Genomic DNA, 55,440 nt, shown 5'->3' with positions numbered 1-55,440 from the left:
TCAAAAACAGCCCACTGGTTACCCGTTGCTCCCGTTCCCAAAGTCCAAGGCGACGGATTTGTAGCTACGTCCGGTCCGGTCGTATTCTCAAATCCCTCAACTCCTGGAGTTGGAAATTGCGAAAATCCAGTGAAATGCACTAACGCGATCAGGATTAGTAATGTAATTTTTTTCATAAAAATTAATAATTGATGGGTTTGTTTGTATTTAAGTTGTTAGCTATCAAAAGTAAAAAAAAAAACCTAAAGTACACTGTTTTAAACTAAAAAACAATACTGTAGCGTGGCTTTGTAAGAAGAATATCGGACATTTTCTTGATTTTTGTAAGATTTAAATAGTGTAAAAAACATAGTCAGATTAATAACTTTTAAAGCAGTATGTATAAATGTAAAAATACCCTAATTAGAGGATATAAAATTTCACAAATTAGTTGTAAATAAGTACGTTCTCTTTTTTAATAAGGATTTAATTTCAAAAAATTAAAATCTACTAAAAATTGTTGATGACTTGTCGAATACTTGTTAACTTACGCATTAAATCTTCAAAATAATCCAAATGCAACATATTAGCGCCATCACTTTTGGCATTCGCAGGGTCAAAATGGGTTTCAATAAATATCCCATCTACACCCACTGCAATTCCCGCCTTGGCGATGGTTTCTATACGGTCAGGTCTACCACCAGTTACGCCCGACATCTGATTGGGTTGTTGCAACGAATGGGTGACATCTAAAACCGTAGTTGCAAACGCCTTCATTGTTGGAATTCCGCGAAAGTCTACAATCAAGTCCTGATAGCCAAACATACTTCCGCGGTCAGTAACCATTACGTTTTCATTGTGGCAATCCAATACTTTTTGTACGGCGTGTTTCATGCTTTCGGGACTCATAAATTGGCCTTTTTTTAAATTCACCGTCTTCCCCGTTTTTGCAGCAGCCACTACCAAATCGGTTTGTCGAACCAAAAAAGCAGGGATTTGTAAAACATCAACATATTGCGCAGCTTTGTCTGCATCCTCTTCCGTGTGAATGTCTGTTACTGTGGGTACATGAAACGTTTCAGAAACTTTTCGAAGAATTTTTAAAGCTTTTTCATCGCCAATCCCCGTAAAACTATCAATGCGTGAGCGATTAGCTTTTTTAAATGACCCTTTAAATACAAAGGGAATTTTATATGTATCAGAAATTGTAGCGAGTTTTTCAGCAATACGTAAGGCCATTTCTTCTCCTTCAATAGCACAAGGTCCAGCTAAAATAAAAAAGTTACCACTATCCGTATGTTTGAGCTGTGGCAGTTGATTTAAATCCATGAAAAATTAGTTTTTTAGAAACACAAAGATAGGAAATAAAACCCTAATCTCTTTTCGGATTCCTTTACGAGGGTAGGAAATCTAGGTTTATTTTTTGATGGTTAGCCCTTTGGGGCAAAGTAGCTTTCCTTTTTCAAACAAGTTGACATATAGCCGAAGGCTAGAGGTGCCAAAACTAACTTCATAAATCTCCAAAGTACCCGCGCCAGTAGTACTTTTTTTACTTTCATAGGGGCAACACACCTCCACTTTTTTCCATGTAATGGATTCGCCATTCAGTCCCGCCAGTGCTTTGAAAAAATAGTCTACATTTCTAGGGTTAATTCGTTCATTATCGTACCCCAAATTAATAGGATATTCCATGTTATATCCATACAAATCATCGGTGGCATATTCTTTTAAATCAAAATGGCCATCAATGGTTTGAAGTTTTTGCACCGAATTATCGATATTTTTTATCACAAATTTTCCGCTACCACAGCTCGTAATAAGGGCGAACAAAAAAAGGGAGGCAATATTTTTTTTCATGTTGTTAAATTGAGTTTCAAATTTGTTAATTTCTGTGCAATAATCAAACCACGATTTCTATTTTTGTAAAAAATATAACCTATGGAGATTTTTTCGGCAACTTGGCATTGGGCCATTTCTGGTTTTTTAATTGGAATGGTAATGTTAATTTTGATTTATTTTGGAAAAGGATTTGGCATGTCTTCCAATTTGAGAACATTGTGTTCGATGACTGGAGTAGGAAAAAAAGTCGCTTTTTTTCAATGGGATTGGAAAAGTCAACAATGGAACTTAGTCGTTGTTTTGGGAGCCATGGTCGGTGGATATCTCGCGGTACACTTTTTAAGTGCTCCCGATAATGTAGCTATAAATCCCAATACAATTTTAAAATTACAAAAATTAGGAATCGACGCTCCAAACGGAAAGCTACTCCCGCATACACTATTTGATATTTCTGCTTTACAGCAGCCCAAAATCATTGCCTTTCTTTTAATAGGTGGCTTCCTCATTGGATTTGGATCCCGCTATGCAGGTGGCTGTACTTCAGGTCATGCAATTACAGGGTTAAGTACCTTTCAGGGGCAATCCTTGAAAGCGGTTGTTGGTTTTTTTATTGGTGGTTTGTTGATGACGCATTTTATTCTCCCTTTACTTTTTAGGTCATGAAGTATATCAAATTTTTTATACTTGGTCTTTTTTTTGGTGTCGTACTTACCAAAGCGGAAGCGGTTTCTTGGTACCGTATCTTCGAAATGTTTCAATTTGATTCTTTCCATATGTATGGAATTATCATGGTAGCCATTGCAACAGGCATGATAGGTGTTCAATGGATTAAACGAAAAAAAATTACCGATTACCAAGGGCAACCTATTTCCATACCAGATAAAGAAAAAGGAACTTTCCGGTACTGGATTGGTGGATTGCTTTTTGGATTAGGTTGGGCCATGGTTGGGGCTTGTCCGGGACCCATTTTTATCCTTATGGGGGCAGGTTTTATGGCCGTAGGTGTACTCCTTGTTGGAGCACTTTTGGGAACCTTTGTTTACGGTTGGATCAAAGATTACTTGCCGCACTAAGTAACAATAGTTAAAAAGCAATTCGCCGAGGTGGACTATTTTTGAAAAAAAATGACCACTACTTTATACGTACAAAACCTCAAATGCGAAGGGTGTGCGCATACCATTACCAAACAATTACGTACAACGGATGCGTTACAAAATGTCATCGTTGATCTTCAACAAGGCACTTTTTCATTCACTTAACAAGTTGAATCGGATTTATAAACCGTCATAATAAGCTGAAATAAATAGGGTGTCCTGAACTTGGGGAGGCCAATATTGAAGGAGATAAAGCATTTTCCTATGTCAGTTGTGCGTTAGGAAAATTGTCGTGCTAATTACTGAATTTCAGCGCTTAAACCAGCATCCAATAACGCAGAACAGAGGGGTTTTAATTCGTCATAAGCCCCAGTTTTCACCCCGCATTTACCCGTATAATGTACTAAAATCGCACATTGTTCGGCTTGAATAGGGGTGTGGTCGCAAACGCGAATTAACGTGTCAATAACGTGATCAAAGGTGTTGACGTCGTCATTGAACAATATAATTTCGTGATGAAAATCTAAATCTTCAGCCAAAACGACTGACTCTTTTACTTTTTCAATCGTGCTCATTCTCATTTATTGTTTTTTATAACGAAGGGACGCCCAGTTGTTGCGCTCCCATTTTTTTTCAAAAACCAAACCAAAAGGTTGGCAAGCGGCATCCAAATAAGGGATATCATCCACATAAAACCCACTGAGTAGCAGGTGTCCCTCAGGGGCCAAACAACCCGCATAAGTGGCCATGTCGTTGATTAGAATATTTCGATTAATGTTGGCAATGATCACGTCATAAGACCTTCCCAGCAACAAACTTGCATCTCCTTCCTCTACCGTGATATGTTGGCAATGATTGCGCTCGGCATTTTCAATGGAGTTTACATAACACCATACGTCAATGTCAATGGCATCAATCGGTTGCGCTCCTTTCATTTCAGCTAAAATGGCTAAAATGGCCGTGCCACATCCCATATCCAACGTTTTTTTTCCTACCAAATCCATTTCCAACAATTGTTGAATCATCATGTGAGTCGTTTCATGATGCCCCGTACCAAAACTCATTTTGGGTTCGATCACAATGTCATAAAGCGCGTTTGTTTTTTCATGAAAAGGAGCGCGAACGTAGCACATTCCATCGACATCAATGGGATCAAAATTTTTCTCCCATTCTTCATTCCAATTGACCTGTTCTATCGTCTCAACCGTGTGTGTGATGCTAAATTCGGGCGAGTTGACAATATACAAGTTTTCAACCATTCCCGTTTCGTAGGCCGATTGCTGTATGTAAGCCGTTACGCCGTGTTCCTGTTCGACAAAACTTTCAAAGGGCAATTCACCCAACTCGGCAATTAAGATTTCTGTACCCGGATCTTTGGGTTCCACCGTAAAATGAAATCCTAAATAGACTACTGACATGTGTTTTTATTTTTGACAAAAGTACGTCAGGAAATGCAATAAAAAAAAGAACCCGACGAAGTGTCGGGTTAAATTTTATCGGTTCGGATGATTACAAGCTTCTTCAATGCGGTGAAATACATCATGTACATTTTGAAACGTACGCATGATTTCAACATCGGGCGCTCTATTGGTAATCAATTCGCTTAATTTTTTTGTTAGTTTCTGTAAAACCGCAATATTTTCCACCGCTTTTGGGGTTTTCAAATCGGCAGGCATAGTTGCTACATCCAAGGCTTCAGATTTTTGAACCAAGGCATCATGGCTGTTTTTGATCGGAGTCAAATTCCCTCCCTCTGCAGGATGGAACGTTTTCGATAGAAGTTCATGGTACTCATTAAGAGGTGCCCATTTGGCAGTAGCCGATTGTGCTTGAAGGTTTTGAAAGGCTAAAAAAGCAACGATAGCCAAAGCGAATTTTACAAATTTCATGAGTATATATTTTGAAGAGTAACAATTTTGTTGAGTCAAATATAAAAAAGTATTTCGATTTGCTTCTACAATTCATCCCGAATTTTCAACAGTTCGGTAGAAAGGATTTGAGCCTCTTAAAACAAGTGCCCAATTTTGCTTCAGAAAACCAGACCTATGAGAACCATCAGTACCTCTTTTTTTAGTCTATTATCGTATGTAATGTTTAGCCAACACACCGTAACGGGAATCGTTTTGAATGCCAAAAAAGCACCGGTCACAAGCGCTAGTTTTGGTCATGGTAAAAATCAAATCGATCTCGAACAAGACGAGGTGTACAATCAAGAAAATGCAGCTCATTTTAAACTCAAATTGCGAAAATCGTATTCCGATCGTTTCAAATGGACCATGGGGTTGGGTCAATTTATCACCTATTTCAAGGAACTGTTTTCCAATACCGCCCTACGTTTTTCCAGCGGTTATGATTTTCCTTTAAGTGCAGCATTTACCGAAGTCGATTGGATTTTTTCCAAAAAGGGCGCTGCCAAAATCGGGGCACGGCTCGCGCACAATGGGATGCTAAAGGAAACGCAACTCATGCCACGACTTTCCTTAGCGTATAAATTTGCCAAAAACCATCAGTTTTCATGGGCTTTTGGAACCTTTGCCCAAGCCCCAAGAGCCGATTATTTGAAGTATACTGCTACGATTCAAAGTAAACGCGCCGTCCATTATATCATGAATTATTTGTATACCCACGATCGACAAACTTTTCGGGTGGAAGTCTATGAAAAAGCCTACCAAGATTTGATTCAATTCAATACCCAAACACCACAATTCAATAGCGATTTTACCAACGGAGGGTCGGGCTATGCGCGTGGATTAGATGTGTTTTGGCGGGATGGGAAGTCGATTAAAAACTTGGAATATTGGGTGTCGTATTCGTTTATTGATAGCCAACGCAATTACCGTAATTTTCCAACCACGGTAACCCCCAATTTTATTGCCAAACACAGTATATCGCTGGTTGGCAAGTATTGGATTAACGACTGGAAATCGCAATTGAGTGTCACCCAAGTCCTCAGCTCGGGGCGCCCCTACAACAATCCCAACGAGTCCCTTTTTATGAATGGACGAACCAAGCCGTTTTCCAATTTAAGTTTGAGTTGGGCCTATCTTATTTCTTCCCAAAAGATTCTATTATTTTCGGTCAACAATATACTCGGTACCCAAAATGTCTTGGGGTATGAATACGCCAATACGCCCGATGCCAATGGGGTGTACAACCGACGGATTATCGAACCCACTGCCGATCGTTTCTTTTTTGTGGGCTTTTTTTGGACCCTAAGCGATAACAAAAAAGACAATCAGCTCAATAATTTATAGGCAGCAGACGTGGGGTGCTCCTACGAACATTCGTCCCGCTCTCCACTGTATCCCCGATCAAATCGGGGGATGCCGTTGCGATCGGGGCTGTATACACGAATAGATTCCAAAAGAAAAAGGGATTGTCTTACCAACAATCCCTTTTATCGCTTTGATTTTTTGCGTTCTTATTTTTTCATTTTGAGGTCAAAACGATCCAATTGCATCACCTTATTCCAAGCTGCGACAAAGTCCGTTACCATTTTTTCTTTGGCATCACTGCTGGCATACACTTCGGCCAAAGCACGCAATTCTGAATGTGAACCGAAAATTAGATCGGCACGCGTGGCCGTCCACTTCACCGCATCTGTTTTACGATCACGACCTTCGAATTTTTCTTTATCGGCATCGGTCGCTTTCCATACGGTATTCATATCCAACAAATTCACAAAAAAGTCATTGGTTAATGCACCCACTCGTGACGTTAAAATTCCCGTATTTTCATCCGAATGATGCACACCCATTGCCCGCATACCGCCCAATAAAACGGTCATTTCAGGTGCCGTTAGCGTTAACAATTGCGCCTTGTCTACCAACAATTCTTCTGTGGTAAACGTGTATCGCGTTTTTTTGTAGTTACGGAAACCGTCAGCCATGGGTTCCAAAACACCAAAAGAGGCCACATCGGTTTGCGCTTGTGTGGCATCCATGCGTCCGGGGGTGAAAGGAACCGTAACAGGAACACCTGCCGCTTTAGCCGCTTTTTCAACCCCTACATTGCCCGCCAAAACAATCAAATCGGCTAGGGATACTTTTTTGGTCCCCGAAGTGGTGTGGAATTTCTTTTGAATCCCTTCCAAGACGCCCAATACTTTATTTAACTGCGTTGGATTGTTGCATTCCCAATTGCGTTGGGGTAACAAACGTATGCGGGCTCCATTGGCGCCTCCTCTTTTATCGGATCCACGGAAAGTAGAAGCCGAAGCCCATGCGGTTTCCACCAATTCTTGCGTGCTTAAACCTGAATTGGCAATGGCTGTTTTTAAACTCGTAATGTCTTTGGCATCCACTAGCGGATGGTTTACCAGTGGAATGGGGTCTTGCCAAATTAATTCTTCTTTAGGTACTTCTGGACCTACGTGACGCGTTTTGGGTCCCATATCGCGGTGCGTAAGCTTGTACCATGCACGTGCAAAGGCATCTTCAAATGCCGCAGGATTGTCCAAGAAATTGCGTGAAATTTTTTCATATACCGGATCAAAACGCAACGACAAATCGGTGGTCAACATGGTTGCTTTGTGTTTTTTATTGGCATCAAAAGCATCAGGAATGATGTTAGCTCCGTTTTTGGCCACCCATTGATGGGCTCCTGCTGGACTCTTGGTCAATTCCCATTCGTTACCAAACAAAAGATTAAAGTAATCATGTCCCCATTTGGCAGGCGTTGTGGTCCAAGTTACTTCCAAACCAGAAGTAATGGCATCTGCACCTTTCCCACTGCGATACGTACTGGTCCAACCCATGCCTTGATCTTCAATAGAAGCCGCTTCGGGTTCGGGTCCTACATGAGAAGCTGCCCCTGCACCGTGCGTTTTTCCGAAGGTGTGCCCTCCAGCAATCAAGGCCACGGTTTCTTCGTCGTTCATACCCATGCGTCCAAACGTTTCGCGAATGTCTTTGGCAGCCGCCACTGGGTCGGGATTGCCATTGGGGCCTTCAGGATTTACATAGATCAATCCCATTTGAACCGCAGCCAACGGATTTTCTAATTTCCCGTCTTGGTAACGTTTGCTGTTGTCCAACCATTTCGATTCAGAACCCCAATACACATTGGACTCCGGTTCCCAAACGTCGGCGCGTCCTCCTGAGAAACCAAATGTTTTGAATCCCATCGATTCCAAAGCTACATTACCGGTCAAGATCATCAAATCTGCCCAAGAAATTTTGTTTCCATACTTCTGTTTGATAGGCCAAAGCAAACGTCGCGCTTTGTCCAAATTGGCATTGTCGGGCCAACTGTTTTGTGGGGCAAAACGTTGCTGTCCTGAACACGATCCGCCACGGCCGTCTCCCGTACGATAGGTACCCGCACTGTGCCATGCCATTCGGATAAACAAGGGGCCATAGTTACCAAAATCGGCAGGCCACCAATCTTGTGACTGGGTCAGTACCGCTTGAATGTCTTTTTTCAACGCCATATAATCCAACGACTTGAAGGCTTTGATATAATCAAAATTAGCATCCATCGGATTGATCAATTCAGAATTTTGACGCAATACCGATAAGTTCAACTGACTGGGCCACCAATCGCTGTTTTTGGTAGTTTTGGCATGAGTGGTGGTTTTGGCCGCGTCCAATGTACCATTATGGAAGGGACATTGGGACAAATCTTTGGCAGTATCTTGTGCATACGTTCCTAACGTTAGTGCACCAATCGCCATGAGACACATCGATTTTTTCATCATAGTATTCGGTTTTATGTTTGTTTGTATTTCCTTATGGAATGTAAAAATAAGTGGTATATTTGATTGATAAAAACGATATTTTCAAACCTAATATTGATAGCATCAATGAATATACGTCAGTTTGAGTATGTATTGGCTGTGGCAGAAGTGCGTCACTTTGAATCGGCCGCTGAAAAATGTTTCGCCACCCAATCGACCTTGAGTACCATGGTATCCAAGTTTGAAGAAGAATTGGGTATTACGATTTTTAACCGAAAGAAAAAACCGGTAGAAATTACAGCCGAGGGCGAAGTCATTATCGAACAAATCAAAGCGATACAGTCCCAAATCGGGGTGTTAAATGAATTGGCCAAAGAGTTCAAAGGCGAAGTTGACGGTACCTTAACCTTGTCGGTCATTCCTACGATTGCACCTTTTTTATTGCCCTTGTTTTTACAGTCGTTTGCCGAGAAATTTCCGCAATTACAGATTGAAGTTCGCGAGCAAACCACGGGAGAAATCACGCGTTTATTGAAGGCGCGGGAGTTGGATATTGGCATTTTATCCTTGCCCATCAACGATCCCGACCTAATTGAAATTCCGCTCTACGACGAACCCTTTTTGCTGTTGGATTGTGGCAACCGTTATGCCAATCCCGTACGGCCAGAGGCTTTGAATCCGAGTGATATTTGGTTGATGGAGGAAGGGCATTGTATGCGAACGCAAATTGTAACCTTTTGTGATTTGGAAACCCGATTGGCCACTCCGCCGTTTAATTTCAATTTCAAAGCAGGTTCCATCGACAGTTTGCTGCGGTTTGTCAAAGCCAATAATGCAACGACCTTGTTGCCCTATCTCGCCACGACCGCCTACAGCACTGAAGAAAGGGAAAGATTGCGGGAATTTCAAGCGCCTGTCCCCATTCGATCCGTAGGTTTGGTGGTGCATCGGCATTTTGTAAAACGGCGGGTGCTGTATTTTTTAGAGCAAGAAATTCTAAAACAAGTGCATCCCATTTTACCCAAAACCACGGAGGCTCTGTTGTTGAATCCGGTGTAGAGGGGAACCATTTTTAGGGTGAAAAATCGATACTTTTTTTATAATTGACAGTTCATCTTCTCTTTTTGACGGTTCGGTCGTTTTAAATTGTATGCCCTGGATGAAGTTGCGAATTTTGACTCAGAAAATAGCAACCGTCTATTTCAAAAAACGAAAGAATCACTTAAATTACACTCGTATGAAAAATGGTATTACAATTTTAGCTTTTTTGTTAGTGCAATGGTTGACTGCACAAGCTACCTTTGAACAAGGGATGGGTAAAGCTTTGCAATTATGGGGCGAAGGAAAACCCGCCGAGGCCACAGCGTTGTTGGAGCGTATTGCCGCTGCCGAGAAAACAAGCTGGTTACCCAATTATTATGTCGCTTTAATCCAAACGACCGAAACCTTTGACCCTAAAAATCGGGATAAAGTGAATGCGCTTTTGACACAAGCTCAGCGTGTTTTGGATGTTGAAATGGCCAAGACTCCTGACAATGTGGAGTTGATTATTTTGCAAGCCTTGGTTTATACTGCTTGGATTGCACACGACCCGATGACCAATGGTATGCGACTTTCTTCTACTGTTGTTGGATTATATAACAAAGCCCTAGCAATGGCACCCAACAACCCGAGAGCTATATTTGGTAAGGCCGAATTCGAAATTGGAGGCGCCCAATGGACGGGTGCCGATGTCAAGGCCTTATGCAAAGATGTGGAACGTGCTCTGGTCCTTTTTACTGCAGAAACTCCATCCATGCCCTTTGCGCCACGATGGGGTGCTAATCGGGCCAAAAAACAACTCGCGGCTTGCAAGCCCTAAGAAAACTCAATCATAGGGGAGCGTAATGACTGACGTTCCCCAAACTTAAACATTGAAATCATGAAGTTGATAAAAGAATTTTCCCGCGCTTTTTGGATCACACTGATCATCTTTTTCTCTTTATTAGGAGTTAATATCCTCATGGGCGCGCAACCCGATTTTTACAAGGATATCGTACCCTTGTTTAGCTACACCATGGTGTATGGTTTGGTGTTGTATTATGTAAATGCTTTGGTGTTCATAGGATTGGATCGTGTGTTTACGATCGATCGTTTTACGCCAAAACGCTTGATAATTGGTTTTTTTAGTTCATTTTTCTTGACGTTGTTCACCATCTTTTTGTTGCATTTTTTGGAAGATGTGGTTCTCAACGGGCGTACCATAGCTCAGTTTTTAGCCGATGAAAAGCCTTCCAATTATTTGGTTTCTATCATTATTACCCTCATCGTTTCCTTAGCGATCCATGCCTTTTACTTTTATAAAGCGTTAAATGAACGTCGTATTAAAGAACAACAAGTGATTGCTGGAAGTGCTAATGCGCGGTTTGAGAGTTTAAAAAATCAAATTGACCCTCATTTTCTGTTCAACAGCCTCAATGTGTTGAGTTCGCTTATCGAGGAAAATCCCGACGCTGCGCAGCGATTTACTACGTCATTGTCAAAAATCTATCGCTATGTGTTGGAGCAAAAAGACAAGGAATTAGTTCCTGTTCAAGAAGAATTAGCCTTTGCAAAAACTTATATGAATTTGTTGAAAATGCGGTTTGAAAACAGCATTACCTTTTCCTTACCCGATACGGCAACCCTCCCAGAGCAAGCTTTTGTGGTGCCACTTTCGCTACAATTATTGTTGGAAAACACAATTAAGCACAACGTGGTCAGCGAGCAGAAGCCTTTGCATATCGCGATAACCTTGGAAGGGGGCTACCTCGCCATTCAAAATAATTTACAAAAGAAGGAGGTGTTGCAGGATCGTCGCGGCGTTGGACTCCAAAATATTGTCAGTCGGTATGCGATTGTAACCCAACGCAGTGTTCGTATAGAGCCTTCAACCTCTTTTTTTACCGTTAAAATTCCATTATTAACTGAAAGAACAACCCTTATGAATACAACTATTACCACCGAAAATACCGCTTATTTCAGAGCCAAAGAGCGGGTAGAAAAGTTACGTGAGTTTTATGCCAATCTCATTTCCTACTGCTTTGTAATCCCTTTACTGGTAGGAATTAATTTATTCCAAGGCGGATTCCAATGGTTTTGGTTTCCCATGTTGGGATGGGGAATAGGACTCTTATTTCATGCCTTCGGTACGTTTGGGTACGGACGGCAATGGGAAGAGCGAAAAATTCAAGAAATCATGCAAAAAAATTCAAAATCAAACCAATGGAACTAAAACACAACCCTCAAGAACCCTTTGATCACGACGCCTATCAAAAAGCAAAACAACAAGTTGCTGATATCCGCGGATTTTACATTCATTTCTTTGTTTACCTTCTTGTTAACCTCTTTTTCTTGGTCGTGAATTTAAAATATTCTCCACACCATATATGGTTTTTCTGGCCTGCATTCGGGTGGGGAATAGGGGTATTATTTCATGGATTGCGCGTGTTTTCCTTCTCCTCTTCATGGGGAAAATCATGGGAGGAACGCAAAATTCGAGAGTTTATGGAAAAAGAAAAACAACAACAACAAAAACAGCATTAAAATGACACCAGATGAACAATACGCTTATGATGCAGCCGTCAAACGCGTAAAAAAAATTAAAGGATTTTACAGCCACTTGTTGGTCTATGTAATTGTAAATTTATTCCTCATTGTAACCCAAGTCCAAGGTTTGGATGAAGGCGAATCTTTATGGCAATTTCGCGTATTTAGCACTGCCTTTTTTTGGGGTATTGGACTCGTAGCGCATGGATTATCGGTTTTTATTCCAGAATACTTTTTGGGCAAAGAGTGGGAGAACCGAAAGATTAAAGCCTTTATGGAAGAGGAACAACGCCAGCAAGGGAAGTCCCAATCCTAATCGGTCGCTTTTTTCACATTAATAACCCACACTCATGAAGGTATTGATTATAGAAGACGAAAAGCCGGCCGCACGTTTGTTGCAACGAAAAGTCGAAAAATTAGGCTTGCAAGTCCTTGAGTTATTACACTCGGTAGAAGCGTCGATTGCTTGGTTTGAAACCCAACCGCATCCGGATTTAATTTTTCTCGACATCCAACTCTCCGACGGGCTATCATTTGAAATATTTGAAGCTGTTGCTATCAAGAGTCCTATCATTTTTACGACGGCCTACGACGAATATGCTTTGCGCGCATTTAAAATGAACAGTATCGATTATTTGTTGAAACCGATTGATGAAGAAGAATTGGAAGCCGCGGTATTGAAGTTCAAAAGCCGCTCAGAAACGGTGGTACAACCTTCCATGGCTTTGGATTTTGAAACCATTCGCAAACTCTTAATCAATCCCGTCGATCGCACCTACAAACAGCGTTTTACCTTAAAAGTAGGGCAGCAGTTGAAAATGATTCCTGTCGATACCATTGAATGCATTTACAGCGAAAATAAAGGGACTTTTCTGCACACTTTGGACAACCGAACCTTTTTATTGGATCAGTCGCTGGAGCAGGTAGAACAAGAATTGGATCCCAGTGCCTTTTTTAGGGTATCGCGAAAATTCATCATTCCGTTGAAAGCAATAAAGGAGATTCAAGTCCACAGTAACTCGCGGTTAAAAGTGCTTTTGCCGTCGTATCATGCAGAAGAAATCATTGTGGCTCGGGAACGGGTAGGGGAGTTTAAAGAGTGGCTGGGATAGTTTTACTATTTTAAATTAGGTTATTTTAAATTTTAAATTTCCACCAAAATGTAGTTCGTATATTTTAACATGGGGATTTTAAAAATAGTACTACATTTGAACCTTTACATAACACAATCGAAAGATTAGCCTATGGCTGATAAAAGTGGAACTAAGTGAAATTCTTAGACTGTCGTGCAACTGTGTTTCCTGAAAGGAAGAGTCAGATACACCCTTTTGATTGCTCCAAGTATCACGAGAAGTAGTTGGGCTTTTTTTCAATAGTATGAAATCTATGGAATGCAGGTGGTTTATTCTCGATTAAAACATGGATTATGACCCCTTCGTACGAAAAAGCCCTAGCGAAGTATTACAAATCACTTCGAATTTGTCCCATTCCCCTTGTATCGTGGGCCCAATTCCGTTCCAATACACAAACCAAATTTTCAGAAATTCAAGCGCAATGGAGTGAAAAAGAGCACTTGTATACCCATTTGGTCGAACATCAAAAGGTGGTTTTGGTAACCAATCCCGACTTGACTATCGTGTATGTTTCCGCCAACATTCAAGAGTTGACGGGGTATAAACCTTCTGAAGTGATTGGGAAAACACCCAAAATGTTTCAAGGGCCGATGACTTTACCGCATTCACGCGAACGTATTCGAAAAGCATTGGCAGCGCAACGCGCCATTTGTGAAACGGTTTTGAACTATAAAAAAGATGGCAGTGTTTATGCTTGTGCGATCGAATTATACCCTAAGTTTACGGCAAAAGGGGAGCTCTCTCATTATTTGGCTTTAGAGAAAATCGCTTCATAGAAAACTACTTTACCCCTTATTTTGCCAAACATCATCAAGTTTTCGAATTAAGTAAGTTGTAAAATCATTTAACTCATTTGGTTGAGAGGTGACAACGCAGAAGCGCGTAATACAAAACTGCAATTAGCACTGGTGCTAAAAAAAATAACGATGTGCGAATTTGTTTTTTATTCATGCTTTTTATTTAAAAATAGTTTAGAAAAAAATAAAAAGCCCCACAGTACTAACTGTAGGGACTTTTTTGACCTGAGCGAGTCACACACTTTTTAACTATTACTCAGATTTTGATAAACTTCAGGTCTCAGCCCAAATACAGGAAATGCAACAATCGTAAATGGGTGAGCGCCTGAAGTATTGTATGTTCTTAAAAGAGTCCTTTAATGAATTGGTATTTTTTTTCGAACTCATTTTTTTTATTGTTAAGTTCTTTACTCTTTGTTAGTTTCAAACTTGTATTTTTTATCTTAATCAAAAAATATATTGAGAAAAAGATAAAACTTAGAATCATGATTATTAGTACTTGTATCATATTGATTTGATTTTAGAGGGTTACATTTAAATACTTTACGAAAAATATGTGTTTGGATTATTGTGTGATTTTCTACTTATTGAATCGTTAAAATATATTCTGAAAGTTGATCTAGTTCAGATTGCGATAATTGAAGGAAACCGGGCATTTGCGGGGAGTCCGCTCTTTTTTTACCAGGAGCTTTTATCCATTTTTGCAAATTAGCTTTGTCGCCTTTATAAATACTTGCCATTTCGATTACTGGCGGGCCCACTAGTTTTACATCGGGTTTGTGACAGGCTGCACAATATTGATTGAACACTCCTTTCCCAAGATCGGCATCTGTTTTTGGGGCAGCCGCTTCCTGTTGTTGTAACACTATGGCCTCTTCGCGTGCTTGCTTACTTAATTTTTGGAATTCAGCCGTGTGAACGGCCACTAATTCTTGATGTTTTTCTAGGGCGTTATGTCTATACATTTGACGACTTCCTCCGTAAAAACATAAGAAGCAAAGAATTGATAAAGCGATTTTCTTGAAATGCTTATCTATTATTATTTCGTTTTGAGTAATCGTTTTATAACACAACCATAAAGCGTTTGCTAATAATAATCCGGCACCTGCCATGACAGCGATTACCGAGTAACTGATCCCTTTTGAAGGCAAAGTAAATAGGACAATGATTCCAAATAAAATTTGTAAACTCAAGCCAACAGTTGTAATTGAATATCCTATTCTTTTGATAGTATTTCTTGTGAAATTGGTATAAATTTCTTCCACAGGATAGGATTTTCTACCATTGTACCATACCAAGAAAATTCCTGTGATGGCTATACATGCCCCCAAAAATTCAAAGTAGCGCGGAAATACATTGGGTAACAGTAAGGCGTTCAGAAATCCTTTGACGGTTCCCCATTTTTCGGGAAACATCATTAGATTGACGTTGGTAAGGAAAATGAGTGGGATGAATAGAAATATGGCCACGGCTAACCCCATAATTGCAATGTGAAGCGATTTGTTTTTTTCTAAACTATGCCACGTGTATTTATGAAGATAGGTGAGTAAAAAAGCAATCGTAACCAATGGAATGATCATGATCCAAGCAAAACCAGTTAGTGCATTGGCCGAGTAAAAGTAAAGGGTATAAAGAGTGTTGATGCTCAACAAAGGTGCTACACCCATAACAACGGCAATACTTTTATTCACCGTTATTGTTTTGGCAATTTCGTGTGCTAAAATATCATATTCTTTATGCTTCAAACCTTTAATTTGCGCCCAAAGTGTAATGATACTTCCGCCAACCATTAAGTTAATGAAGACGATGTGTAATAAAAACGAAATTATAAGCAGACTTACTAATAACCATTCTGGTAATGGTAAATCGAGAGGTAAATCTTTTGGAATTGGAGTATTTATTTGGAGTACCATATAATATTACTTGTTTGCTAACTTAACTTCATTTTCTTTTTTCATTGTTTCATTTCTTTTCGAAACTTCAATTGCACTGTTTTTTGGGTTTATTTCAACACCCACGGATTGTACACCTTCTAAGCTTTCGCCCGTTTGTTGTACTTGTTTGATATAGGCTACCAAGGCATCAAGTTCTTTTTCATTTCCAGCAAATGGAGGCATATACGTTCTACCATTGTGCATACTTGGAATATAGGCTTTCATGGAACCTTCATCCAAAGGTTTATCAAAACCATACATACGTTCAAAAACATATACAATTGAGTTCACTCCCTCTGGATTGACCGTATGACATCGGCTACACAAATTCATAAAAACATCTTTACCGGCTTGTACTTTATTTTCTTCTGTTATTTCGGTTACCGAAGTATAGGTGGCATATTTTAAAATACCATCTCTTTTGTATAATGGATAATCTTCCGCTCGTAGTAAATTGGAATACATATAGTTTCCAATCACATACGGTTTTCGAATAAATTCACGAACACGCTCGAAAATTCCTAAAAAGCCAAAAACAAACAAACATGGCACAATTACATAAGCAAATTTTATTTTTTTAGGTTTCAGTAAAGCAAATCCGGCCAATACTACAGAAAGTAAAGCGGCTCCAATGATGAAATATTTGAGTAAATTGTAGTATTCGGCAAAATCTTGGGAACCTATAGCCGTTGCCATATTTTCTTTCATGGCCGAGGGCATTACATTCCAATAGTAAACTGCTCCGATGATTACCAGAGGAATCCACGCCAAAATCCATTGCCCTGCAAATTTGATCGCTTTTGAACGCATTTCGGTTCCTTTTTTTGCAAAAATTGTGGTAAGTAGCATACCAAAAACACCTGCCACCAACATTGCCGTAGGAGTTCTGAATAGTAATTGGGGTAGATAAATGGGATTGGTAAACCCGTTTAGTAAGGTTTGTTCATTATTCCAATTTCCTGGATCCATCATAAACCCGAGAATGGCAACAATAATAGCCATGGTGATCCAAGAAAACACACTTAAGTACCAACCAAAGTTTATGTGTCTAATTTTTGCTTTTAATGAGGAATTCGAATTTTTCCATGTTAGAAAGTAAATGAGTATGAGCACTACTTCAGTCACAAAAACTAACCATTCTATAAACCATGCCCAGTAGAACACGCGAATCAAACTTCCGATAGATGCAGGACTGACCAAAGCGACAGAGAACCAAATTCCAACACCCGTCATTGCTCCAATAGTGGTCGTAATGATAAAGGCAACCTTCATTTTTTTGTAAACCAATTTATCCCACTCTAAGTTTGTGATTTGGTCAGAAGATGCCATAGCCACACCTTTCTGTTCCAACCATGTGATGTAAGGGATAAATCCAACAGCAAGACCATGATTGATAAAAACATGTAATATGGCTATAGCCGCAATTAAGAAACGGTCGTTGAGCCAGTCCAGATGAAACATTGGGAAGTCCATAACAAAATTTTTTTTTACAAATTTCAGCACCTTACTCCCGAATAGCTAAAAAAAATTAAGCAAGAAGTTTTGAAAAATGGAACTCCCTTGTTTTAAAAAAATGATTTGTTTTTTGACGATTATTCTTGATGATTTTGATTTTCAATTCTATGATTTTGATTTTAAAAAAAAAACCAACAGTGTTTAGCTGTTGGCCTTTTTTTAAACAAAATAAATATAAAAATGAGAAGTTTATTTGTTCTTTCTTTTTTTGGTTTCTAAGCTATCAATCAATGGATTTACTCCACCATCATACATAGCCTCCATCATCCAATTAACAGCCCAGTTCGTTTTCTCTGGTGTTCCGCCTTCAATGGGGGGATGCGGATCATACTCCATGTCAAGCATAATCGCTTGGGCATATTTTTCACCAAAGATATCTTTCATCATGGCCAATGACATATCCATACCGGCTGTAACACCCGCGCTGGTCCAATACTTTCCATCTTTAGTATAGCGCTCATTGGCAGGAATGGCTTTGTATTTTTTCAAAAATTCTTCTTCTCTATACCAATTGGTGGACGCTTTTTTATTTTCGAGTAAACCTGTTGCGCCAAGCACCCACACGCCAGTACAAACAGCACCAGTATATTTTGTAGTCTTGTCAATTTTTCGAATCCACTGATGTAATTTGTCGTCGTATGCAGCTTCTATAGTGCCCGTAAAACCACCAGGAATGATAAGAATGTCTAATTGATTGACATCATTAATGGTGGTATTAGGAACGATTTCAACTCCCATAACGGTTTTTATATTCCCTTTTTTGATACTAATTAATTGCGTTTTTACCCCCATGGCTTGACCCAAAACATATCTTGGGCCCATCACATCCAAATCATTAACACCATCATAGACTAATATACCGATGGTTTTAATGTCAAATTTTGGTTTTCCAAAAATCATTTCCATAGAATTCACATGGTTTTCTGGACTGAAGTTTTCGATTTCTTTGGCAATTTTTAGCGAATCGCTTTTGGACATCGTAACCTTTTCTGGACTTTTTGGGGTCTCCTCATTTTTACAAGCAATGCTCAGTAACGTGAGACTCAGTATGGGTAGAATTATTTTTTTCATAGAAAACTATTTAAAAAAGGGCGCTACTACGTAACGCCCATTTGTTTAATTAAAATCGTGCAGATAATGTTACACCCAGTTGTGCGGGCATGGCTGCTCTTGAGGTTCTTCCGAAACTGGTGTCGGCGCTACCATAGGCTAAGAATTTTTCGTTGGTAAGATTTCTAGTCCATAAGAATAATCCATAGTTATGGTATGTTAAGCCAAAGCGCGTGTTGACTGTATGATAGGTGGGTTGGTACAAATCATTTTGGATATCTGTGTAATATCCTCCTATGTTTCTGAACTCGGCACGGAATAGTAAATTTACATTTTCAGAGGTTTTGAGGGTATATTCAGCTGCTGTGAAAAAAGTTGTCTTGGGTGCGTTAGCCAGTTTATTTCCACCGATAGGAACAGCTTGACCAAATCGTAATAATGAAAAGTCTTCATATTCAGCATCGTTAATAGCGTAAGCAAAGTCGACTTGTAACCCTTTTAAGGGGATTATATTCGCTTCAATCTCAATACCTTTAGAATAGGCATTTCCAACATTTTCACGAACAAAAGTAAAAGGAGCAACGTTGTTGAAGAATTGTAAATCTTGCCAATTAATTAAGTAGGCGGCAAGGTTAAAATTGACACGGTTGTTCCAAAATGCCGTTTTATATCCTACTTCAAAATTATCGGAATACTCGGGGTCAAAGTCTTGGCGAATTCCGGCAGGTAAACCGCCTTGTGCATTAATGCCCCCAGCTCTAAAACCGCGGGTATAAGTAGCATAGGCATTAGAATTTTTTGTAAAACTGTACATGATTGAAGCTTTCGGAGAAAAAGCATTGAAGGTCGCCGACTTCGTTTGGTCGGGATTGGTTTGGATAAATACACCTCCAATAAAGGAAGCATCTCCAAATCCATTAAAGGTGGCTTCTCTTTCTTCTATGTCATATCGTGCGCCAGCAGTGATTTTCAATTTTTCTAAAATCTTATAACTTACTTCCCCAAATGCAGCATAGCCACTATTGTTGCTTCTGTTTCTAAAAATGGAATAGGTATCAGGTCCAACTTCAAAAGCCAAATTGGTTGAGGGTTCGTAACCTACTTGCTTAAATCCAAACAAACCTGCGATATATTGAAACTTACTTTTGGTGTTGGTAGAATTGATGCGGAACTCCTGACTCAACACTTCTTGTGGGGGGAGTTTTTCTCCAATGGCGCTATTGTAAAAGGAATGGTAAATACCCGGAAAATCAATATCTTGAAACGATAAACTTATTTGTTGAAATGAACTAATTGATGTGATATCAAAGTTTTTTGTTCTGTATTTTCCAGTTAAGGAATAATTTGTAATGTTTCTTGCATGTCTTCCTATACGCGTTAGATTTATTACCGTAGGTGTTTCTAAAGCAATGGTTTCATTGGCTTGGGATACAAAAAATCCAGATTCATTGGAGAAGTCTCTTTGTGTTTTTACATTGGCCGTAAGCGTAAATTTATCCGTCACTAACCATTTTAAAAATGCATTTCCATACGTGTTTTCTTCACCTCCCACCGTTCTACCATTCAAGCTTGCGTCTGTAGAAGAAGTGCCAGTGATGTCATTTTTCATAAATCCATCTCTTTTTTGAAATAGACCATTAACTCCCAAAAAGAGTTTATTTTTAATCAATGGCGTCTTAAAACCTGCAGCATAACGCTGTAATGCAAAGTTTCCATTTTCCAATTCTATAAAACCAGTTGTTTTGTTAGAAGGTTGTTTGGTGAAAATATTCACTACACCTCCCATGGCGTTTCTTCCAAAAAGGGTACTTTGTGGACCACGCAACACCTCAATTCGTTCAATATCTGTCAAGGCAAAACCACCCGCGAGAATGTCTAGTGAATTTACATCGTCAACATAAGTTGAAACCGCTGGATTTTCACTAAATACTTGAATCCCTCTGATGGATTGCAACGCTTGAAAACCTACACCTAATTCTTGGTAAAGGTAATTTGGAACCCGTCCTGATAAATCAGAAATTGCTACCAAACGTGAATTGATAACCGATTTAGCATTAATTGATGTAACTGCAACAGGAACCTCGATATTTTTTTGTTCCGATTTGTTGGCAGTGACGATTACTTCTTCTAATTTTTCGACTTTTAAGGAGTCGCTAACTTGTGCCGATGCGATTGAAGCTGAGGCAAGTAGGGAGAATAAAGTAGTTAAAAGTTTTAATTTCATCTTTTCTTTTTTATAGATTGTTTAATTTTTTGCAAAATTAGCTAAACGTATAAGCCTCTTGTTTTTATAAAAACGACATCTATTTCGTTTTTCAATCCTTGGATTTTACTTTTTAGCTAAATAGAGTTCTGGATTTTTAATAAATTCCTCTTTACAAAGTGGCGCACAAAATCCATACAGTTTTCCTTTGTAAGTTGCCGTATCAGCAACTCCAAATTTGGTAATATCCATTTTGCAATAGAAATCAATTTTGTTGGTGTAGGTTAGTTTATTCAATGGATTTTTTGGATCAATCAAACTCGGATTATCTTTTATGGTAAAGCCATGGCTCTTGGGTTCCGATTTTTGGCACCCAAAATAAAGGAGACCAATTACAAAGAAGGTTATTTTTTTCATGCTAAGGTTTTTAATTAGTGATGTTCGTCATTGGTACATAATCCGATAATTTCATGGAATACGTCATGTAATTTTGATAAGGCTTCCATAAGTTCTTGATCCGATTTTTTTGTTTTCACTAATTGGTCTAGTTTTTTGCTATCGGTTTCCAGTTTATTTACCGCGGCTATCACTTCTTTAGAATTAAACTCGGCAGGAATGGTAGATTTTGCCAATAATTCAGCCTTTTGAACCATTTCACCAGAACGTTCCTTTATCGGAGTTAAATTCCCTTCCTCAGCGGGATGAAAGGTTTGTGACATCACTTTATGATAATCTTTTAAGGCAGGCCAATCATCAAATTTGCCTTTCTTTTTAGTAGTTGCTGTTTTGTAATAGTTACTCACTTCGTTCCAATTGATCACATTCCAAATAGCACTCACATAATCCGCTCGTTTGTTTTGATATTTCAAATAGTAAGCATGTTCCCAAACGTCGATACCTAAAATAGGCATCCCTTTATTTTCGGCAACATCCATCAACGGATTGTCTTGATTTGCCGTGGTACAAATGGCCAATTTTCCATCTTGACCCACGTATAGCCAAACCCAACCCGAACCAAACCGCGCAACAGCAGCGGTGTTCATCTTTTCTTTAAGGGCTTCCATGCTTCCGAAAGTTTCAATAATTGCTTTTTCTAAATCAGCAGCCGGTTTGGTATTTTTCTCGGGAGTGAGAATGGACCAAAAGAATTCATGATTAAAATGACCACCCGCATTGTTTCGAATGGCTGGGCTTAATTTGGAAACATGGGCAAAAATTTCAGTAATTGTCATTTTTTCTGCGGTTGTTCCGGGGATGGCTGTATTTAAATTTTTTACATATCCTGCATGATGTTTGCTGTAATGTATTTCCATGGTTTGCGCATCAATATAAGGCTCCAACGCATTATAATTATACGGCAAAGGTTTTTGTGTAAACTGCGCTGTTACAGTGGTACAAAGCAGTAAAAGGACGAATAAAATTTGATTTTTCTTCATTGTTTAAAGGATAAAAAGTTGTTTAATGACGTGTATTTTTTCGGAATTGTTCGGGTGTTGTTAAAGTTTGTTTTTTGAAAAAAGTTATAAAATAGGATACATTTTCAAAACCTAAATCGTGTGCTATTTCGTTGATTGATAGCGAAGTGTAATGCAAAAGTCGTTGGGCTTCTATGGTTATTCGTTTTCGAACTAAATCTCCCGCAGTTTTCCCTGTTTCACTTTTGCAAATTTTATTGAGGTAATTGGGCGTAACATGCAACTTTTCGGCATAGAACGAGGGCATTTTTTGTTCTTTAAAATGTTGTTCTACCAATTTTTCAAATTCTTTTATTTTTTCGTTTTTGCTATTGTTAGTTTTGGGTTGGATTTGCGGATTGTAAATGCGTTCCATCTGGACCAATAAGATGTTCAGTATCGAACGAAGTACTTTCGTTTTGTCCTTCAGGATCGCCGTGTATTCAAACTCGAATAACTCAAAAAATGTTTCTAAAGTTTCTTTTTGAAATGCATTCAATGCGACATAAGGTTTGCTGCCATTCTCAAAAAATGAAAAATCACTTAGCGAGTTATTATTATAACGCAACGAAAAAAATGTTTCGGTAAAAGCAATAATTTTGCCTCTTGTTTCAGGATGTAAATTTATTTTTGAGATGCAATTTGGTTGAATGATAACCACTTTAGGGCAATTGAAAAAAATTTTATGATTGTCAATTTCAATTTCCCCATGGCAAGAATCTAAAAACAAAATAGAATAAAAATTTTGTTTGTGCGATTCTTCCACAAATGGAAATTTAGAATTGAAACCCGTTAAGGTGTCATAAAAAATAGTACAATTACTTTTGCTAAAATCCTCCAAATCGCATATCAAGACATGACTTGACTGCATTATGGTTAGTTTTTAAGTTAATAATTAAGTCTAATTATTAAACTAACTCTGGGGGATTGTCAATGCTGAAAAGGAAGGAAAAAGAGTGGAAAACTGTCATGTGACCCACTATTTTTTGGGTATTCGTTGGAATAAAACGTGTTATTTCTTTGGGGGTACTCACGGTAAGGACAAAAAAGCTTTCTTTTTCAATTTTGAGTACGCTTTTTTGCGTTTCTTTTTGTTCTTTGCTCAACTGACTGTCTAAGTAACATAAACCTTTACAGGTGGGAATTTTATCAAATCGGTTGATACATATATTCTCAGCGATAAAATCTCGATTAAGGTAAAAAGATGAAATGATCCAAAAACTTTTTGTTACTTGGATGGTAAAAATAAAAAGTAAAAAAAAGACCATTACTTTTTTCATCGCATCAATTCTTTCAGTAAAATCCGAATATCATTAATCAATCGTTTTGTTTCCTCAGGATTAGTTCCATCATAAACTCCGCGTATGTGACGGTTGTGATCGACTAATAAAAATCCGCCTCCATGCACCAATCCACCCGGTTCTTTCTCGTCGGGATAAGCCGTCGTGAAATAACTTTCTTTAGCGACTTCAAATATACGCTCTTTTTTTCCAGTAACAAAGTACCAATGATCGTTAAGCCGTTGGCTGGTTTTAAAATTCCTTAATTGTTCAACCGTGTCGTGCTCTGGGTCAATGGTGTGGGAGAGAAAATTAACTTTTGCATTGTTTTGATAGACTGCATATACTTTTTTCAATTCTTGATTCATTATCGGACAGATTGTAGGACATGACAAGAAAATAAAGTCGGCCACATAAATTTTACCTTCAAAAGTTTGATTGGTAATTATCTTTCCATCTTGATCCGTAAAGGAAAAATCTCCAATTTTAGGATATACTTTTTTCCCTTTAATAATCGTAGGTTCTCCCAAAATCGGCAGTCGCTCCGTTTCGGGTTTACAGCTAATAAGCATTAGGGCAAAAAAAAGGATAGAGTATTTCATGCTTTATTTTCGCACCCGATGCATTACAAACGTTATCGTAGCCAATAAAAAGAAGGCAACTGCTTGATGGGTTACGCCCAACCATAAAGGAACGCTGTACAATAAAGTTAAGATTCCTAAAGTCACTTGAACGAACACCACAACCAACAGGGCTATTATTCCATTTTTCTGGGTGGTAGACAGGGTGTATTTGCGACTTTTCACGGCCAAGTACACGATAAAACCAACCACCACATAGGCAAGGGTGCGGTGTATAAATTGTACGCCACTTTTTCCTTCGGTGAAACGCAACAACCAATTGGGTTTTTCCAAACGAATGCTTTCGTGAAAAAATTGTCCGTCGCTCATCAAGGGCCAGTGGTTGTGAATATATCCTGCATCTAATCCAGCCACAAATCCACCCCAAATAATTTGCACCACAACCAAAATCCATGTCCAAAGGGCAATTTTACCCAAAGGCGCAATGCGTTCCGTTAGGCCATGGTACTTCAAGTCCAAAGCAATCCAAAGCGTATACGCAAAAGTGAGGAATGCAAACGTAAGGTGCATCGACAAACGGAAATGACTCACATCGGGCTGGTTAAAATCGACCAATCCACTTTTTACCATGAACCAACCCAAAAATCCTTGAAATGCTCCCATACCCAATAAAATCAAGCATTGGATAACCGTCTGTTGCGTCAGTCTTTTTTTAATTAAAAAATAAAAGAAAGGAATCAAGAAAACAAACCCTAATATCCGCGCAATAAAGCGGTGGAACCATTCCCAGAAGTAGATGAATTTGTAGTCTTCCAACGTAAAGTGGCTGTTGATGCGCTGGTATTCGGGAAATTTCTTGTATTCTTCAAAAGCAGTTTGCCACGCGGCATCACTCATTGGGGGAAAAGTATCGGTGACCAAATGCCAATCCGTCATCGATAATCCTGAACCGGTCAATCGGGTAATTCCACCCACAACGACCATTACAAAAACCAAAATACAACCGGTAAACAACCAATTGATAACGCCTTTATCCGCTTTCATAAGAAAATTTTTAAGCCCCACAAAGGTACAGTACAGACTTGAATTGCATCGATTAAACGGTGGTTAATTTTTTGTTTTTTTCAAACCAATGGAAGCGAATTAAAACGGTAATAAAAAACAAGAATTGACCTTTAAAAAACACAGCGCTCAGTAAGTAGCTCAGCCGCTCAGCCGCTCAGCTCAGAATCTCAGAAACTCAGCCGCTCAGCAGCTACATTATCCCCATTGCTTTCGCCTTCGCCATGACAAAAGCACAAGCTGCTTCGTATTCGTTGGGAATTTCTCCTTCCAAAATGGCCTCTTTTACGGCCTCTTTCAATTGGCCCACTTCGCGAGAGGGTTTTAGATTGAAACGGGCCATAATTTCCTCTCCCGTGATGGGCGGCTGGAAATTACGCACTTGGTCTCGGGCTTCAACTTCAACTATTTTTTGGCGAACGAGTTCAAAGTTTTTATGGTATTTTTCAAACTTCTTCGGATTTTTCGTCGTAATATCGGCTTCACACAACGTCATCAGCGACTCTACATCTTCACCGGCATCAAAAATCAAGCGTCGCACCGCACTATCCGTGACAATCTCTTGCGAAAGTACAATCGGGCGGGAACTCATCATGACCATTTTTTGCACAAACTTCATCTTTTGATTCAAGGGCATGTGCAAACGGGCAAAGAGTTTCTTAACCATTTTACCGCCCAAAAATTCGTGCCCGTGAAAGGTCCATCCTTGTTTTTTGTGAAATCGTTTGGTGGGCGCTTTCCCGATATCATGCAACAGTGCTGCCCATCGCAACCACAAATCATCGGTCGTTTTACAAATGTTATCGACGACTTCAAGCGTGTGGTAAAAATTGTTTTTATGGGAATGTCCTTCGACTTCTTCGACCAAATTTAAGGCGGTCAATTCCGGTAAAATTCGTTCCAAAAGTTGGGTTTGGTGCAACAATAAAAAGCCCTTCGACGGCTGCGGGGTTTGCAGTATTTTATGCAACTCATCCACAATGCGTTCCCCCGAAATGATATCGATACGGTACGCATTTCGCGCTATGGTTTCCAACGATTCGGGTACAATGGTAAAGTCTAATTGCGTCGCAAACCGAATGGCGCGCAACATTCGTAAAGGATCGTCGGAGTAGGTAATATCAGGGTCCAAGGGCGTGCGTATCACTTTGGCCTCCAGGTCTGAAACGCCTCCAAACGGATCAATCAACGCCCCAAAATTGTCCGAATTCAGTGAAAAAGCCAAGGCATTGATGGTAAAATCCCGTCGGTTTTGATCGTCTTCCAAAGTGCCGGTATCGACCAAGGGGTTTCGACTTTCTTCCGTATAACTCTCCTTACGGGCGCCCACAAATTCAATGTCCATGTCTTTGTACCGCAACATGGCCGTGCCGTAGTTTTTAAAAACTTGTACTTTGGGTTGATGGGGAAGCAGGCTACTTACTTTCAGCGCCAAATCAATTCCCGAACCCACGGCTACAATGTCAATGTCTTTTTTGTGGTTCCGTTGCAACAAAACATCCCGCACAAAACCGCCAATCACATAGCTTTCCAACTGCAATTCGGAAGCAGCTTGGGCAATGATTCTAAAAATTTTACGGTCTAAAACGTCGGCGTAATCGGTTTTCAACAGAATATTTTTTTGCAAAAGTACAAATTCACTTTGGTTATTTGGGCACCTAGGCGCGTCATCCGCTGTATCTTTTATGCCGCTAACGCTTCATAAAAGGATGCCTCCCGTTACTTCGGGGCTACCGCTGGTGCAATCGGTGCATGAATCAACATTTTCGAATTTTCAAATCTTCAAATTTTCAAATCTTCAAATCTTCAAATTTTCAAATTTTCAAATTTTCAAATTTTCAAATTTTCAAATTTTCAAATCTTCAAATCAAATCATTTCCGAATCACCGTTACTTGCGCATCAAGGGTAAGTTTGATAATCGTCGACGGTTTGCTCGCCGCGCGATCGTGGTGTAATTGCACGACATAATCAACCCCTTGCACAATGTCGGGGTGAATTTGGTGATAGGTATTCGGAGTAGACGCTCCCGAGATATTGGCCGAAGTGGATACCAAAGGCCGCTTCATACGCTCCATTAGTTTATAACAAAAGGGTTCTTTCACCAAGCGCATGCCCAATGTATCGTCAGCTGCAATAAGATTTTGGGCAACATTTTTCGGGTGATCCAAGATCAATGTTGTCGGTTTGTCTGATAGATCTAAAATTTGCCATGCAACTTCGGGAATGGAGTGAAAAACCGAATGCAACATGCGGTCGCCATTCATCAACACGATCATGCTTTTGGTTTCGACGCGCTGCTTTAAATCATAAATTTTTTGCACAGCCGCTTCATTGGTCGCATCACACCCAATGCCCCAAACCGTGTCGGTGGGATATAAAATGATGCCGCCTTTCGCAATGACTTCGTAGGCGTTGTGTACTTCTGCTGCAATTAACTTTGGATCCATAACTTAAGCACGCTTCATGCGCTGTAAACGTTTCTTTCTTCGTCTAAAATTTTTTAAAACATACCGGAACGAATTCCATTTCACCTGCAGTGCCATCCAAAAGTCATTGCTGTTCTTTTGCACACAATACGCATCATACAAGGCTTCCCATTGGGTAAAACTGTATAAGGTGGGATTATCCAACTCAATGTCCATTTTCTCGGGTAAGCGCAATCCCAATTGGTCCAATTCCAAGAAAACAAAGTTGTCAATCAACGTTTTTTCGGAAAGCGCAATTTTTGAGAAAGGCAATTCGGTATAATAGTTCAACTGCAAGTCAATCCCTTTTTTGGCCGTACATGCATACCAAATGTACTGCTCACAGGCGTAGCGCATTTTATATGCTTCGTAAGGATAGGCTTCGTTGTAAATAATATGATTTTCGGGAAAACGACGCGTTGTCTCGGGTTCGGGTTGTAGCGGAATATCCCAAAGCAACTGCATGTCAGTGGTCAATCCCACTTGAAAAATATCACTCACATGATAGAGAATCGGCACTCTTCGCGGATCTTTGGTAAACGCCACAGAGGTCAGCACACGTTCTTCAAAAACGGCGTAATCGTTGTGTGCGATGTATTTGCTTAAATAATCCAGAAACCCGTTATGGATCAAACAGCAATCGCTGCGCAGTTTCATCGTGTATTTTCGCGTAGCTTTCAATACGCCATTTCGCGTCGATACAATCTGACGGTTGTTGTTATTGTATTTGGAGGTATTGCTATCGTAATACGATGTACCACCTGGATCCTCATTTTCCAATAAGACATCAAAATCCAAATGCGAAACGTCACTGCCTTTCCAAGTGGATAATATAATTTCTGCTCCTGGTAAAAAGTCACGGGCACTTTCGATACAACGTTTTGTCAGTTGAAAGCTCGCTTCATCGGTGGGTTTCCCGTGAACCGGACCCTGAACGACAACCGAAAAATCCGAAGGATTAGGCATGTTTTTCCAAATAGAGGGTCAAATCTTCGGGCGTACCTAAACCGTGCATCGCTTCAAAATCAATGTTGTAGATTTTGATTTTTTGTCCTTCGACGATACAATAATTGTATACAGGACAAGTGTAAAATTCATTATTCACACGGTCATTGTTGGCAATCATATCAATCGCACCATCCACAAAATAATGCCCTTTGGTAAAGAAATAAATCCCAACGGTAGCAAATTCTGAAATGGCTTTTTTCTCTTTTACTTCGGTCACATTGCCTTTATCATCGATTTTGGCAAACGACCACTTCGGATTGCGTTCGGCATCGACAAACGTCAAAATACTGCCGTCTGCCTTTTGATCCAAACAATCGTCAATATAAGCTTCAATCGACATGTCAACCAATTGATCCGAGTTGGCAATCAATAACGGATAGTCGTTATTAATGTATTTTCGAGCAAACAAAACGGTACACGCCGTTCCTTCAGTCAATTGATCCAACTCTATAAATTTTGCCTTGTAATTTTTTTCCAATTCGGCCACCAATTCCCGTTCTTGTTCTAAATGCTCTTTACGGGCAATCAAAATATAATTGGCGTTAGGGTAATATAAATTCTCCATCACACGCGCAATCATAGGTTTGCCATTTACATCGATAAAAGGTTTTGGTTTTTCGTAACCAGCTTGGGCAAAACGACTGCCTTGGCCAGCCATAGGAATAACAATATTGATCATAAGGTATCTACGTATTTATCATTGGAAGCGCCGGGTACTTTCACCACTACGGTGGTCGTGTCGGTTAACGCTCTAAAGTCGGTGGAAGTATTCGGTTCAATTTTAATAATATCACCCGAACCGTATTGTACACCGCTCATTTCCACTTCACCAGAGATGATAACGGTAAATTCTGTGGCAATTTTATGGTGATGGGCCGCTTCGTATTCGCCAGCGGTATAGGATTTCACGCCCACTTCGACATCATTGGTTTTGTATAATGAAGGTTCGAAATTCCCGATGAACCACCCTTTGAACATGTCCGTTAAATCGTGTTTTTCGATCGCCATTATTTTTGTGTTTTTAGATATTCTTGTAAATTTTGTGGGGCGTAAAACGAATGGTAATCGGTTTTGTTGATTCCAAAGTCAACCACTTTTTGGTTTTTCAAAATATATTCGTTGATAACTGAAGAGGTAAAAAAGTTGCCGTTGATTTGCACATCATCCAAGACGCATTGAAACGCATTGGTAAAAAAATCTTGGGCTTTTGCAAAAAAGTAAAATCCGGCAATAGCGGCATTACTAATCGGGTTTTTCTCCGCCGTTTGCACAACTTCACCGTTTTCAATGCGGGCATACGACCAGCGTGGGTGTACTGACGGGAAAGTTACAATCCCCACATCGGCTTTGCGTTCATCGAAAGAAGAAAGAATCGCTTGAAAATTATGGTTGATGATTTGGTCGCCGTTCAGCACCAAAATTCGATCATCATTCGATAGTGAATCAATTGTCATCAAAATACTGCACAAGGCACCTTTGGTATCGCTTTTCAATTTGACTATTTCACTGTTGGGAGCCAATAATCGAATAGTGTTGTCCAAGTGAAATTTACGCACATCCTCATCTTTTAAAATAAATACCGCTTGAAAGGGTTCGGTTATCGATTGAAATTGTTCAATCACTACTTGAATCATGGGCTTTCCATCAATTTCTACCAAAGGTTTCGGGTAGGAGAATCCGGCATTGGTATATAATTCTGAACTACCCGCTAAAGGAATTATTATTTTAAGCATGCTCAATTTCGTGTATACGGTTCATAATAGCGGTAAACTGAACATCATCTACCGTTTCCACCTTAAATAAATGGGCTCCAGAAGCAATTGCAGCTTTAATTCCGTTTTCATTATCCTCTACAACCAAACATTCTTCGGGTTGTAAGCCCAATCGTTGTATCGCTTTTTGGTAAATCTCGGGATTAGGTTTGCCATGAATAACATCTTGGTTGGAAATGAAAAAATCTAGATATTGGGTCAAGTTGGCTTTTTGCATCATAATTTCAATGGTATTGCGTACCGAGTTCGAACAAACCGCAATATGAAAACCTTCTTCTTTTAGTTTTGATAAGGTATATTGATGGTTGAAAGAAGGTTTGCATTTAGCATAGACCATTTCCATTGTGTAGACTTGTTTTAAATCATTGATAAAATGATGGAGCTTACGTGGGAATCCGCCCTCTAAACTCAACATTTCTAATTTTTTTTTTGTGGGAAGTCCATCAAACGTGACCAAATGATCGTAACGGCTAATTTCGGTTCCAAATAACCGTAATGCTTTGTTTAAGGCTTCATAATGCCAATCTTTTGCATCGATGAGTACGCCGTCCATATCAAATAATACGGCTTTGATTTTGGCCATGGGTTTCGGTTTTAATCTTGCACAAAAATAGTATAAATGCGCTAAAAATAAGTTGAATAATGGGTTTATATTTCAAAATATGCCGATGCGTCTTCGGGAATATCTGTACATAAAATTATGTTCGGATTGTAGTGTAATCCCCCTGCTTTCAACATCGTCCATAACGGTAGGTGATCCCTACGGTGCAAATCACACGAGACAATTGCGACTTTTTTACCGTCCTGAATGAATTGCTCGATATCGGCAGCCGTATACCAAACCGAAAAAAAGGCATCCAACCAAATGCCGTGGCAGTCGGCGTATTTGCTTACTGTTTCTTCGTATTCACTGCGGCGTGAAAAATAAACAAATCCCTTTCGATCATAGTGCAATAAATCGGGAACCGACATATCAAAAACAAAATAATTTGTAATAGTATGTTTTTTGAGTAAGTTTAATAAGGGTTCTTGTAATCCATCGGCTTTAATATTTATTGCTAATGTTCCGGTACAATTGTGTTGTTTGTAAATTTCAAAAAAAGTACTTGCTAACATGCAATTTTCATTGGCCATATCATGTGAAATTACCAATTCTCCTTTAAAATCTCGAAAATCGGTTTCGGTACCATAATTTTTTGAAAACGATCGAATAAAGGCAGTTGCTGTATTTTTTTCTGTTGGCTCTATCCAATATCCACGATGACTGATGATTTCCATGACTTTCAATTTTTAACAAAGATAAAAATGTAAAATTAGCTCACAAGGTTAGGTGTAGTCTTGTCGAAAAAAAGTACTTTTGGCCCATAATTCGAATACAACGATGTTTCAATCACTCAAAATTTATTTCAAAAACCAACAATTAAAAGGAAAACTCAAGCAGTCGAAAACAGCATTCTCAGTGGTATTGCCCGATGTACAAAAAGAGGCTTCCGTCTTGATTGTAGATGATAAATTGCCAGAATACGACAAAGATTCAGGTTCGAGACGATTGAATTTAATCATTGATATTCTCTTAGAACAAGGCATTCAAGTCTATTTGATGGCCGACAAAAAAGAATACAAATACGATACAAGTTATTGCGCATACTACCAAAATAAAGGTGTTCAAGTCTATTTTCCTAGTATTGAAGCCGAAGGCAATTTGGTGACTCGGGAAGGATTCATGGAACGCATTGTGCCACAGGTTTCCGCAGTTTGGTTGCATCGCCCGTTGGTGTTTGCGAAGTACATTGCTCTGGTTCGTTCGTTGAATCCCAATGCAAAAGCCTTGTACGACATGGTAGATTTTCACTATTTGCGCATGAAACGGGAAGCCGAATTGAAGTCCAATGATTCCAAATTATTGGCAGAAGCCGAACGTTTTTTGAAAATTGAACAAGCCAATTGCGAAGCTGCAGATACGATTTTAGTGATTTCTTCTTTAGATAAACAAAATCTGATGCCGTATTACGCCCAAACCCAAAAAATGACAGTAGTGGGCAATATCCATGATTTCATTACGGACACTACCGGACAATTGTCGTTTACCGACCGTCGGGATTTGTTGTTTGTGGGGAGTTTTGAGCATGTGCCCAATATTGATGCCGTACAGTATTTGCGCAAACACATTATGCCGTTGGTGTGGGAACGTTTGCCCGAAGTAAAAGTGACCGTAATAGGGAGCAATCCCAAACCAGAAGTGTTGGCCCTACACGATAAGCGTTTCGAAATTCTCGGCTATGTCAACGATTTGTCGGAAGCGTTTTGTACCCACCGTTTATTCATTGCGCCGTTGCGTTATGGCGCGGGAATCAAAGGAAAAATAGGACAGAGTCTTGAATTCGGACTCCCGCTTGTTACGACACCTATAGGTGCGGAGGGTTTTGATTTTGGAAAAGTAGCTGATGCGATGATTGCTGACAGCCCGTCGGAATTTGCAGAAAAAATCATTGCAGCCTATACCGACGTTACATTATGGGAAGCTATCCGCGAGCAATCTGAGCCTACTTTACAACCGTTCTCGCGTAAAGTCTTAACGGATAATATCGTCAAGACGGTACGTTAAAGTTCAAACACCATATCCACCCAATTGGAAACCGTGTAGTGGTGGTACATTTCTTCCGTTAATGGTTCGAACGGCCGTTCCATAAAGACCTTAATCTCCGTTATCGTTGATTCGTTTAACACCAATATATTGTTGGGATTGTAAAACGGATAACGCCTCACCGAAGCATTCGAAGTTATGATCTTCCGTTGGTACGCCATGGCTTCAAAAATTCGGAAACTCAATCCGTTTTGATCGGTACGAATCAAATCCAAAAATGCTTTCGATTGGAACATTCGGTTTTCTATGGCTTCTAAAAATAAATTTTTTTTTGAATAGACTATACCTACATCCAACTCGACAGGTTTTTTTTTGCCCACACAAATAAAATCCGATTGAATTCCCTTTTCACGGCAATAAGCCGATACTTGATTCCACAGGGGTAAGCGCTCATCAATGGAGGCAATCATAAAGATATCCGTAGGAAGTTCGCTAGCAGGAACCAACGGTTTTTTATCGAGGTAAATGTAATTGCTTATAAATTGAAACCCGTATTTGTCGGCATCGTCTATGTCAAACGTGTAAATCGTGTCGTACAAGCCTTTCAACAGATGGTCGACCGGAAAACGGTTGGTGCTATCGTACAAATATGCAATGTATTTTTGGGTAAAACCTTTTATTTTTTCATGGGTTTTCCTACTAATACGGTCGGGACGAATGACCAAAATTTGATCTTGCCTGCCCCATTGTTCCAGTTCCCGTAGCACGAAGGCTTCCATGTGTACCCGTTTGACATTGGTGCCCAAAAGCAACTTTGAGAAAAAATTCTTGACTTTTTCCCCAAACGATTTGTAACGGTATTTAAACTTTGAAATATCGATGTGATGCGCTTCGATGCCTTTTTTTTGCAGCGCTTCCATGATGTTTTTATCGAAGTCAAAATAGTCAAAACTGATGATCGTGATTTTCATAGTGAGGCGCGATAAACAAGTTCCAATTCCTTATACATCGCCTCTGCAATGACTTCTTTGGTAAAATGGGTCAGTAAATGCTGATACCCGTTGGCCACCAATCGTTGTTGCAACGCTTTATCTTGGAGCAGTTGTACCGTTTTTTCTGCAAAGTCAATCGGATTTTCTTTCTCACAAAGCAAGCCCGTTTCTCCCTCGACCACCACTTCAGGAATTCCTCCTGCTCGGGTCGCTACTATCGGCACATGACTAGCATAGGCTTCCAGTAAGACACCGCCTGTGGGTTCGAGTTTGGACGTAAAAAGAAAAAGGTCAAACTCAGGAAAGAGTTCGGGTATATCTTTTCGAAACCCGAGAAATACAAAATGTGAGGTTAATTCTTTCTCGGCTACCAGTGCTTTAATATTTTCTTCAAGTTCGCCTTTTCCCGCCAAAACAAAGACGACTTCAGGGATTTTTTTGACGATCTCGGCAGCGGCGTGCACCAAAGTGATGTGGTCTTTAAACCCTACAAAAGCGGCAATGTTTCCAATGATGACAGTATCGTCGGTCAATCCCAATTCCTTTCGTAACCATCCTGTGGGTTGGGTGCGGTGAAATTCTTCCAAATCGGTGGCACTTCCCACAATGGAAAGGCGGCTTTTATCTTTGATAGCAGGCGCTAAAACATCGATGACGGCTTGCGAGACACAAACGATTTTCTTCAATCCGCTGTAGTTGTATTTCCATTTGCGAAAAAAGTTGGTATCGACTCTTTTAATTAAAGTACGGAAAAATACCATTGGCGTTTTCCACCCGTATAGTAATGACGAAAGCACACAAAGCGTGTGGGCAGTACTGTTGTGAATGAGAATCAGGTCGATTTTTTCTTCACGAACGATTTGATTGATTTTTTTCATCCATTTTCGGTCGTATTCCGAATGGAAGGGTAGGGTATGGACGCGATAGTTTTTTTCCTGCGCAATTTCGTGCAATCGGGTATCGGGTGTGCATAGTAAGACTTGGTGCATCCCTTTGGCGGCAAAGGCATCGTAATAGTACACAATCTGCTGTTCATGACCGCGCCATACGTTGGACGCTGTGATTTGAAGTAACCGCATGTTAGTCAATTTTTCGGTACATCATCCACAACTGTAAATACCGTTTGAAAACGGAAAAGGAGTGGACGTAAGCCAGAATAAAGCCTTCTTTCCCATCGAGTACCCCTAAGCGGAAAAAATATTGCCACATAAAGCGGTACAGGGGACGAATAAAAAAGTGGTATACGTTGGGACGCACTTTCTTTTGGTACAGGTTTAAGGCTTGCAACTTGCTGTACAAGTTTAGTTTATCGTTGTAGTTGTCAAAACTTTTGTAGCTGTAATGGTTTAAACGGTTTTTAAGTATGCCCACTTTGCCATCGGCTTTGACTTCTTCGTGCACCAAATTGCCGTTGTACGTTCCGTGATTTTTGTTGAAAAGACGTATTGCTTTGTCATTTTGCCATCCTCCAAAACGGATGCGTTTCCCCATAAAATGAAAGGTTCGCTTGACAAAGAAAGCATTTTTGTCGCCTGGATTTTTGACGGTCGCTTTGATTTCTTCCTCCAGTTCAGGGGTGATAATTTCATCCAAGTCAAAGAAAAGAATCCAGTCGTGGGTGGCTTGCGCAATGGCAAAATTCCGTTGTTCGGAGAAATTGGTAAATGGACGTGTGATCACTTTGGCTCCCATCTGGGCCGCGAGGGTTTGCGTATTGTCGGTACTTTCTGAATCGACAAAAATGATTTCATCGGCAAACTTCAATCGTTCGATATACCGCTCCACATTGAGCGCTTCGTTGTAGGAGATCGCCAATGCGGTGATTTTTGGTACAGCGGTATTTTCGGCCATAGATTTGCAATCAAAGCAACAAATATAGTATTTTTACTCCATTCCAATTTTTAAAATTTACGGCAGTGACACGACTTCCCGTATTGATGTACCATAATTTTTGTGCCCAAGAGGAAGCGAGTAAAGGACTTACTTTGGCGGCTTCTCGTTTTGAGGAACAGCTAATGTATTTGCGGTCAAAGGGTTATCAGTCGTTTTTTCTTTCCGAATTATCGGTTCAAACGGTCTTGCCCAAGCGCAGTGTTGTGCTCACTTTTGACGATGTTACGGTAAGTCAGTGGGAATTTGCGGTGCCACTGTTGATTAAATACGGATTCAAAGCAGTTTTTTTTGTGCCTTTTGCCTATTTGGGTAAAACCGATGCGTGGAATGCCACTTCGGGCGCTGCTGCCCATCCGATTATGACTGCCGAGCAACTGCGTGCTTTGGACCCCAATGTGATTGAGTTGGCGCATCATTCGTTTGCTCACCCGCGTTTGGCCACCCTTACTTCGGAAGCCCTACAACAGGATTTTGACCAAGCGCAGCAGGTTATGGCAGTCGAGCAGCTTTCTATCTTTCCGGCTTTGGCCTATCCTTATGGGAACTTTCCGCGTCAACAACCCGTGCAGTCTCACTTTTTTACCCAACTACAAGAAAATGGTATTGCGTTTGGCTTTCGCATTGGAAATACGGTAAGTCGTTTTCCATGGTCGAATCCCTACATTATTCCACGCATTGATATTAAGGGCGAGGATCATTTGCTGCGTTTTCGATGGAAACTTCGATGGGGACGCCTACGGTTGTGGTAAATTATCAGAGGATTCTTAGAAGATTGTAGGCGTAGTTACTCCATTTTTCGTTCGAGGAGCATCATTTTAACGTACCGTGAAAATACACCATACGCATTGACACTCGCTAGTGCCAATCCGGGGAGTCCATCCATAAATCCTTTTTTCAAAATATAAGCCGAGAAAAAACGGTACAAGGGTTTGAAAAACAAATGTAAAAGGGTTACTTTTTTTCCTTTTTGACGGGCCATATCGGCTTGAAACCAGGCATAGGAGTTCTTTTTACTCAACGTATGAAACAACCCTTTGTAGGTGTAATGAATCATGAACGCCTCCAATTGCCCGATACTTCCGTTGACGTGGAGTTTTTCATGAACTTCTCCCGTGAAATGTACGCCGTCATTTTTCACTAAACGGGTCACGCGATCAACTTTGTGGTATAAAAAGCGATTCATAAAATAGTGGGGAAAACGCAATTTATAGCCTTGGTGTTTCGGATTTTTTAAGGTGTTCAGAATTTCCAATTTCAATTTGGGCGTTACCCGTTCATCAGCGTCGATAAATAAAATCCAATCGCCTTTGGCTAATGCAATAGCCGCATTTTTTTGGGCTGAAAAATGATCAAATTTTCGCTGCATTACTTCACATCCCAATCGTTTGGCGAGTTCTGCGGTACCGTCTGTGCTGTACGAATCAATCACAATGATTTGTTGCGCAAAACGTACGGAGGCCACGGCGTCTTCCAAATACGAAATTTCATTAAAGGTGGGGATGATAACCGAGAGGGTGTGCATTCTTGAAAATTGAAAAACAAATTTAGTAAAATTAGGTTACCTTTGCATCCATGCAAAAGAATGTTACCGTTGTTTTAACAAATGGAACCGATTTACCCACCATACAAAGGGTTTTGTGGGGCTATACCACGCAAAACTACCGTAACTTTGAGGTGGTTCTTCTTCAGGAAAAACCGCTGGAGGTTGTTCATTCGGCATGTTTTTTCCCCCTTTATTTTTGTCCTCCCGCACGCTTGTCCTCGCATTTAACCCAATCGCTCACCGATTATGTCATCTTTGCCGATGCGCATGCGGTTCCGCGGGAAGATTTTGTGGAGGAACATGTGAAACATCGGGAAGAGGGCTATTATTTAACGGGGGCTCGTTTTTTTATTCAAGATGCGGTTTTTGATACGTTGACTTTGGAGGGAATTGAATCGGGACATTATTTTAGCACTACTTTTTTAGCCCAACACGCCACTGTTAAAGGACTTAAAGCCTTTCGTGCGATAGAACCTGGAAGTTGGGCCGCACTCTTGGATTATTGCCTTCCTGAGTTGCCTTTCAACTTTTCGAATACTTCCCTTTGGAAGACGGATTGCCTTGCTTTATTGGAGTCAGGGACTTGGGACGAACGCTATCCCGCGCATCGTTATTATCGGGAATGGCCAGGATTACAACAAAAATCAGTTAAAAATACCACTTTACTTATGGCAGCCGCACGCGATAAAAATTTGAAAATCTCGGTGATTGTGAGTACGTATAATGCTGAAGAATGGTTGGAGAAAGTATTAATTGGATATTCGGTGCAAACCTATACCGATTTTGAATTGATTGTAGCCGATGACGGTTCGCGTCCCGAGACCAAGGCGCTTATTGATCGGTATGCTGCAAACTATCCCGTACCCGTTCGTCATTTATGGCATGAAGATTTAGGGTACCGCCGTCAAGAGATTTTGAATGTGGCCATCATAGAAGCGGCTCATGAGTATATCATTATGACCGATGGCGATTGTATTCCGCGGAAAGATTTTGTCGAAATACATGCTCTTGAAGCCGAGCAAGGTCGTTTTCTCTCTGGCGGGTATTGCAAACTTCCGATGAAGACAAGCAAGCATATTGCTCCCGACGATATTGTTTCGCAGCGTTGTTTTGAAGTGGGTTGGTTGAAATCTATTGATCGCTTAGGATTTTCCAATACCTTAAAATTGAGTGCGCAAACCTGGTCGGCCTGGCTTTTGGATCTTATTTCTCCCACGACGCCTTCGTTTAACAATTGTAATTCCTCTGGTTTTCGCAGTGATATGATTGCCATCAACGGGTATGATGAACGCATGAAGTATGGTGGACCCGATCGTGAGTTTGGAGAGCGTTTGGAAAACAATGGCATTAAAGGGAAGCAAATTCGTCACAAAGCCGTCGTATTGCATTTGGACCATCCGCGGGGATACAAAACCCCTGAGTCGTTGGCCGCCAACTTGGCCATTCGCAAAGAAGTCAAACAGCAAAAAATCAAATGGACGCCGTTTGGTATAAAAAAATAAATACAGTATTCAATTTTAGAAATTCTAAGTTCATGATTTTCCTTCGCAAAGTTCGTGTAAAGAATACCATTTTTTGTCTCTTCCTGTAACCCTTTTTGTGAAGTAGTACTTAAGCGATACTATTTATAAATTCGTCTGCAGACATTACGGGAAGTAAGGCGTGTTTGAAATCTTTTGCATTTCGGGTTATGATGACTGTACATGCAGCATCAACAGCGCAAAAATATTGTAAAGCGTCTTCAAAATCATCAAAGTTGGCGTTGAGTCCTTTTTCAATTATGGTTTCATGAATCGTTGCGATTTCACAAAGCACTTTAAATTTTCTCAACTTATCCTTTGCGACAGAACTTCCTTCAAACTTTGAAAGAAAATAGTTGACTGTAGCAAATGAAATGGGAGAGACAACGATTTGAAGTTTTTTTTGATCCGCTAATGTGGCAATTTGAGCCATATCATGATAAAAAGGTTCTCTTTCACCAAGCAAATCAAGGATTACATTAGTATCTAAATAAACCCGCTGCATCATTTGTATTTATGCATTAGATAATCGGAATATTCTTTTTTATAATCCAAGTCAGTAGGCATTTTTTTACCCGAACTCAAACTTTTTACATAGGGAGAGATTTCTATTGAATTATCATTCTTAGCGTCGTTTGTCAGTGCGCATAAGTAGTTTTCTATGATTCTTGATAAACTAACATTTTTTTGAGCAGCATAAATTTTCGCTTTCTCAATAATCTCTTGATTTAGCTTCAATGTTAATTTAGTATCCATAACACCTATTATTGTACGTACAAAAATAAAAAATATATCCGTACAATTTTTATTTCAACGGAATTTAAAGTTTAGCACGCTAGCTTACTACATTGATTTTGAAACTAGTCGATTGATATCTACCCTACATGCCGCGCCAAGAAAGCTTGTAAACGCGCTAGATACAAGTCCGGATGGAGTTCGCGGTACATTGCAGTCGGGTCGGCTTCAATTTTTTTGCGCTCTTCATAGGTGAAGGCCGTGTACAATTCGGGTTTCTCTTCGCGCAAATGCACCGAAGTGTGTAGCATGCCGTCTTCAAAACTTGCCCAATGTTCTTTGTTGACATAAGGCGAAAAGATGGTAAACGTGGGTTTGTCCAGCGCTTTGGCGATATGCACGGTACCGCCTTCGTTGGCCACCAATCCGTCACACTGCGCCATGAGTTTGATAAAGTCGCGTATCGAGGGCGCATAGATATCCAAAATGATACGGTCTTTATGGTGGCAAAGCTCGTAAATTTTCATCGCCTCTGCCTTTTGATGGGGCGAATAGTTAAAGAGCAAGTACACATCAAATTGGGACGCGATAAAATCACAGACTTGTGCGACATAGTCGTAGGGCATGGACTTTTGCGGTGTACTGCCCAATACGCCCATCACAATTACTTTTTTGTCCTTGTATTTGCCCAGCCAATCTTCTTGTTTTTCGGCCTCGGAAAGAAACAATTTGGGCGCATAATCAATCGGCGTGAAGTCGCCCGCATATTCAATCAAATGCACCCGATCTTCGATGGCTTTGCCACAGAACTTATTTGAAGATTGCAGCGCTTCGGAAGGGTGGGTATAGTAGTTCCAGTTCCCGAATTTCTTTCGCGATTTATGTCCGACAGTCATTTTGGCCCCCGAAAATTTACAAATTAAACGGCTTTGCGTTTTGGAATACGGATCAAAGATGATGTCGTATTTTTGCTTTCGAACCCAACGGATGAATTGAAGTAGGTTGCGCCATTTCTTGAGTTCTTTTTCGCGAATGGGAATGATTTTATCGATGTTGGGATTGTGTTCCAAAACGCCTGTTGTAAAGTCGTACGCCATAAAATGCACCTCGCTATCGGGATACTTCCGTTTGAAGTTGTTGGCAATGACTGAGGCGATCAAGACATCGCCAATTCGTTTGTTTTGGATGATAAGAATTTTTTGCATACCATAAAATCTTGGTGCAAAGTACAATTTTTTAATACATTTACCCAAATTAAAACTTGCCTGTGCCAACGATATTGCATCCCGATTACGCCCACCAACAAACTGCTTTGGAAGACTTGGCAGCTCATTTTGAGCAATCGGGTACGTTAATTGTGAAAGGTGCGCGCAATTCGATTAAGACCAATAGGTTAGCCGATGAAACGGTGAGCATTAAATTTTTTAAAACGCCCGGGTTTTTGAAGTCCATTATTTATTCATGGTTTCGTTCTAGCAAGGCCAAACGGTCGTTTGAATATGCGCGGTATTTACAGCAACACGGTATTTTGACTCCTTTTCCCATCGGATACATTGAGGAGCGCAACGGGTGGGGAATGTTGACCAACAGTTATTATTTCTGTCGACATATCGATTATGATTTTACGATACGCGAACTCATACACGATCCGTTGTTTCCCAATCGGGTGGCGATTTTGGAACAATTTACAGCGTTTACTTTTCGCATGCATGAGGCGCGCATTCATTTTTTGGACCATTCGCCAGGAAATACCCTAATCAAGGACTTGGGCAATGGGCAATACGATTTTTATCTTATAGATTTAAATCGGATGCAGTTTCGTACCCTTTCGATGGCGCAACGTATGGACAATTTTAAGAAAATGTGGCTATCAAAAACGATGTTGCGAACTATAGCGGCGACGTATGCGCGTTTGAGTGGCACACCTGAAAGTGAACTATGGCCGGTGCTGTGGCAAACGTCCCAAGACTTCAAGCGCAAGGTTAATAAGAAGAAGTGGTTGAAGCGAAAGTTGAAAAAGTAGTTTTCAGTCGCAGTCTCAGTCGCAGTGTTTAGTCGTAAGTCGTAAGTCGTAAAGTCGCAGAGAGTAGAAGTTTCAGTGTGTTATTCTACTTCTATGGTTTTCAACTGGCTGTCCAAATACCTCTGACTTTGAACAGCACAAAACAAAATATTTAGAGCGCATAATGAGCCAATTGGCGAAAGCTAGCGGCTAATTTGTATTTTGCACTCATGGGTTAGATTATTTATCTTTTTTTCTTTTTACTTGTTTTGGGTGCAGTTTGTGTTTTCTCTTTAGTACTTGCTGAAGGTTTTGGTTTCGTCAGTTTTCTAATCATTTTTTTATACTCCTCTTCATTATTTACGGCATCTTCAATTAGTTTAGCATTGTTCCAATAAAGAGCAACTAATTTGTTTAGAGCTTGATAGCGTTTAATTTCGTCGGGATGCGTTTTGGTACTTTTTGCCTTGTAATCAATTTGCTTTATAGTCATTAAACCTGTAACTGCTTGTCGTGTTAAGCCACCTGTTGTATACGTTTTATTTGGATTTTCAATATCCTCTTTCCGAATGGCTGCGATTTGCTGTTCTGTAATTGCTTTCTTAGAACTTTCATCTGATATTTCGCCGTAAAGTTCATAGATGTTTTTCCATACCACAGGTGCTTCTCTAGGGTCATATCCAGCTAAAACTGCCAGAGAAAGGCCAACTCTATCCGCCTGATACTCTTGCTCAATAGAATATTGCGATAGCTTCATATCGTGATATAAAGTTGTTGTCGTTTTTATTCCCTCTGAAATTAATTTCTGATTTTCATCTCGTTGTTTTTTTCTCTCGAGTTCTGCCTCTTGCTCTTCTTTTATTTGCTTTGATGACTTGGAATCGGATTTTTTTGCATCTTTAACTCCGTCTTTTATATCTAGCGCTGTATTGGCGGCTGTAGCTACTTTATCATAGGCTGATTTCAAAAAACTGGCCTTTTTCTCTTTTTTTTCTATTTTGCTGTATTCACCTGCTTGATGTTCATAAATAGCATGTGCAATTTCGTGTGCCAAAACTGTTGCTAATTGGGCTTCATTTTCTAAATTAAAAAGTAAACCCGTACACACATAAGCCAAACCATTTGGACTCACATAAGCTAATACATCTGGATTATCTACCACAATAAAAATGAAATTAATTTTTTTCCCTTTTATATGTTCAGGAATTAATTTTTGTCCAATTCGATTTACATAATCTTGTATTTCTTCATTATCCGTAATTGCACCTAAACCTTCTATTTGTTTTCCAAAAAGTGTATTGCGTTTTATGGGATCTATCCAATCGGAATAGAGTAGGTCATAATTTTTTTTGTCAGCTTTTAATGCGGCTTTATCAAATGAGGTCTCTACATTGGGGCTTATTATAAAAGTGGTGGCGCTGTAAAATCCCTCATCGTCATATTTCCCTTCTATTTTTGCATAATCACCTTCCTTAATTTCATTAACACTATTAAATACATAGTCTTTATATCCTGAATTTTTATCTCCCTTAATTTTTTTTCCAACGGCTAATTTTATTTTGTTTCCATCAACATAAGCAAATTCACCTCTGATTAAATCGATTCTACCATTTATTTCTTTATCGGCATACTTTGATGAAAGGGTTATTTTTTCTATAACCTTTTTATCTTCTTCTTGAAACCATTTTCCTTCCACAAGAATCTCATCGCTACTTCTAAAATCTTGTAGGGTTAAGTTACTTTTCTTATTGCCCTTTTCATAGTTAAATTGACAATTATCAACCGAAAAAACTTCGCTTCGTAAAACCTCTTCATCACCTAAGTTTTTATCGGTTGTAAAAAAGTTGACCAAAATCATTTTGGAATCATAGTCTATTGCTTGAATATAGCCTTTCTTGGTGAAAGGAATAGGTAAATCTTTTACCTGACAAGTTGCAATTTGAACCATAAGTAAAAAAAGAAATGTACTTGTTTTTTTCATGTTTGCTATTTTTTTCGTTACTCAATAATTCCATTTTTTATCTTGTATTCTTCAATAAGTATTGCCTGTAATTCTGCGTTAAATTGGGATAAGGCTTCTTTAAAGGTTGCAAAATCCTGTTGCATTTTATTTATTTCTAATGCATCGAGTTTAATCAATGTTTGATTTATTCTTTTTTTCTTGTCCGATTTTGAATAAATAAACCATTGGTAGGGTCCTGTTTTATCTAGATTTACTTCCTTCTTCCCAATATGAGTTGCTGGTTCATTGATTAACGTATCTCTTGTTGGCTCATGTATAACATAAAGACGACCGTTTAAAATACTGTTTTTTAATTTCCAATCGAGAACTATTGAATTTGAGCCTGTTTTTGCAGAATCGATAGGCTTTATTATTTCTTCTTTATCCAACTGTTCTTTGTCTTTCTTGTCATTTAATCCTTTAGCTGCCCCAATTGCTGATCCTTTCGCATCTGTATTTACTTTTCCTATTTCGTGATAGGTCAACATTAATCGATAGAAAGAAGATGGGGCATTGACTTTAAGGTTGTCGAGTATTTGTTTGTAATTAATTGTGGCTCCATCAATACTTACTTTTTTATACATTTTTTGTTTTGAGAAGATAACAAATTCAGAACCCGTTTCGTAATGAACCGATTTAGTCGGACTTATTACATACCTGGATTTAGGTAATAAATAATTTTCTCTGTCAAATGAAACCTTTCCTTTGTATACAACAATTGAAATTTCCTGAGCAAAACTGGTGATTGTCAACAGCAGAAAAAAGTAGCATGTAAAGTAATTCTTATTCATTATTTATATGTTTTTGTTGTTGTCTTTTGTGTTTGGCTTTTTCATGATAGGACTCCACAAAAAAGGACTTTAATTCTATAAGGAAAATCATTGCAATTCCAATATAAACGGTATTGAGGTGATACGACAATCCCATTAGCTTAATGGAAAGGTAATTGATAAAAATGATACTGGCTATCATCACTGTTATCTCTACAACTATTTGTACATACACATTTTTTAAATTTTCAATCAAAATAAAAATAAGGAAAAAGTACCCTGTAATAAAGTACAGCAATACAAAATATTTGAAACCATTAATACAGTGCATCTTTTCGCCCAATTGTAACTGCTTTATTGCATTGGCATGAATCACTACACCGGGCATTATTTTTTCTTTAAAAATAAATTCCAACCCTGTAGGCGATTGATGCTTATCGGTCATGTCATCAACATTGTTCATCTTTTCGATTCCTTCGCCCAAATGTCCAATCAGTACTATTTTATTATGAAAGAACTTTATCCTATCTTCTTTTGACATCCCTTTCAGTATGGTATCGGCTTCGATTGCTGGAAATGCAAAGACCTTTTCCTCTTCGTTTTTATCAAATACGTTATAAAACCCTTTCCCTTTGCAATAGTACTTTAAATGAAATTCTTCTTCCTTTATCGTATCATAATCTCTATCCAAGCAACCATTGGCAAACGTGTTTTTTATGGTGTCTCCGTGTATTCTATTGTAGTTGTAATACATTCTCACCGTCTTATTTTCTTCATCAGGAAAATTGACATTGTAGGTTTGTAATTTTTTGAAAATAGTTTTGTTTTGCTTCGACTCGGCTACAACACACTGTTTTTCGATAAATAAATTTTCAAGTTCCTTATCGGTTTTCGTATCTCTCTCTACATCATATTCTAAATCGACACCAATTTTTTTGGGTTGGCAATAGCTTGAATCGGTTAGTGCACGAATAAGCTGGATCATCTCTCTTCTTCTGCCGTATCCTTCTTCGTTTTTGAGCGAACCTGAGTTGATTATAATGATGTTGCTTGTTTTGGCTGAGTCACTTTTGGAAAGTGTATCTTGATTTTGATAATAAAGATCAGAAAAATCGATGTCTTCTATGGCAATTTCTTTGAAGCTATAAAATTCTAATGGAACACTATGAAAAAAAAGAAACAGGGCAAAACCAATACCAAAAAAAATAAGATGCGTTTTTAAAAACACTCCTTTTTCTATGGGGTGAATGGTCGGTTTTAGTAGTCTTTTTAGGTGATTTTTAATTTTCATTGGCTTTGTAATAGTACTTCGTAGAAGTGGTTTTGTTGTTGTTACTTTTCTTTTTATGAATTTGTTAGATTTTGCAGTCTAAGTCACGGAATACTTCGTCAATTCACTTTGTTAATATGCAAATCCATGCGGTCAAGTTTATTATTGAAACCCATATTTCACCTCTCTTTTTTTGAAAGCTTCTTTTCCTCCTTCTACGATTTCTGCAATATGTTCGCGAATACCCATACTTTTTAATAAATCTTTTTCAGAAGTATTTATTGGAAAACTATTTTCAAGTGAACCATTGATATAATCAAAAGTGTAAGGACTGTTACTTTCAACATCATTTTGTCCCTTTTGATTAGCTACTATAATATTCTCAGCATCTGCATTTACAACTATATTTGGATTATGAGTGACAAGAATAATTTGTCTATCAACTTTTTTTGACTTCAAATACCTAACAAGTTCTTTTGATACTGAACGGTTGTCTAGATTATCCTCTGGTTGGTCAATTAATATTGGACCTTTTTCTTTACTGAGTTTTATAATTAATTTGAGTAAAATGAAGCTTGCTTTTCCTGTTGACATTTTGTGAATATCATCATTGTCTGATTTAACATCCCAATGATCAAAAAACAAATCAGTCATTATCTTTTTGCAAGCCTCTGTAGAATTAATTGAACTTAATAATACGTATTTTTTACCTTCAATTTTTTCAAAGAGTTTCATTAAATCTTCTTTAACTTTACTGTATTCAAATGCAGATAATCCATTTTTTTTCTCATCATATATATATTTGAAGTCATTGTTATTAAAACTTCTTCCATCACTAATGCTTTGAATAAGTCCTCTAAATTTTTTGAAATTATATTTTACAGAACCAAAGATTTCTACTTTATCATCATCACCTTTTATAGACGAAATTCTAGGCTTTAGTTCATCGATTATTTTACTATATTGACGAAAATTGATTTCAAAATCATTAAAAATTTTATTTTTTTGTTCGTTTAAAGATTTCCTTTTAGTTAAAACTTCATTTTGAAATTGCTTGATTTCACTTAATTTAGTTTCATCATCAGAAATACTTTTTTGGATGGCTTCAATTTGTTTACTATTCTCTTGTTTTTCAATGTAAGGCTTTAGTTCACTATCCAGTTGTTGTTTTTTACTTGTAACACGATTTACTTCCTTTTTGAATTTGCTATCTGTGATAAATTCGCCTTGTCCATTTTTCAACAAATCTTTTTCAATAGAATTTATCTCTTCAAGTGTTTTTTCAATGAATTTATATTTTTGTTCAAATTGTTCTTTAATACTATCAGTATTTATAGATTCTACAACAATTCGTTTTCTAATCAATTGCTCATTTAATATTCTTTTTAAATCCGAATTGAAGTTTTTGATTTTTTCATAATCTATATTTAGATTATTTTCATCAACATTAGCTAGATTTTTTTGAGCAACAAGCTCATTATATTTTTTTAAATCCTCTGGAGAAAAGGATTTGCTTAATGAAGCAATTTTCTTTTTATTTGATTCAATTCCTTCCTGTAATGATTTTGTATCACCTCTACTAGAAAGTTCATTTTCTTTTTTTACAATTTCTTCTTTAAGTTGAAAGTAATAATCAATATCTCTATTTCTTTGTTCATCATTTTTTTTAACAGTTTCTACAAATTCATCATATTTCTTTTTGTAAAGAGGTTCTTCAAGAATTAAATTTCGAATGAGTTCTTTAAGTGTTGCCCCATTCTTTCTGCTTTTATCTACAAGATTAGATAAATGATTTTGAGGAATATATTTTATACTTGGTAATATGCTAGAGTATACAATTCTATCTTTTAATGATTGGCTACTACCTGAAAACAATTTTACTTTAAAATTGAAAGCAGAATCATTACTTGATAAATCATATAAATCTTTAGTTTTTCCATCTTCACTATCTATATATTTTAAAACCTCATCATTCGTATTGGCATATAATGTTCTAGCCATTTTGTAAAGCAAAATTGATTTACCAGAAGATTTTCCACCAATTATAACATTTAGATTTTTATTTAATTTAATAGGCTCAGGAGTGAATTTTTTGTTTGATGATTCAAAACTTACTTCTTCAATCATCAAGTTGTCTAATTTTTCAGCTTCTGGTTGTTCTTTTTGAATACGAACTCTTTCCGTTGGTTCATAGATGATTTGTTTTAACCCTTCAAATGTTGGGTCTGCTTTTATCCAAGTTATTTTATCAGATGGATACTTTCCATAATCAGAATATTTGTGTGCATCACTACCAGATATGCAAGGTTTAGGTACCTCCCCCAATGTTTTATAAAAATTTTCGAAATAACTTTCATTTTCATCAGTCATAATACCGTTAAATAAATCTATATTACACTTATCCCTAGATTCAAAAATATGAGTACTCTGCATAAAATAATTATCAGCATGTGGATGCTTTTTCCAATCAAGTCTTGACAATCCATCACTAGTATCATAGGGTAAAATGATAAATCCACTTCCTTGAGGTATTTGTTCAAAAGCAGCCTCTAGAGATTCTTTTGTTATTTCTGCTGTTTGAGACCCCAAAAGCAAAAGTTGGGATTCATCCAAATCTTTAGGATCACTAAATGAATGTATTTTTGCTTTACTAGCATCAAGAGTTCTTGCAAATTGTATTAAAGCATCATCTGAAAGTTTTCTTCCTATAGATCTTATAATTAATTCAGATTTGAAATCTAATAATTGCTGTTTTGTTAATTCATTTGATAATATAAAATGTATATTCAAACGATAACTAGTTGGACTTTCAACCCTCAATTCCATTCCTGGAAATACAGTTTTTTTTAATTCATTAGGATGTTTGTTAAGATAATCTTTTAAATCAAAATAAAAATCAAATGTCCAATAATCCATTAAACAAAAAACAGATACATCACTTTTATTTACTGTTTCTATAAAAGTTTTTATTTCAATATCTTTTTCTTCAACACCAAGTTCTTTATATTTTTTTGTTCCATTCCAATAAAATGAAGCTGGTGTATGTATATGCAAATCCCATTTTCTCCACTCTGAACCTCTTTCAATTTTTGTCATAATTAAATCTTTATCGGTGTCATTTTAAGCTTGCAACCAATTAATAAATAAACCTTTATTTATGTATTTTTTTATTCTTTATTATTATTCCATCTTCCTCAAAATCAACCCAATTTGTACCAAATTACTACTATTACTGGAATTTGTTGTCATGCTTTTAATAGCATGGAGAGTGAGCTTATTGTTTTTATTACTCTAAAAGTAGTGAGAGGCTTTATAAAATGGAGTAACTTATTTTATGTTTACTACAAATAATTTTATTTTATCCTCTTTATAATTACCCATGAAAGTTCATTTGGTTTATAAATATCTCTTTGAACAATAAATTCATCGGGATGTTGTGAGGTTACAGTTTCAATAAGTCTATTCGTAATTCTAGCATCTGTTTTTCGTAATGAATCAAAACTTATAAAGTGATTTGTATCTATTGTACTTTTAAGTTTTAAATAAACTAAGTTTTCTAAACGTTTTTTTAATGAATTCGTGATTGTTGTATCATTCAATACAAGTAATTTTTGTGTTTCTTTATTTTTTTGAGTTTGAGTGTAAGTAAAATCATTTGGAAATTTATTTACTATATCGTCAATTCTTTCATATGAAATGTCATCAAAAGTATTTTTTATATTATTGATATCAACGGCCTCATAATCTCCTCCATAAAGAATAAAGTACTGTTTAATCTTTAAAGCATCCTTTCTTAAACTCTCCTCATAATCTCTTCTAAGTATTATAACTATAAGTGATAACATTAACAAAATAATGTAAATCAAAATACTTTTCTTAGTTATATTCATTAGACCTTTTGAAAGAAATCCAGACAAGTAATAAAGAAATCCAGCTATTGATAAAATACAAAATGGTAAAGTGTAGAAACTCTGTTCTGTTAAAAGCTTGTATATGGTTATAAATTCATCTACTTTCATGATCACTATATTTTAATTCCTACCTACTTTCCCAGTTTTCGGCATCCCTGTATATGTTTTTTAATCTATTTTCCACATTTCGGCGGGCAACGGTTCTATCGGAGCGGTTGGTTTTTACCGCCAATTTTGTAGGAGCTGACTTTAGCGCCCTGCATCCTAGTTGTATTTAAAAAGTACGCAATTGATCGGTTAAGATCGGATCAAACTTGGTGCTGTACTTTTCGCTCACCACTTAGAATCGGTCCTCTACGGTTGTCATTTTGGTTTTGGTTGCTTTAGTATATTTTGATTTACCTTTGGGATAGTATTCTTTGAATGCCGTTGCTTTTTCATTGCTCAAAGCTGCGGCAATATTCACATAATGGTCTTTCACAAAAGTGGTAAACTGTTTGATGAATTCATCTACTTTTTGGGTTTTACTTACTTGATCATTGTGGCTAGTATCGACTTTGCCTATTTCTTTTCTAGACGGATCGATTGTCGTTTGTAATGGTGAGATGTGCAGGTTGTACATATAGCCTTTGTTGTTTTTTTCAGTTTTGCCAGCACATTTTGGGAAAAACGCAATAGGTAATAGGTAGTAATTCTTCTATCGTCAAACAAATTGCCAAATAGCATGTATTAACTGGGTTTCATAAATTATTTAATTTTTTTCCTTTTGGGTTTTATTACTATTTTCTTATAACATCTTGTGAATACACTGGGCACAATCAAGCCTAAATATAGAAAGTCGGTCTGTATATTTCACAAAGTGGATTACAAGATGTATAAGAACGTATAGGGATTTTAGCTAATGGCGGTGAATGGATGGCGGGCATGGGATTTTATTTATTTTTATTCAATGTTTTAGGTATTAAAATGTTTTATTCGTTCTATTCTCATGGCAAAAGGGACTTTGGAACTTTGAAAAGAATAAGAAATGCTTCTTCCCATTTTAAATTTATTTGATGTATCTAATTGTTCTTTGGGTAATGCTAATTCAAAATTAGCTTCTATATCAGTATCTATTGTAATTTCTAATTTCCCATAAAACAACTCTGTTATCATGTAAGCACGTCTTAATCCACTTCTGTATTCACTCCAATGATTCTCTTTAATTTGATCTAACATTTTATCTATAATTAATCGATCTCTGTTAGGCATTGATATACCTAATGAATCAGTAATTGTGAAAGAACTAACTTTTTTTAAGTCAAAATTGGCATCTAAACCAATCTGGTTGGCTATTTTTAATGATAAAACATCTTCAATTTCAAATTCTCTATCATATTGCGCAAATTCTGCCTCTATTTTTGGCAAACTTCTCATCTCATTCAAAATTGCTTCGCATTGGTCTATAGTAATTATGTTTTTTTGTACGAAAGTATTGTAAATGTAATCGGGCATGGAGGGGTGAGTAAAAGAGGGAGAATCAAGCCAACCGCCGTCCCATACACATTTACCTAATGTTAAGTTTTCTGTCGCTGCTGGTATTAACTCAACACCGTACTTTCTGTAAAATGCTCTTAGATTCATAATTTCTAAATTTTTATATTTTGCCTACTCTAGTTCCTCTTTTCGGCTACCGAGATTTTATTTATGCACCGTATAAGAATGGACATATATTTTAATTTAAGTGTCTTAGAATTTCACTAAATAATCCGAATGTACAAACTCTTCCGGGCCAATTTGATACCAAATGCCTACTTTGTTTTCTACAGTTACTATATCGCCCATAGTTAGTTTTCGTTGAATGGCAAATTGAGTACCGGCACCGGCTCGCACGTTGAGTTGAGATACATTCACGCGGTAACGATTGTTGACGGGGGCTTCGGCAAATACTTCCTCGAGGAAGGTGTTCCAAATGGTGTCGTCGAGCATCATGCGCGGACAATCTTTTCGGGTAATGTCATAGTGTCTTAAGACATTCTCTCGGGTAATTTTGTATTTTTTGGCTAACATACGGGTGAGTTCAATAGTTTGCGCACGGGTAATGTCGAAGTTTCCGTCGCTGTTTACGCACATTTCAATACCAATACTCACATTATTTGGGCTAGAAGAAGTCCCCATTATTCGGTGAGCTGTTTCAGTGTAACGATGGGCTTTGGCACCCACATGATATCCAACTTCAAGATCAGGGAGACATTGAACAATAGAAGTAGAATCAACAATATAATGCGCCGAAGCATAAATCAAATTGCCCTTCGAGTCATAATGCTTAGCATTAAAATAATTGCGGTTGGCTAAAGCATTGGCGCCTCTGTTGGTGTTGGCTGTCCAATGAATGATAATCGCTTTCAAAGCTACCAACGGACGATGGGGTCGGTTATGCCCCGTAATAAAACGTTCAGTTATTGGAAACATAATGCAGAGTATTATTGGTTAACGTCATCATCTTCATCCCGATCTTGAGCAACTATTGGAGTGACAGTAGGATTATGCAGTGATGAACTTGATGCATTGGGGGTTGTAGGAGTTACTGAAGGCGGAGCCAAGGGAGTAATCTTTTGTAAATACGTTGAAAAAAGTCCCTCAATAAAGTCAGTTCCAGAATACCCCACAACGATAACCATTAGAATATTTTTCTTATCACTAATGTCCATTTCATTCAAAAGAACAAACAACGCTCCTGCAATAAAACCAATAAGTAAACTAACAACCATTCGATTAGAGTCTTGAGACTGACTTTCAACATTGGGATTACGTTGACTATCGGCGACTTTTTTTAAACCTATGGTCATGCGAATACCTTGGCCTAAAAATCCAAGTAATCCCCCCGTTAGAATTTGTTCAATAATTGGTGTTGTAATCATAGTTATTTAAGTTTAGAGTTTAAATTCTAAACCATAAAACACTTAGTAGCTTGTAGAAATTGAGGGTGTTGGGAACGTGATTGGAAATAGAAGTGAAGGCTAATAAATTGCAAATCAATTACTATAACACAAAAACCTAACACAATATTCCAACAAAATTTTGATAAAAACCTTAGGGTTTTTCCCCTTTTTTCAAAGTATTTTTCCCTATTAATAAGGGTGTTTTTCCTTATTAATGAGGATGTTTTTCCTTATTAATGAGGATGTTTTTCCTCTAGAAATAAAATATTTTCCCCCAGAAGTTTTGCTAGTACAAGTCAATGTTTTTGATCATTTGTATTGATGTACATGTCAAATAACCTCGATATAGTTATTTAAAGACGAGTCAGATCGTATGTGGTATAAAAATGGAATGGGTTTAATAGTGTAACATTAGCTGCGAAAGAACGCTCATTTTCAAATCTTCAAAATATCACATTTTCAAATTGAAGTTTAAAAGTGGAATAGGTTTAAAAAGTGTATTGGGTACACCTATTTCTTTTCTCTTGCTTCTTGCGTCTTTCTTCTTTTTCACCGCAAAGAAGCAAAGTTTACGCAAAGTTCGTAGTTCGCAGTCTCAGTCTCAGTCGCAGTGGGCAGACATTAGACTTTAGTCGTTAGACGTTGGAAGGTGTTCGATCACAACTGTCTTTACAATACGTGGATTGCTCAGGAGCTCAGCCCCGAAGGATCGGGATCAGTAGCTTATTCACCCCAACAATAGCCTCCCATACGCTTCCGCGGCTTTGTTCACCTGTTCGGACCAGTCGGAAGCGGCGTTGTCATCGGCGCCGTCGGAGATGTATTTAAGGCATAGAAACGGAATTTTTTCTTGTTGGGCGATGTAGGCGAGGGCATAGGATTCCATATCGACTACAGTATACAAGGATTCGGCGTGTTCCATTTCAAAACTATCCCCCGTGCCACACACCGCATGAGGGAGTCCCGCAAAGGATTCGCCATACTCCAACACCACGGGAAGCCCCGACAACGGTGTTTCGTATAATTTAAAACCCAACCCACGCACATCCATATCACGTTGTACAAATTGGGTACAATGCACCACGGTTCCTTTCGGGAAATGGGTACTGCCCACCGTTCCCAGATTAATGATCAGTTTGGGACGTTGTATCGCCAAGGCTTTGGTCAAGGCATACGCCGCTTGCACTTTCCCGATGCCTGTAAACAAAACATTATGACCGTCAAAGACATCCGCCGCTTCGGATTCTAACGCAAAACAAAAAAGGATTTCCTGGGGCGAAAGGGAGCGAATCATTGAGGTTATTTTAAATTTTGAATTTTAAATGTTAAATGGTTCTTCAAAAGAGCAAATTTCTTTTTTAAACGGTTCTAACCTGAAACTTTAAACCTTAAACCTGAAACTTTTCTATAGCTGCTGAGACTCTGAGACTCTGAGATTCTGAGCTTCTGAGAAATTTTGGTAAAAACCTGAAACTTTAAACCTTAAACCTGAAACCCACTTACACCGCTACATCATACTCGCGTAACGCATCATTCAACGACGTTTTGAGGTCGGTCGAGGGTTTGCGCTTACCGATGATGAGTGCACAAGGCACTTGGTAACTTCCAGCGCCAAATTCTCTGGAATAACTTCCTGGGATAACCACCGAGCGGGCAGGAACTACGCCTTTGTATTCAACGGGTTCGCTTCCTGTCACATCGATGATTTTCGTTGAGGCGGTCAAGCAAACATTGGCTCCTAAAACGGCTTCTTTTTCTACCCGCACGCCTTCAACCACAATGCAACGCGAACCAATGAACGCACCATCTTCAATAATTACGGGGGCCGCTTGCAAGGGTTCCAAAACGCCACCAATACCCACACCACCACTTAGGTGGACGTCTTTCCCGATTTGTGCACAACTTCCCACGGTGGCCCAGGTATCGACCATCGTACCTTCATCGACATAGGCACCGATGTTGACATAACTCGGCATTAAAATTACCCCTTTGGAAATATAGGCCCCGTGACGCGCTAAGGCATGGGGTACCACGCGAATTCCTTTCTCGGCATATCCTCGTTTTAAAGGCATTTTGTCGTGGTATTCGAAAATTCCCACTTCAAAGGTTTCCATTTTTTGAATGGGGAAGTACATCACGACGGCTTTCTTCACCCATTCGTTTACTTGCCAACCGCCTTCGATGGGTTGGGCGACCCGAAGTGTTCCTGCATCCAAAAGGTTAATCACTTCGCGGATAGCCTGTTGTGTGGTTTCTTCTTTCAATAATTCGCGGTTTTCCCACGCTTTTTCTATGGTTTGTTGTAGTGTTGACATGTCTAAAAATTGAATGACAAAGATAGCAGTTTGTTTGTTTTTTACGGACGGAACTCTGGATTTTTCCATCGGTAGCCCAAGCGAATTTTTTGGTAGGTTCGACCCCAAAATCCGAGTTGTTTGTACCGACGCTTGCCTGACGAAAGTTGCCGTGGATCCCACTGCGGAGCCTTTTCCAATCGATCTTCCCAAACGGGATAATGTGCCAAAAACGCATGAATTACGGGTCTGAATTCTTTAAAGTACCAATAATGGTGTACCCAATTTTTACTTTCCGCTAGGGGTTCATGTTGCAGCGCTTCCGAAACGGCAATCTGTTCCATACTAAACAACGGGTAGGTCGCATACAACGCATCCATAAAGGCTTCGGCGCGATACAAAAGCGGGAGATGTTGGTTGGAAACCCCAATACATCCCGAATTCCAAACTTCAAAGGCTTCACTCAACGTAATTAGTTCACCGTTGGGTAAAGGAAATGCAGCTTGTTTACGCAACACTTTTTTCATTTTGCGAGCGATTCCTCCGGTATTAGCCTTTAACGCTCCTTCATTTTTATCCATAAACACCATTC

Annotated in this window: 56 protein-coding genes, 1 pseudogene and 1 riboswitch; of the genes and pseudogenes, 15 read left to right on the top strand and 42 right to left on the bottom strand. The window is 38.6% G+C overall.

Features of this window, described 5'->3' with window-relative positions; all coding sequences use genetic code 11:
• Positions 1-489 precede the first annotated feature (489 nt).
• Entirely contained in the window at positions 490-1,308 is an 819-nt protein-coding gene (gene kdsA, locus ABWO12_RS04655; RefSeq protein ID WP_353087619.1) for a 3-deoxy-8-phosphooctulonate synthase, read from the bottom strand.
• Positions 1,309-1,395: 87 nt separating this feature from the next.
• The gene (locus ABWO12_RS04650; protein WP_353087618.1) at positions 1,396-1,770 is read right to left on the bottom strand and encodes a 2-dehydro-3-deoxyphosphooctonate aldolase; all 375 of its coding nucleotides are present in this window, start codon (positions 1,768-1,770) and stop codon (positions 1,396-1,398) included.
• A 147-nt stretch (positions 1,771-1,917) separates the two neighbouring features.
• Here ABWO12_RS04650 and ABWO12_RS04645 point away from each other — a divergent pair, with 147 nt between their 5' ends.
• The 3 genes from ABWO12_RS04645 to ABWO12_RS04635 are packed head-to-tail and all read left to right on the top strand — an operon-like array spanning position 1,918 to position 3,077.
• Positions 1,918-2,481, top strand: a complete 564-nt coding sequence (locus ABWO12_RS04645; protein WP_353087617.1) for a YeeE/YedE family protein — start codon at positions 1,918-1,920, stop codon at positions 2,479-2,481.
• Positions 2,478-2,891: a DUF6691 family protein gene (locus ABWO12_RS04640; RefSeq protein ID WP_353087616.1), complete on the top strand. Its 414-nt coding sequence runs from the start codon at positions 2,478-2,480 to the stop codon at positions 2,889-2,891. The genes ABWO12_RS04645 and ABWO12_RS04640 overlap by 4 nt, the downstream gene beginning before the upstream one ends.
• Positions 2,892-2,942: 51 nt before the next feature.
• A complete protein-coding gene (locus ABWO12_RS04635; protein ID WP_353087615.1) occupies positions 2,943-3,077 on the top strand; it encodes a heavy-metal-associated domain-containing protein in 135 nt (44 codons plus the stop codon).
• A gap of 134 nt (positions 3,078-3,211) precedes the next feature.
• Here the strand turns inward: ABWO12_RS04635 and ABWO12_RS04630 are convergent, their stop codons facing one another.
• The 3 genes from ABWO12_RS04630 to ABWO12_RS04620 all read right to left on the bottom strand — a co-directional run bounded on the left by ABWO12_RS04630 (position 3,212) and on the right by ABWO12_RS04620 (position 4,801).
• On the bottom strand, positions 3,212-3,487 hold the full coding sequence (locus tag ABWO12_RS04630) for an ATP-dependent Clp protease adaptor ClpS (protein ID WP_073365358.1): 276 nt from the start codon (positions 3,485-3,487) through the stop codon (positions 3,212-3,214).
• A gap of 6 nt (positions 3,488-3,493) precedes the next feature.
• Positions 3,494-4,330 (bottom strand): 50S ribosomal protein L11 methyltransferase, encoded by an 837-nt coding sequence (gene prmA, locus ABWO12_RS04625; protein ID WP_353087614.1) that lies wholly within the window; start codon positions 4,328-4,330, stop codon positions 3,494-3,496.
• A gap of 75 nt (positions 4,331-4,405) precedes the next feature.
• Positions 4,406-4,801 carry a hypothetical protein gene (locus tag ABWO12_RS04620; RefSeq protein ID WP_353087613.1) on the bottom strand — a complete coding sequence of 132 codons (396 nt, stop codon included), beginning with the start codon at positions 4,799-4,801 and terminating at the stop codon, positions 4,406-4,408.
• A gap of 156 nt (positions 4,802-4,957) precedes the next feature.
• Between ABWO12_RS04620 and ABWO12_RS04615 the strand changes: the two genes are divergently transcribed.
• Positions 4,958-6,166, top strand: a complete 1,209-nt coding sequence (locus tag ABWO12_RS04615) for a TonB-dependent receptor (RefSeq protein ID WP_353087612.1) — start codon at positions 4,958-4,960, stop codon at positions 6,164-6,166.
• Between the two features lie 167 nt (positions 6,167-6,333).
• Here the strand turns inward: ABWO12_RS04615 and katG are convergent, their stop codons facing one another.
• Positions 6,334-8,607, bottom strand: a complete 2,274-nt coding sequence (katG, locus tag ABWO12_RS04610; RefSeq protein WP_353087621.1) for a catalase/peroxidase HPI — start codon at positions 8,605-8,607, stop codon at positions 6,334-6,336.
• Between the two features lie 108 nt (positions 8,608-8,715).
• On the opposite strand from katG, the gene ABWO12_RS04605 reads away from it, so the two are divergent.
• The 7 genes from ABWO12_RS04605 to ABWO12_RS04575 all read left to right on the top strand — a co-directional run bounded on the left by ABWO12_RS04605 (position 8,716) and on the right by ABWO12_RS04575 (position 14,065).
• Positions 8,716-9,648: a LysR substrate-binding domain-containing protein gene (locus ABWO12_RS04605; RefSeq protein ID WP_073365330.1), complete on the top strand. Its 933-nt coding sequence runs from the start codon at positions 8,716-8,718 to the stop codon at positions 9,646-9,648.
• A gap of 178 nt (positions 9,649-9,826) precedes the next feature.
• A complete protein-coding gene (locus ABWO12_RS04600) occupies positions 9,827-10,450 on the top strand; it encodes a hypothetical protein (RefSeq protein WP_353087611.1) in 624 nt (207 codons plus the stop codon).
• A gap of 60 nt (positions 10,451-10,510) precedes the next feature.
• Positions 10,511-11,842 (top strand): 2TM domain-containing protein, encoded by a 1,332-nt coding sequence (locus tag ABWO12_RS04595; protein ID WP_353087610.1) that lies wholly within the window; start codon positions 10,511-10,513, stop codon positions 11,840-11,842.
• Positions 11,833-12,153: a 2TM domain-containing protein gene (locus ABWO12_RS04590; protein ID WP_353087609.1), complete on the top strand. Its 321-nt coding sequence runs from the start codon at positions 11,833-11,835 to the stop codon at positions 12,151-12,153. The genes ABWO12_RS04595 and ABWO12_RS04590 overlap by 10 nt, the downstream gene beginning before the upstream one ends.
• A gap of 1 nt (position 12,154) precedes the next feature.
• Positions 12,155-12,472 carry a 2TM domain-containing protein gene (locus ABWO12_RS04585; protein ID WP_353087608.1) on the top strand — a complete coding sequence of 106 codons (318 nt, stop codon included), beginning with the start codon at positions 12,155-12,157 and terminating at the stop codon, positions 12,470-12,472.
• A 34-nt stretch (positions 12,473-12,506) separates the two neighbouring features.
• On the top strand, positions 12,507-13,268 hold the full coding sequence (locus tag ABWO12_RS04580; RefSeq protein ID WP_353087607.1) for a LytR/AlgR family response regulator transcription factor: 762 nt from the start codon (positions 12,507-12,509) through the stop codon (positions 13,266-13,268).
• Between the two features lie 104 nt (positions 13,269-13,372).
• Positions 13,373-13,500: riboswitch (cobalamin riboswitch) on the top strand.
• A gap of 82 nt (positions 13,501-13,582) precedes the next feature.
• Positions 13,583-14,065, top strand: coding sequence for a PAS domain-containing protein (locus tag ABWO12_RS04575; protein WP_353087606.1), 483 nt, complete (start codon positions 13,583-13,585; stop codon positions 14,063-14,065).
• A gap of 605 nt (positions 14,066-14,670) precedes the next feature.
• Here ABWO12_RS04575 and ABWO12_RS04570 read toward each other — a convergent pair.
• The 17 genes and pseudogenes from ABWO12_RS04570 to ABWO12_RS04490 all read right to left on the bottom strand — a co-directional run bounded on the left by ABWO12_RS04570 (position 14,671) and on the right by ABWO12_RS04490 (position 31,689).
• Positions 14,671-15,999, bottom strand: coding sequence for a c-type cytochrome (locus ABWO12_RS04570; protein WP_353087605.1), 1,329 nt, complete (start codon positions 15,997-15,999; stop codon positions 14,671-14,673).
• Between the two features lie 6 nt (positions 16,000-16,005).
• Positions 16,006-17,493 carry a c-type cytochrome gene (locus ABWO12_RS04565; RefSeq protein ID WP_353087604.1) on the bottom strand — a complete coding sequence of 496 codons (1,488 nt, stop codon included), beginning with the start codon at positions 17,491-17,493 and terminating at the stop codon, positions 16,006-16,008.
• Between the two features lie 231 nt (positions 17,494-17,724).
• Positions 17,725-18,606 (bottom strand): DJ-1/PfpI family protein, encoded by an 882-nt coding sequence (locus ABWO12_RS04560; RefSeq protein WP_353087603.1) that lies wholly within the window; start codon positions 18,604-18,606, stop codon positions 17,725-17,727.
• A 49-nt stretch (positions 18,607-18,655) separates the two neighbouring features.
• Positions 18,656-20,809 carry a TonB-dependent receptor gene (locus ABWO12_RS04555; protein WP_353087602.1) on the bottom strand — a complete coding sequence of 718 codons (2,154 nt, stop codon included), beginning with the start codon at positions 20,807-20,809 and terminating at the stop codon, positions 18,656-18,658.
• Positions 20,810-20,914: 105 nt separating this feature from the next.
• The gene (locus ABWO12_RS04550) at positions 20,915-21,205 is read right to left on the bottom strand and encodes a YHS domain-containing protein (RefSeq protein WP_353087601.1); all 291 of its coding nucleotides are present in this window, start codon (positions 21,203-21,205) and stop codon (positions 20,915-20,917) included.
• Positions 21,206-21,555: 350 nt separating this feature from the next.
• A pseudogene (locus ABWO12_RS04545) lies at positions 21,556-22,224 on the bottom strand (superoxide dismutase); the annotation flags it as partial.
• A gap of 22 nt (positions 22,225-22,246) precedes the next feature.
• Positions 22,247-22,618, bottom strand: a complete 372-nt coding sequence (locus tag ABWO12_RS04540) for a helix-turn-helix domain-containing protein (protein WP_353087600.1) — start codon at positions 22,616-22,618, stop codon at positions 22,247-22,249.
• A 900-nt stretch (positions 22,619-23,518) separates the two neighbouring features.
• Positions 23,519-24,124 carry an SCO family protein gene (locus ABWO12_RS04535; RefSeq protein ID WP_353087599.1) on the bottom strand — a complete coding sequence of 202 codons (606 nt, stop codon included), beginning with the start codon at positions 24,122-24,124 and terminating at the stop codon, positions 23,519-23,521.
• 3 nt (positions 24,125-24,127) lie between these two features.
• Positions 24,128-25,147: a COX15/CtaA family protein gene (locus tag ABWO12_RS04530; protein WP_353087598.1), complete on the bottom strand. Its 1,020-nt coding sequence runs from the start codon at positions 25,145-25,147 to the stop codon at positions 24,128-24,130.
• A 211-nt stretch (positions 25,148-25,358) separates the two neighbouring features.
• Positions 25,359-26,774 carry a CCA tRNA nucleotidyltransferase gene (locus ABWO12_RS04525; RefSeq protein ID WP_502902908.1) on the bottom strand — a complete coding sequence of 472 codons (1,416 nt, stop codon included), beginning with the start codon at positions 26,772-26,774 and terminating at the stop codon, positions 25,359-25,361.
• Between the two features lie 263 nt (positions 26,775-27,037).
• Positions 27,038-27,613, bottom strand: a complete 576-nt coding sequence (locus tag ABWO12_RS04520) for an L-threonylcarbamoyladenylate synthase (protein ID WP_353087597.1) — start codon at positions 27,611-27,613, stop codon at positions 27,038-27,040.
• A gap of 3 nt (positions 27,614-27,616) precedes the next feature.
• Positions 27,617-28,597 (bottom strand): WavE lipopolysaccharide synthesis family protein, encoded by a 981-nt coding sequence (locus tag ABWO12_RS04515; protein WP_353087596.1) that lies wholly within the window; start codon positions 28,595-28,597, stop codon positions 27,617-27,619.
• A complete protein-coding gene (locus tag ABWO12_RS04510) occupies positions 28,590-29,318 on the bottom strand; it encodes a glycosyltransferase family 2 protein (protein WP_288041217.1) in 729 nt (242 codons plus the stop codon). Before ABWO12_RS04510 ends, ABWO12_RS04515 begins: the two co-directional genes overlap by 8 nt.
• Complete coding sequence (locus ABWO12_RS04505; protein ID WP_288041218.1) at positions 29,315-29,647, bottom strand: hypothetical protein; 333 nt, start codon at positions 29,645-29,647, stop codon at positions 29,315-29,317. The genes ABWO12_RS04510 and ABWO12_RS04505 overlap by 4 nt, the downstream gene beginning before the upstream one ends.
• Positions 29,647-30,372, bottom strand: coding sequence for a glycosyltransferase family 2 protein (locus ABWO12_RS04500; protein WP_353087595.1), 726 nt, complete (start codon positions 30,370-30,372; stop codon positions 29,647-29,649). Before ABWO12_RS04500 ends, ABWO12_RS04505 begins: the two co-directional genes overlap by 1 nt.
• On the bottom strand, positions 30,365-30,994 hold the full coding sequence (locus tag ABWO12_RS04495; RefSeq protein ID WP_353087594.1) for an HAD family hydrolase: 630 nt from the start codon (positions 30,992-30,994) through the stop codon (positions 30,365-30,367). The genes ABWO12_RS04500 and ABWO12_RS04495 overlap by 8 nt, the downstream gene beginning before the upstream one ends.
• 65 nt (positions 30,995-31,059) lie before the next feature.
• Entirely contained in the window at positions 31,060-31,689 is a 630-nt protein-coding gene (locus ABWO12_RS04490; protein WP_353087593.1) for a PI-PLC domain-containing protein, read from the bottom strand.
• Between the two features lie 103 nt (positions 31,690-31,792).
• Between ABWO12_RS04490 and ABWO12_RS04485 the strand changes: the two genes are divergently transcribed.
• A complete protein-coding gene (locus ABWO12_RS04485) occupies positions 31,793-33,016 on the top strand; it encodes a glycosyltransferase (RefSeq protein ID WP_353087592.1) in 1,224 nt (407 codons plus the stop codon).
• Here the strand turns inward: ABWO12_RS04485 and ABWO12_RS04480 are convergent.
• From ABWO12_RS04480 to ABWO12_RS04470, 3 genes are read right to left on the bottom strand one after another with little or no spacing between them, the layout of a single operon-like run.
• Entirely contained in the window at positions 33,013-33,966 is a 954-nt protein-coding gene (locus ABWO12_RS04480) for a WaaS/CpsH family glycosyltransferase (RefSeq protein ID WP_353087591.1), read from the bottom strand. The two genes, ABWO12_RS04485 and ABWO12_RS04480, sit on opposite strands and share 4 nt — an antisense overlap.
• The gene (locus tag ABWO12_RS04475; RefSeq protein WP_353087590.1) at positions 33,963-35,066 is read right to left on the bottom strand and encodes a glycosyltransferase family 4 protein; all 1,104 of its coding nucleotides are present in this window, start codon (positions 35,064-35,066) and stop codon (positions 33,963-33,965) included. The genes ABWO12_RS04480 and ABWO12_RS04475 overlap by 4 nt, the downstream gene beginning before the upstream one ends.
• A 1-nt stretch (position 35,067) precedes the next feature.
• Positions 35,068-35,838, bottom strand: a complete 771-nt coding sequence (locus ABWO12_RS04470; RefSeq protein ID WP_353087589.1) for a glycosyltransferase family 2 protein — start codon at positions 35,836-35,838, stop codon at positions 35,068-35,070.
• Positions 35,839-35,903: 65 nt separating this feature from the next.
• Between ABWO12_RS04470 and ABWO12_RS04465 the strand changes: the two genes are divergently transcribed.
• Positions 35,904-36,629: a polysaccharide deacetylase family protein gene (locus ABWO12_RS04465; RefSeq protein ID WP_353087587.1), complete on the top strand. Its 726-nt coding sequence runs from the start codon at positions 35,904-35,906 to the stop codon at positions 36,627-36,629.
• Positions 36,630-36,664: 35 nt separating this feature from the next.
• Here the strand turns inward: ABWO12_RS04465 and ABWO12_RS04460 are convergent, their stop codons facing one another.
• Positions 36,665-37,402: a glycosyltransferase family 2 protein gene (locus ABWO12_RS04460; RefSeq protein WP_353087585.1), complete on the bottom strand. Its 738-nt coding sequence runs from the start codon at positions 37,400-37,402 to the stop codon at positions 36,665-36,667.
• Between the two features lie 50 nt (positions 37,403-37,452).
• Here ABWO12_RS04460 and ABWO12_RS04455 point away from each other — a divergent pair, with 50 nt between their 5' ends.
• The gene (locus ABWO12_RS04455; RefSeq protein ID WP_353087583.1) at positions 37,453-38,925 is read left to right on the top strand and encodes a glycosyltransferase; all 1,473 of its coding nucleotides are present in this window, start codon (positions 37,453-37,455) and stop codon (positions 38,923-38,925) included.
• Positions 38,926-39,034: 109 nt separating this feature from the next.
• Here the strand turns inward: ABWO12_RS04455 and ABWO12_RS04450 are convergent, their stop codons facing one another.
• The 3 genes from ABWO12_RS04450 to ABWO12_RS04440 all read right to left on the bottom strand — a co-directional run bounded on the left by ABWO12_RS04450 (position 39,035) and on the right by ABWO12_RS04440 (position 40,883).
• A complete protein-coding gene (locus ABWO12_RS04450; RefSeq protein ID WP_353087581.1) occupies positions 39,035-39,451 on the bottom strand; it encodes a type II toxin-antitoxin system VapC family toxin in 417 nt (138 codons plus the stop codon).
• A complete protein-coding gene (locus ABWO12_RS04445) occupies positions 39,448-39,699 on the bottom strand; it encodes a DUF6364 family protein (protein ID WP_353087580.1) in 252 nt (83 codons plus the stop codon). Before ABWO12_RS04445 ends, ABWO12_RS04450 begins: the two co-directional genes overlap by 4 nt.
• A gap of 119 nt (positions 39,700-39,818) precedes the next feature.
• Positions 39,819-40,883, bottom strand: coding sequence for a glycosyltransferase family 9 protein (locus ABWO12_RS04440; RefSeq protein ID WP_353087578.1), 1,065 nt, complete (start codon positions 40,881-40,883; stop codon positions 39,819-39,821).
• Positions 40,884-40,945: 62 nt separating this feature from the next.
• On the opposite strand from ABWO12_RS04440, the gene ABWO12_RS04435 reads away from it, so the two are divergent.
• Entirely contained in the window at positions 40,946-41,701 is a 756-nt protein-coding gene (locus ABWO12_RS04435) for a lipopolysaccharide kinase InaA family protein (RefSeq protein ID WP_353087576.1), read from the top strand.
• Between the two features lie 223 nt (positions 41,702-41,924).
• Here the strand turns inward: ABWO12_RS04435 and ABWO12_RS04430 are convergent, their stop codons facing one another.
• From ABWO12_RS04430 to ABWO12_RS04375, 12 genes are all read right to left on the bottom strand, one after another.
• Positions 41,925-43,661 (bottom strand): M48 family metalloprotease, encoded by a 1,737-nt coding sequence (locus tag ABWO12_RS04430; protein ID WP_353087575.1) that lies wholly within the window; start codon positions 43,659-43,661, stop codon positions 41,925-41,927.
• A gap of 17 nt (positions 43,662-43,678) precedes the next feature.
• On the bottom strand, positions 43,679-44,473 hold the full coding sequence (locus ABWO12_RS04425; protein WP_353087573.1) for a hypothetical protein: 795 nt from the start codon (positions 44,471-44,473) through the stop codon (positions 43,679-43,681).
• Complete coding sequence (locus ABWO12_RS04420; protein ID WP_353087571.1) at positions 44,466-45,743, bottom strand: CHASE2 domain-containing protein; 1,278 nt, start codon at positions 45,741-45,743, stop codon at positions 44,466-44,468. The genes ABWO12_RS04425 and ABWO12_RS04420 overlap by 8 nt, the downstream gene beginning before the upstream one ends.
• Positions 45,744-45,884: 141 nt before the next feature.
• On the bottom strand, positions 45,885-48,818 hold the full coding sequence (locus ABWO12_RS04415) for a TrlF family AAA-like ATPase (protein WP_353087569.1): 2,934 nt from the start codon (positions 48,816-48,818) through the stop codon (positions 45,885-45,887).
• A gap of 257 nt (positions 48,819-49,075) precedes the next feature.
• Entirely contained in the window at positions 49,076-49,741 is a 666-nt protein-coding gene (locus ABWO12_RS04410; protein ID WP_353087567.1) for a hypothetical protein, read from the bottom strand.
• Between the two features lie 232 nt (positions 49,742-49,973).
• Positions 49,974-50,255, bottom strand: coding sequence for a hypothetical protein (locus tag ABWO12_RS04405; protein WP_353087566.1), 282 nt, complete (start codon positions 50,253-50,255; stop codon positions 49,974-49,976).
• 332 nt (positions 50,256-50,587) lie between these two features.
• Positions 50,588-51,256 (bottom strand): hypothetical protein, encoded by a 669-nt coding sequence (locus ABWO12_RS04400; RefSeq protein WP_353087564.1) that lies wholly within the window; start codon positions 51,254-51,256, stop codon positions 50,588-50,590.
• A 105-nt stretch (positions 51,257-51,361) separates the two neighbouring features.
• On the bottom strand, positions 51,362-52,084 hold the full coding sequence (locus ABWO12_RS04395; RefSeq protein WP_353087562.1) for an N-acetylmuramoyl-L-alanine amidase: 723 nt from the start codon (positions 52,082-52,084) through the stop codon (positions 51,362-51,364).
• Between the two features lie 11 nt (positions 52,085-52,095).
• Entirely contained in the window at positions 52,096-52,533 is a 438-nt protein-coding gene (locus ABWO12_RS04390; protein ID WP_353087560.1) for a hypothetical protein, read from the bottom strand.
• 748 nt (positions 52,534-53,281) lie between these two features.
• Positions 53,282-53,848 carry a 5'-methylthioadenosine/S-adenosylhomocysteine nucleosidase family protein gene (locus ABWO12_RS04385; RefSeq protein ID WP_353087558.1) on the bottom strand — a complete coding sequence of 189 codons (567 nt, stop codon included), beginning with the start codon at positions 53,846-53,848 and terminating at the stop codon, positions 53,282-53,284.
• 205 nt (positions 53,849-54,053) lie between these two features.
• Positions 54,054-54,869 carry a 2,3,4,5-tetrahydropyridine-2,6-dicarboxylate N-succinyltransferase gene (locus tag ABWO12_RS04380; protein ID WP_353087556.1) on the bottom strand — a complete coding sequence of 272 codons (816 nt, stop codon included), beginning with the start codon at positions 54,867-54,869 and terminating at the stop codon, positions 54,054-54,056.
• Positions 54,870-54,910: 41 nt separating this feature from the next.
• A partial coding sequence (locus ABWO12_RS04375) for a hypothetical protein (protein ID WP_353087554.1) occupies positions 54,911-55,440 on the bottom strand: 530 nt, incomplete at its 5' end.

This window comes from Flavobacterium sp. (assembly GCF_040379285.1).
Taxonomy (GTDB): domain Bacteria; phylum Bacteroidota; class Bacteroidia; order Flavobacteriales; family Flavobacteriaceae; genus Flavobacterium.
This window is presented reverse-complemented; position numbering and strand designations above follow the sequence as displayed.

What these genes read in the sequence shown, in the direction of transcription:
- ABWO12_RS04590 (WP_353087609.1), top strand. Translation starts at nt 11,833, where the DNA reads ATGGAACTAAAACACAACCCTCAAGAACCCTTTGATCACGACGCCTAT.
- ABWO12_RS04450 (WP_353087581.1), bottom strand. Translation starts at nt 39,451, where the DNA reads ATGATGCAGCGGGTTTATTTAGATACTAATGTAATCCTTGATTTGCTT.
- ABWO12_RS04455 (WP_353087583.1), top strand. Translation starts at nt 37,453, where the DNA reads ATGCAAAAGAATGTTACCGTTGTTTTAACAAATGGAACCGATTTACCC.
- ABWO12_RS04430 (WP_353087575.1), bottom strand. Translation starts at nt 43,661, where the DNA reads ATGAAAAAAACAAGTACATTTCTTTTTTTACTTATGGTTCAAATTGCA.
- ABWO12_RS04530 (WP_353087598.1), bottom strand. Translation starts at nt 25,147, where the DNA reads ATGAAAGCGGATAAAGGCGTTATCAATTGGTTGTTTACCGGTTGTATT.
- ABWO12_RS04400 (WP_353087564.1), bottom strand. Translation starts at nt 51,256, where the DNA reads ATGAATCTAAGAGCATTTTACAGAAAGTACGGTGTTGAGTTAATACCA.
- ABWO12_RS04520 (WP_353087597.1), bottom strand. Translation starts at nt 27,613, where the DNA reads ATGGATCCAAAGTTAATTGCAGCAGAAGTACACAACGCCTACGAAGTC.
- ABWO12_RS04605 (WP_073365330.1), top strand. Translation starts at nt 8,716, where the DNA reads ATGAATATACGTCAGTTTGAGTATGTATTGGCTGTGGCAGAAGTGCGT.
- ABWO12_RS04385 (WP_353087558.1), bottom strand. Translation starts at nt 53,848, where the DNA reads ATGATTCGCTCCCTTTCGCCCCAGGAAATCCTTTTTTGTTTTGCGTTA.
- ABWO12_RS04510 (WP_288041217.1), bottom strand. Translation starts at nt 29,318, where the DNA reads ATGATCAATATTGTTATTCCTATGGCTGGCCAAGGCAGTCGTTTTGCC.
- ABWO12_RS04470 (WP_353087589.1), bottom strand. Translation starts at nt 35,838, where the DNA reads ATGGCCGAAAATACCGCTGTACCAAAAATCACCGCATTGGCGATCTCC.
- katG (WP_353087621.1), bottom strand. Translation starts at nt 8,607, where the DNA reads ATGAAAAAATCGATGTGTCTCATGGCGATTGGTGCACTAACGTTAGGA.
- ABWO12_RS04475 (WP_353087590.1), bottom strand. Translation starts at nt 35,066, where the DNA reads ATGCGGTTACTTCAAATCACAGCGTCCAACGTATGGCGCGGTCATGAA.
- ABWO12_RS04380 (WP_353087556.1), bottom strand. Translation starts at nt 54,869, where the DNA reads ATGTCAACACTACAACAAACCATAGAAAAAGCGTGGGAAAACCGCGAA.
- ABWO12_RS04565 (WP_353087604.1), bottom strand. Translation starts at nt 17,493, where the DNA reads ATGGACTTCCCAATGTTTCATCTGGACTGGCTCAACGACCGTTTCTTA.
- ABWO12_RS04595 (WP_353087610.1), top strand. Translation starts at nt 10,511, where the DNA reads ATGAAGTTGATAAAAGAATTTTCCCGCGCTTTTTGGATCACACTGATC.
- ABWO12_RS04560 (WP_353087603.1), bottom strand. Translation starts at nt 18,606, where the DNA reads ATGAAAAAAATAATTCTACCCATACTGAGTCTCACGTTACTGAGCATT.
- ABWO12_RS04640 (WP_353087616.1), top strand. Translation starts at nt 2,478, where the DNA reads ATGAAGTATATCAAATTTTTTATACTTGGTCTTTTTTTTGGTGTCGTA.
- ABWO12_RS04570 (WP_353087605.1), bottom strand. Translation starts at nt 15,999, where the DNA reads ATGGTACTCCAAATAAATACTCCAATTCCAAAAGATTTACCTCTCGAT.
- ABWO12_RS04645 (WP_353087617.1), top strand. Translation starts at nt 1,918, where the DNA reads ATGGAGATTTTTTCGGCAACTTGGCATTGGGCCATTTCTGGTTTTTTA.
- ABWO12_RS04445 (WP_353087580.1), bottom strand. Translation starts at nt 39,699, where the DNA reads ATGGATACTAAATTAACATTGAAGCTAAATCAAGAGATTATTGAGAAA.
- ABWO12_RS04420 (WP_353087571.1), bottom strand. Translation starts at nt 45,743, where the DNA reads ATGAAAATTAAAAATCACCTAAAAAGACTACTAAAACCGACCATTCAC.
- ABWO12_RS04415 (WP_353087569.1), bottom strand. Translation starts at nt 48,818, where the DNA reads ATGACAAAAATTGAAAGAGGTTCAGAGTGGAGAAAATGGGATTTGCAT.
- ABWO12_RS04515 (WP_353087596.1), bottom strand. Translation starts at nt 28,597, where the DNA reads ATGCCTAATCCTTCGGATTTTTCGGTTGTCGTTCAGGGTCCGGTTCAC.
- ABWO12_RS04500 (WP_353087595.1), bottom strand. Translation starts at nt 30,372, where the DNA reads ATGCTTAAAATAATAATTCCTTTAGCGGGTAGTTCAGAATTATATACC.
- ABWO12_RS04425 (WP_353087573.1), bottom strand. Translation starts at nt 44,473, where the DNA reads ATGAATAAGAATTACTTTACATGCTACTTTTTTCTGCTGTTGACAATC.
- ABWO12_RS04495 (WP_353087594.1), bottom strand. Translation starts at nt 30,994, where the DNA reads ATGGCCAAAATCAAAGCCGTATTATTTGATATGGACGGCGTACTCATC.
- ABWO12_RS04405 (WP_353087566.1), bottom strand. Translation starts at nt 50,255, where the DNA reads ATGTACAACCTGCACATCTCACCATTACAAACGACAATCGATCCGTCT.
- ABWO12_RS04395 (WP_353087562.1), bottom strand. Translation starts at nt 52,084, where the DNA reads ATGTTTCCAATAACTGAACGTTTTATTACGGGGCATAACCGACCCCAT.
- ABWO12_RS04460 (WP_353087585.1), bottom strand. Translation starts at nt 37,402, where the DNA reads ATGCACACCCTCTCGGTTATCATCCCCACCTTTAATGAAATTTCGTAT.
- kdsA (WP_353087619.1), bottom strand. Translation starts at nt 1,308, where the DNA reads ATGGATTTAAATCAACTGCCACAGCTCAAACATACGGATAGTGGTAAC.
- ABWO12_RS04480 (WP_353087591.1), bottom strand. Translation starts at nt 33,966, where the DNA reads ATGAAAATCACGATCATCAGTTTTGACTATTTTGACTTCGATAAAAAC.
- ABWO12_RS04555 (WP_353087602.1), bottom strand. Translation starts at nt 20,809, where the DNA reads ATGAAATTAAAACTTTTAACTACTTTATTCTCCCTACTTGCCTCAGCT.
- ABWO12_RS04505 (WP_288041218.1), bottom strand. Translation starts at nt 29,647, where the DNA reads ATGGCGATCGAAAAACACGATTTAACGGACATGTTCAAAGGGTGGTTC.
- ABWO12_RS04540 (WP_353087600.1), bottom strand. Translation starts at nt 22,618, where the DNA reads ATGGAACGCATTTACAATCCGCAAATCCAACCCAAAACTAACAATAGC.
- ABWO12_RS04490 (WP_353087593.1), bottom strand. Translation starts at nt 31,689, where the DNA reads ATGGAAATCATCAGTCATCGTGGATATTGGATAGAGCCAACAGAAAAA.
- ABWO12_RS04615 (WP_353087612.1), top strand. Translation starts at nt 4,958, where the DNA reads ATGAGAACCATCAGTACCTCTTTTTTTAGTCTATTATCGTATGTAATG.
- ABWO12_RS04440 (WP_353087578.1), bottom strand. Translation starts at nt 40,883, where the DNA reads ATGCAAAAAATTCTTATCATCCAAAACAAACGAATTGGCGATGTCTTG.
- ABWO12_RS04600 (WP_353087611.1), top strand. Translation starts at nt 9,827, where the DNA reads ATGAAAAATGGTATTACAATTTTAGCTTTTTTGTTAGTGCAATGGTTG.
- ABWO12_RS04635 (WP_353087615.1), top strand. Translation starts at nt 2,943, where the DNA reads ATGACCACTACTTTATACGTACAAAACCTCAAATGCGAAGGGTGTGCG.
- ABWO12_RS04535 (WP_353087599.1), bottom strand. Translation starts at nt 24,124, where the DNA reads ATGAAATACTCTATCCTTTTTTTTGCCCTAATGCTTATTAGCTGTAAA.
- ABWO12_RS04550 (WP_353087601.1), bottom strand. Translation starts at nt 21,205, where the DNA reads ATGAAAAAAATAACCTTCTTTGTAATTGGTCTCCTTTATTTTGGGTGC.
- ABWO12_RS04580 (WP_353087607.1), top strand. Translation starts at nt 12,507, where the DNA reads ATGAAGGTATTGATTATAGAAGACGAAAAGCCGGCCGCACGTTTGTTG.
- ABWO12_RS04390 (WP_353087560.1), bottom strand. Translation starts at nt 52,533, where the DNA reads ATGATTACAACACCAATTATTGAACAAATTCTAACGGGGGGATTACTT.
- prmA (WP_353087614.1), bottom strand. Translation starts at nt 4,330, where the DNA reads ATGTCAGTAGTCTATTTAGGATTTCATTTTACGGTGGAACCCAAAGAT.
- ABWO12_RS04620 (WP_353087613.1), bottom strand. Translation starts at nt 4,801, where the DNA reads ATGAAATTTGTAAAATTCGCTTTGGCTATCGTTGCTTTTTTAGCCTTT.
- ABWO12_RS04485 (WP_353087592.1), top strand. Translation starts at nt 31,793, where the DNA reads ATGTTTCAATCACTCAAAATTTATTTCAAAAACCAACAATTAAAAGGA.
- ABWO12_RS04585 (WP_353087608.1), top strand. Translation starts at nt 12,155, where the DNA reads ATGACACCAGATGAACAATACGCTTATGATGCAGCCGTCAAACGCGTA.
- ABWO12_RS04630 (WP_073365358.1), bottom strand. Translation starts at nt 3,487, where the DNA reads ATGAGCACGATTGAAAAAGTAAAAGAGTCAGTCGTTTTGGCTGAAGAT.
- ABWO12_RS04410 (WP_353087567.1), bottom strand. Translation starts at nt 49,741, where the DNA reads ATGAAAGTAGATGAATTTATAACCATATACAAGCTTTTAACAGAACAG.
- ABWO12_RS04575 (WP_353087606.1), top strand. Translation starts at nt 13,583, where the DNA reads ATGACCCCTTCGTACGAAAAAGCCCTAGCGAAGTATTACAAATCACTT.